Origin of the sequence: Prosthecobacter sp. (assembly GCF_046154365.1) — a bacterium.
Classification (GTDB): Bacteria; Verrucomicrobiota; Verrucomicrobiia; order Verrucomicrobiales; family Verrucomicrobiaceae; genus Prosthecobacter.
Map to the genome: position 1 here is coordinate 1 of NZ_JBJXFV010000114.1, position 56859 is coordinate 56859.

A 56859-nucleotide genomic window follows, 5' to 3' on the forward strand; every position below is an offset into this window, starting at 1 on the left:
TGATGCTGGCCATGCTGTTTCAACTGCGTGAGCGCATGATGCATGCCCAAGAGTATCCGCTCTTGAGTGCGGCGGATGTCGTCGAGCTGCTGCGTCACTATTTGCCGTCAGCGGTGGCCACACGCGAGGATGTCATCGAGCAACTCCAACACCGTCATCGAAAGCGAAGAAAATCCATCGACTCGGCCTACCGCAAACAAAGACCTCTCGATGACTTTTATGAGTGCCCAGATGAATTACCAAAGTAGAATTAATTGGGCTAGCACGGGTCTGTGGGGGAGCCGCCCGGCAACGGGCGGCTCTACCCGGAAGCCTTGCCGCGAGCGGCCAGCTCCGCGCTCGTGGCCGCACCACTGGGGCCTATATAACGGCAGTTCTGGCTTGGTTGAAGCAGTGGCCAGTTTCAGTTTTTTCCCCACCCAGGCGGCCACCAACGCCATGACCACCGCCGGGCTCACCGGCCCCAACGCCGCTCTGGATGCAACACCGCACCACGACGGGGTGGAGAACCTGCTCAAGTACGCCTTCAACATGAACCTCAGCGGCCCGGACTCCGCCACCATGCCCACAGGCGGTGGCAGCGGTCTTCCCGGTATCACCACGCAGCCCAATGGAGCCAGCAGCGTCTTCCGCTTCGCGTTCGTGTGCCGCATCGGCAGCGGGCTGATCTACACGCCACAGAAGTCGAGCGACCTGACGCTTCTGAACTCCTGGGTGCCACTGGCAGACACACCCAGTGTCATCCCCATCGACGCGACATGGGAACGCGTGATCTATGAGGAGCCCTACAATGCCACGCTGATCCCCCGTTGCTTCGGCCGCGTGGCGGTGAGCCTGCCGTGATCCTAGTCATTGCCGCCCTGAGTCTGAATCCACACGCGGCGGCTTTGACACTCAACGTCCCTCACTTTCGTGGGGGGCGGGATTTCGAGCGACGACTGAAGGTCAGTCGCACCTTTGCCAGAACGTCTTCCGCAGGCACAAAACCTGGGCGTGGTTTCTTCGACCAATCAATGCGCGCGGCGGCGACTTTCGCTTCGGCCTTGGCGCGTGATTTGGCCTGCATGGCTTTCAGTTTCGCCATCACCACTTCACCGGGGATCATCTTGGCTTTGCCGGAGTCGATCTCTTTGATGCGGCGTTTGAGTTCGGCGATTTGCTGCTTGCTCAGTGGCGCTGGCCTGCGCGTTGGCAGGGATTCATCGAGCCGCCAGCCGACTTCAAAGCGCAGACCGTGACTCATGCGGAGGATTTCCTGAAACAGCTTCTCTAGTTCATCCTGCGGCGGGTGATTGAGCATGGAAAGGATGTCGGCGAGGAGTCGTCGCTGCCTGGGTTTGAGTGCCAGGCTGCGCTTGAGCAGTTTGCGGTCAGCGGCACTCAGCTTCGGGTCGGAAATTAGCCCGCGCTTCAATTCATGGGCGATCTCCAGCCGCTCCCGCTCGGAAAGCGAGTTGAGCAGTGGCATCACGGATTGGGCGGCGGGCGACATGCTTTTTTACTAATTGCTCATCAAGCTCTGCGGTGGCCTCTGGATGTATGCGGGGGCTAAACATGGTATTTGGCTCTCAACTCAGCCAGCACTTCAAAAGCATCTCTGCATTGAACCTTACCGGAGGTGATCTCATCCCAGCGGCGGTCCAGCGTGGCCTGCATATCACTCGACAGCGGCTCTTCCGAAGCAGGGGCGCGGTTCAGATGATTCCCAAGCTGTTCATAAAGCTCCTCGCACTCGGCTTCAGAAAGCTGGGCGGCTTGTTGGAAGATGGCGGTGGCAGCGGTGCTCATGGTGAAAGTGTATTCATCGAGTGGATGGACTCAAGGACTGAAAGCCCACTCGGGGGCGTTGAGCATGGCCCAGAGGATGTCTTCCATGCGGGTGCGCCATGGGGCGTCGAGTTGTTCGGTGGGTGGATCACCTTGGCGGGCGGCGGTTTCCTGGGCCATGCGGACGTTGGTGGCTTCGGCGTCGAGGTGGTTGGACCAGCTCACGTACTGCTCACGCGTTCGCGTGGATTTATGATTTATGATTTGTGATTTATGATTTGCCCGAGTTTCGAAGCCCGCAGCGAGATGCTTGGTGTAAAGCTCGCGTTCTTGGGCGGTGGGTTTGCGGGTGAGGAGCTTGAGGAAGAGACGATCAAGGAATTGATCGAGCGTTTGCTCTTTGAGCGCGAGTGCGGTGACGCCGTGATCGTCGCTGAGGCGGGTGAGCCAGACGCCGACGGTGCCGTTGCTGAGGATGGCGGGCTGGAGGACGTTCGGATCGGCGTCGCGTTTGCTGATGGGGTCTTGGCGGCTGCCGCGCCAGCCGAAGGCGCTGAGCACGTCGGTGACGGCTTGGATGCGCGGCAGGGCGAGGCTGGGGCGGTCGCGTTCGTTGCTGGTGCTGGTGAGCATCCAACTGTGGTGTGGTTTGCCCATGTGGATGGCATTTTTGAGGTCGCGCTGGTTGTCGATGTCGAGGCAGACTTCTTCGGTGTGGAAAGGTTTGCCGGTGGCGGCGAAGAGCGAGTCCACAATCTGCTCGGCCTGCAACCGACGTGGTGCTGGCGAGCTAAACAGCGGGCTGGTCTGCTTCAGCGTGTTGTCCGTGGCGCGTTGATAGGCGTGGCTGTTCAAGATAATGCGGGCGAGCTGCTTCACATCATAACCGCCGCGTACGAACTCGCGGCCAAGCCACTGGATGAGTTCAGGATGCGTGGGCTTGCCTTTTTCCCAGTCATCGACGGGCTCGACGATGCCGCGTCCCATGAAGCGTGACCAGATGCGATTGGCGGTGACTTGTGCGAAGCGTTCGTTCTGCGGTGCGGTGATCATCGCGGCGAGCACGTCGCGCGTGTCCTTCGCGTCTTCGGCCAGTTTCGCGGCGTTCTCGTCGCAGAACTCGGCGAAGGGCCACTTCGGCTGCACTTTCGTGCCGGGGATGAGCGTGACCTGGATGAGCGGCTTGCGGCCACCGGCGTGGATTTTGTCCATCGGCACGCTGCTGGTCTTCGGCACGGCGATTTCCTTCGTGCCGAGCATGGCGGCGAGTTCGAAGAGGTCTTGTTGCAACGATTTGCCGGTGGGTGAATCGTGACAGCGTGCGCACTTCATTTCCACGCCGAGGAAAGCGGTGCTGACGATGGTGCCCTTGGCTGCCATCGGCACATCGTTTTGTGAAGCGACCCCGAAACCAGCGGGACCGCCGAGGCGCTCACTGCCGCGCATGCGCAGGAGTTCGGTGACGAAGAAATCCATCGGCTTGTTGTCCTGCAGCGACTCGTAGAGCCACCAGCGGAAGGGGCCGGTGTTGTTGAGCGTGGGGTTGAGGATGTTTGGATTTTCCGCGAGCACGTCCTGCCAGTAACCCATCCAGTTGTCCGCCCAGCGGGGGTCGCGGAGAAGGCGATCAATCAGCTTGGTGCGGGCTGAAGTGCTCAGTGCGGAGTGCTCAGTGCTCAGTTTTGCAGTGTCAGCACTGAGCACTGAGGACTGAGCACTTTTTGCCGCATCGGCCTGGAACTCGCGAATTTCCTCCAACGATGGCGGCACACCGATGGTGTCGAGATAGATACGGCGCAGGAAGGTGAGGTCGTCGGTCAAAGGAGTGAGCGTGAGGTGATCGGCGCGGATGTCGGGCCAGTGCGCGCCTTCTTTGATCCAGGTGGTGAGCAGCGCGACTTCATCTTTGGTCAAAGGCTTGCCTTTCGGCGGCATGATCTCGTCTTCGCCGTCGGAAGTGATGCGGGCGATGATGGCGCTGTGATCTGGCTTGCCGGGAGTGATTGCGGCACCATCAGATTTGCCGCCTTTGATCGCATCGGCGAGCGAATCGAGGTGCAGGCCGCCTTTGGCCTTGGTGCCGCGATGGCATTCGGTGCATTTGGCTTCGAGGATGGGCTGGATGTCTTTGAAGTAGTCGATGCTGCGTTTGTGCGCGTCCTGCGCCTTCACGCGGTCGATCCTTGCGGCGATGAAGTGGTCGATCTCGTTGCTGGCAGGGAATCCTGGGACCAGTTCAGGCACCTTCACGGTTTCGACCTGCTTCAGCCAAGTCTGCGCGGCATCGCGACGCGTGGCCCAATAGGTGGCCGATTTGCCGCGCAGCTCGGCACGTTTCTTCGCATTCATCGCATCATAGTATGCGCTGCGTTCTTTCTCATAAGCGGCCCAGTCGGCGTCGTTGTAGGCCACGTCGCGTTTGGCGGGAGTGACGAGCTGCCATGATTCGCTGCCTTGTGGCGACCAAGCGACGACGGTTTCGCCGAGTTCAGGACGGCGGATGCTTTTGCCGGTGTAACTGCCGACCAAAGTCTCCAGCACGATGAACTGCGGCTTGCCGGTGCCCTCAAACTCGCACCAGGCCTCGCGATTGCCCGGCGGGACGAAGCGGAAGTCGGGGCCGAGGTCGAGGTAGCCTTGTTGATCGGCGACGAGGTGGTGGCCGTCCGAATCATTCGGCGGGAAGGGCGTGGTGAGCACTGTTTTGTTGTCGATGTAAAGATTCGTAGCACCACGGGCACGCAGCAGTAGCCGGTGTTTGCCTTTCGGGAAGGTCACGCTCGCTGCGGCACGCAAAAGGAAGGGCACATGACGATCTCCGCGCACGCCGGTCTCGACATACTTCTGCGGCACGTCGAGGAAGCCGAACACGTCCTCGGTGTAGGTCTCGGCGACTTTCGGCGGCTCGCTGGGCCACGCATTCGCGTCGGGCATGCCTTCTTCCGCGAGTTGCACGAGCACCCGCCCGGCAGGCACGTCCTGCTTCGCAATCGGCGGCGGTGGCGGCACGAAGCGATAGCGTGATTTGAGCGCATCGACATCCACCGGGCCGCGATAGATCGCGACATCATCAAGCCAGCCGTTCAGCGAGTGCGAGGAGGCCAAAGTGGATCCGCTGCCGAGCATGAGCGCGTCGCCATCGGTGACTGGTGCACGATCTGTCTCGCCACCCATGTCCCACACGCCGTCAGTTTCGCGGCCGTCGATGTAGCCCTTGATGCTCTTGAGTTTCCCGAAGGTGTAGGTCACGGCGATGTGATGCCAGCCAGCGGTCGGCAGCATGTCCTTCGACCACCAGCGATGCCAGTCGCCTTTCTTGCCGGGAATGTCGGCGCTGTGAAACAGGAAGCCGATCTGCGCGCCGCCCTTCACGTCTTTGAGGCGCAGGGCGTAGTTTTGATTCTCCTGGCCGAACTCCTTGGTGCCGAGACGGCCTTTGCCGAGGATGTAAGGCGTGCCGCTGAGGTTGGCTGTTTTGACCCAGGCTTCGAGCGTGATCGTCTCATTGAGGCCGAAACGCAGATTCTCGCGGTCTTTGACTTCAAGGGCGGACTTCTTGCCATCGCCGGTGAAGATCATTGCCTTGTTGTCCTTCGCGAAGCCCGGATAGGTCGGCGCACGCGGTCCGGCTTCCTTTGCATCATCAAAGCGCCACTGCATGACCGGCTCGGACTTGGTCTTGTCGGCAACGTCATTGCCGCCCGAGTCGTTTTGGGCGAAGGCAGCAGAGGTGAAAGAGAGGAGGAATGGAACGAATAACAGGCGCGTCATGCTCCATTAACGGCGCTTTGCGCCGTCTTTCAGCAGCCGACGCACCCCACTTTCGTGAGGTCAGGCCATGAAACCGAGCGGGGGTGAGGCGCTGCCGGGGGAGTAAAAGTTGCCAATGTTTGGCAGGATCACCGGCAGGTCGGAGGGAGAAACGCCGAGCCAGAGGGCGAGTTCGGCGAAGAACTGATCGCAGCTCGTGGTGGGAATGAGGCGGCCGCTGCCGGTGTCCAGCGGGTTGGCCTCGGGTCCGCTCTGCGGATTCAGCGCGAGGCTGGGATACTGGCCGTAGATTTTTCGGCCGAGCACGCTGCCACCCACCACGAGCTGGTTCCCGCCCCAGGCATGGTCGCTGCCCTGGCCGTTGCTGGTGAGTGTGCGACCGAAATCGGACGCGGTGAAGAGCGTGACGTTGTCCTGCATACCCATGGCGACGAGCTGGTTGTAAAACGCGCCGATGGCGGCGCTGACCTGCGGCAGCATCGAGTTCTGGTAACCGAGGACGCCGCTGTGATGGTCCCAGCCGCCCCAGTTGATGAAAAACGTCTGCCGCTTGGCTCCGAGCGCTGCATGTGCATGGCCATGCACGGCTTTGGCGATCATTTGAAGGCGCGAGCCGACGTAGGTGGACGGGAAGGTGATGTTTCCGGGCAATGCGGCCGACGTGGCGGTGGTGAAGGCATCGTAGGCGTCCAGCGCGGCCTTCTTCCGCGAGTTGAAGGTCTGCATGAGCACGTTTGAGTATTGCTGCGCGAGCTGGCTGTCCACGCCCTGGCTCAGCGCCTGATTGACCGCGTCATTCTGCTGCCAGTCGAATCTGTAATTCTGCAGGGCGACCGCGCCGCTGGTGGTGATGGCATATTCGGCCACGTCGTTGCCAGTTTGCCAGAGGTTGCTGCCATCGAGCGAGATGTTCATGGGCACCTTCTGGTTGTTGTTCAGGCTTTGCAGGATGTCCGCGACACGTCCTGCCCAGCCGATGCCGCTGCGCTGGTGTGGCAGGCTGGTCTGCCACTGCTCGATCTGGTCGGAATGGGAGTACAGGCCCAGCGGCAGTAGCTTTGCCAGCGTGCTCACCTGTGTGCGGTTCTGCACAGGTTCGATGAGCGTGCCGACGTTGGCGATGAAGGCGGCGTTTTCCGCCTCGAACAAGCCGGCCACCTCGGGCATCCCGGAATGCACGGCAAAGTCGGGCAGGCCGGTGGGATGGATGTCGATCAGCGATGCGGGAGCGAGCGCTAGGTTCGAGCGAGTGGCCTGATACTGCGCGTAGGCCGCAGCCTCGCGCGGCACGAGCATGTTGTAGCTGTCATTGCCGCCGGAGAGGAAGATGCAGACGAGCGCACGATACTCGCCGTTGGCGGGTGCGGTGACGGCGGAGACTTTCTCGGCCACGGTGAGGTTCAGCAGCGTGTTCAGCACCGGAATGGAGCTGACGGCAGCGCAACTGGCCTGGCCGAGGAACTGGCGGCGGTTGGAGGAAAAGGAAGTGAACATAAAGTGGCTGGCTGGAATTGCTGTTTGCGGAAAAGGGGCGCGTCATGCTAGGCTGCGGCCATGGACTCGGTTGTTCGTGAAGAAATCACTCCTTACCAGGTCAGCCCACGCGGGCTGCCGGAGGAGGCTGGCGTGGAGGCAGCCATCCACGCCATGCAATGCATGGACTGGGAGACGTATGAGAGGGTGATGGACGAAAGACTGCAACGCTCGGTGCATGCTTGTGCCAGCGGCGAAAGCGGCATTCCACTCGATGTGGCGATGCAGAGACTGAGGCAGCAGGCTGCCGGGCGACGTGAAGCGCGGGCCGAATGAGCCACGGGTTGGAAGTTTCGCCGGAGGCGCTGGAGTCCATGGACGACCAGATGCGCTGGTATGAAACGAATGTCCGGCCTGGAGGCGATGAACTGGCCGAGCTTTGGCGGGCCAGGCTTCATGAATCGCTCGAAACGCTGTCCCGGCATCCTGAATGGCATGGTCTGGCCGCTGAGAGCGGCAAGTGGCATCCTGAAATCGTTTTGCGCCGCATGCTGTTCCGTCCGTGGAAGTCGGGGAAGGGCTGGCGTGTGCTGTTTTGGATCGACGAAGCCGCTGGGCGCGTGGTGGTGCTCGAAGTCCGGCACGAAAGCCGTCCACCGTTGGCTGAGGAGGTGTCATAACGGGGGACATGGCAGTGTTCAGCGCAGCACATTGAACTCGGCGGAGGTGACGATGAGGCTGATGAGCAGTCGCAGCCGCTCGCGGTGCCACCGCCAACTGGTGTTCGGCGGCTTCACGCGGTCGATGGACTCGCGGATGGTCTGAAACAGGCGTGGCGACATGGTGCCGCCCATCAGGCTCAGGTCGAGCCGGCGGATGAGCGCGTCGCTGTCCAGCAGGTTGGCTGCGCTTGGCGTGTCTTCGTTGATGTTTGCGGCAGGGACGATCCTGCCGAGATCGGGGTCGAGATTCAGGCGCACGACATAGGCGGCGGTGCCATTGCCCCAGCGGTGCAGGCCGTTGTTGCCGATGGTGTTGTAGAAGTAGTTCGCGCCGGTGATGGCGGAACTGGCGTTGAGAATCTGGAACTCGGGCGCGACGAGGCCCATCTGCGTGACGGGGCCGGGCGGGCTGTGGCCGGGAAGGAAGAAGTTGAACACGCTGGGCGAGTTCTGCGGGTCTTGCTGGTGATCGAGGCTGAACTGGTCGAGCGGGTAGTGGCCGGAGGTGGAGGCGGCGTTGTAGGCACGCGCGAGATTGACGACACGGAGGAACGGCTCGCGCAGTTTGCCAAACGTTGGCGAGTCCATCATCACCGGATCACGCGCCTCGGGGTCCATGAGGATGGCTTTGATGAAGGCCTTCATGTCGCCACGAACACCGCTGCCGTTGTCGTTAAACTTGGCGGTCACGCGACCGATGTAAGCGTGGCTGGGATTTGAGGTGACGAAGCGCTGAATGAGCAGCCTGCCGATGAAGGGGCCGACGTTGGGATGATTGAAGAGATTGGTCACTGCCGCATTGATGTCCGCTGTGCCAGCGCCGCCTTCGTTTCCAGGCGTCGGGCTGGAGGCGGGGATGAAATAGCCGCCGAGCAGAGTCTTCGCCTCGCAGTCGTGGTAGGCGTCCCAGACTTTCATCGGCTGGAGGCGGTCGCCGTTGAGCAGGTTGTTCGAATTGAAGTTGGGGCTGTCGCCCCAGGTCAGGCCGGTGAAGACGCGGGCGAGTTCGGTGATGTCGGTGTTGGAATACGTCGGGATGAACTGTCCGGCATACGGGTGCGGTGGCCGGTAGGTTTTGCGTGTGCCATCGGTGTTCAGCTCCCACAGGCCGATGGTGAAGAGTTGCATGATCTCGCGGGCGAAGTTTTCGTCCGGGTGGAGGTTGAGCGCCGGATTGGCCTTTTGGTTGCCGAGATGGCTGAGGTAAACGCCCATCACCGGGTGCATCGCCACCTTCTTGAGGATGTCGAGGTAGTTGCCGAAGGCGTGCTGCTCGAAGATGTCGTAGTAGTTCGCCATGCCGCGCTGATCGACCGCCAGCGTTTCGGGTCGGTCGGAGGTGACGAGGATCTCGCTCAGGGCGAAGGCCACGCGCTGGCGCAGCGGATCGGGAAGCTGCTCGGCGGTGTCATCCGGGCGCAGCTTCGGCGATCCCATCGCGCGCCGCCACCAGGAGTGCTGCTTGTAGTTGCCGTAGAGCTGCATCGCATTGGCATATTGCACCGCCCAGTCCGTGTAAGGCTGGATGTAGCCGATGGGACGCGTGAACTGATCGTTGATCCACGCCTCCAGGCCCATGTTCATGACTTCCTCCACATTCTCAGGGGTGTGGTCCGCATCTGCTTCGCTGTCCTGGTCCGGCCCAAAGGCCGCCTGGATGAGAAAACGCGCGGCTTCCTTGGCCGAAGGCAACGGCGAGGCATCACCCAAGGTCGCCGTGGCGCTGGTGCTGCTGCCGAGCGAGTAACCAGCGCCCGTGGTGACAGTAACGGTGATGTCTTCCATCCCTTCCACATTCGCGTCATTGATCGGAGCCAGCTCCACCCACGTTTCGCGTGCACCGAGGGGGAGATAGACCTGCGCTCCGCTGTTGCTGGTGGTGTAGTCGTTGTCACGCGTGGCGCTGCCGGTGAAGGTCACGTTGATCCACAGCGGTTTCAGGCCGCCACTGCGGCGGATGGCGATGGCGCCCTTGTCCGGCCAGTCCTCGCGCATGTCCGCATCGATCAAGCCCACGGTGATCGTGCTATTGGCATTGAGCGTGTATTGCACCCGCGTCAGGTCGTCGGTGTCATGGCGGTCGCTGTGAGTGAGGAGGGGATTGAAGCCGAGGGCCAGCTCCTCCCAGTCGGAAAGCGTGTCGAGGTCGCTGTTGGCGTCTGCCACCGCGAGTTTGAAGAACCAGCGGCCCTGGCCGTTGGTGGCGAGTGGTTCGAGCATCGGGGCGCCATCCCCCGTCACCGTGCCGAGCAGGGTGAAATTGGCCGGATTCAGATCAGGACTGCCGTGGATGCCGTAACGCTTGCCCGCCTGGCTGGGCCATCGCATCTGGACCTCCCCCGGCGCACCGGGAATGATCTCGGTCTTCGGAAATGAGAGCGCGTCGAGCGGGTTTGTGCCCGCGATGCTTTCGAGCGTGTTCGAAAAGCCGTCGCGATCCGTGTCTTCGAGCGCGGGCAGGTTCAACGCACCATATTGGATCTCCCAAATGTCGCTTTGCTGGTTGGTGTTCGTGTCCAAGGCCCGTGCCGTGATGGCGGCGCAGGCGAGCATGAAGACGAGGCGCGGTTTCGCGGTCATGCGCCGATTATGCTGAAAGAGTGCCGCGTTGTCAGCCTGGAATCTGGGTCTGGCTCACACTTTCACCAAACCCCGCCGAATCGCCTCCGCCGTGGCTTGAGCGCGGTCGTTGACTTTGAGCTTCATCAAAATGCGGCTGACATGCTGCTTCACGGTGTCCTCACCGATGCCGAGCGTGGCGGCGATTCCTTTGTTGGCGTTGCCTCGGGTGACGAGGGTGAGGATTTCGCGCTCGCGGGGCGTGATTTCGGGTTCGGCGAGGCGGTCTTTGAGGCGCTGGGCGATGTCGGTGGGCAAACTGCGTTCACCTTTCGCGACGGTGCGGATGGCAGCGAGGAGATCGTCGCGGGAGGAGGATTTCTGGAGATAGCCGAGTGCTCCGGCCTTCAATGCTGCCTGGATTTCATCGTCGCGGGCGAAGGTGGAGAAAATGAGCACGCGGGCGGCAGGATGCTCGCGAAGCAGCGCGGCGGTGGCGTCGATGCCGCTGAGGCCGGGCAGTTGGATGTCCATGAGCACGACATCGGGCTTCGTTTGAGCAAAGAGCCTCGAAGCGTCCTCGCCCCGATCCGCCTCACCGACGATTTTGAGGTCGTCCTCAAGCTCCAGCGAGGCCACGAGGCCGCTGCGGACGACAAAGTGATCGTCGATGAGGAGAAGAGAGATCATAAGGGAATGACGAGTTCAGAATCAATGCCGTTAAGTGAGGAGGTGTTTGCCACAGATTCAGGGAAGCCACAGATTTTTGACTCAACAACTCAATCTGCGGTTTTCCTGAATCTGCGGCAGAATTCTCATCCGAAGCAAAGTCATTGGGCTTGGGGCTTCTTTCGTCATTTGGGGGGTGGCAACGAGACATGCTTCGCCGTTTTCTTTCCTTCGGCATAGGTGATGCATTGCTCCATCACGGTTTTGATTCCCCACAGATTCAGGGAGGCCAGCAGATTTCTGTTTTGGAGCCAATCTGTGGGCCTCCCCGAATCTGCGGGAGCCAAGTTCTGAGTTCACCAACGTGATGACGCGAGGCATCGCATCCAAACGCCCGCAGCCTCGACGACCCGCCGCACCCAAGGCTTGACCTCGCGCGGCTTTATCGCTTCCATTGAAGCCTGGATTCCGGGGCCTTTGCGTCGGTGAACTCCTGTTCTATCTACCAAATTCAATACCGTTCTCCAAAATATGTCTGCGATCCTAAGAGCATCTGGAGAAAGATTCGACGTTAACTCCTTCACGCGAGGTTCGTCTCTAACGATCGACGAATTGTATCAAGTGGGCGATCCAGCGCGGCCGACAGTCGATCCGGAGGGGCGGAAGTTGAAGAGATCTGGCTTTAGCATTGTCGTCAGTGAAGCCGAATTCGATGACTACAGGCTTCAACTCAAAGAGGCTTTTCTATTTATGAGTCAGAATGCGGATGAGTTGAAGCGATTGGCTCAGTTTCCTGGAGTGCAGTCTCTTTGCATCGACTTTGGAGCCAACATTTATCCACCTGGGTGGTGTAGCTTTCGTTTTCCGCATCAGTTGTTGAGCATCGCGGGACAACTCGGGGTTGATCTCGAGTTGTCTGTTTATCCGACGGAGCCAGAAGATGATTCCGTCGCAGATGAAGCAATGGATGAGCTAGATGCTGCCTATGAGGAATTCGTCGCCCAACAAGCAAAAGCTGAAGAACAAGCCGACTCCGAGCAATCCGCTACCCGCCACGAATTGAAGCCGAAGGACGGCGATAGACCTAAACCAGAAGCGGAGGTGCGCTCCCTGTAGCGGGTGCCATGCCGCATCGTTCGTCATTCGGAAATTCGGATTTCGTCATTTCCCCAGCGGCAGCGTGACCCACACCGTCGTCCCCTTTCCCATCTCGCTGTCCCATTTCACCTCCGCGCCGACTTTCCGCGCTCGTTCGCGGATGCCGATGCAGCCGAAGTGGCCGGGTTGGCCGTGGGTTTGGGCGGTGGGATCGAAGCCTTGGCCGTCATCGGTGATGCGGAGGGTGAGGAGATGGGGAGACTGGGAGATGGGGAGACTGGGAGAAGAGGAGACGGGGAGACGGGGAGACTCGGAGAGGTGGAGCTGGATTTGGGTGGGGTGGGCGTGTTTGAGGGCGTTGGTGATGGCTTCCTGGGCGATCATGCGGAGGTGATGCGTGACGGGCGGCGGGATGGTGGGGATGGGACTCAGATCGAGGGTGATGGCGATGCCTTCGGGGGCGCGGGTGGCGAGCAGTTGCAAGGCCTCGGGCAGGGTGGTGGCGTGCGCGGTGTCGTCGCGGAGGTCAGAGACGAGGTTGCGGGCTTCGCTCTGGATGCGGGAGACGAGGCTGCGGCTGGTTTCGAGAAGGGTGCGGGCTTTTTCCTCCAGGGGACGCGTGGTGGCGGCATCGAGCCGGAGGGAGAGGCCGGTGAGCTCCTGCTCCAAGGTGTCGTGGAATTCGCGGGCGATGCGCTGTCGCTCGTCGAGCGCAGCCTGGTGGGTGATTTTGCTCTCCAAACGGGTGATCTGTCGGCGCTGGAGGGTGAGCAAAATGAGGGTGAGCAGCACGAGCCCGCCGAGCAGGGCGATGGCGATGACGAGTCGGCGGGCATTCCAAAAGGGCGCGGTGCTGAGCACCTGCACGTCATCGAGCGAGCGGAGGAGGAGCGAGGCGCGGTCGGGCTCGGAGCGGAAGCCTTTGTCGGTGGTGGCGGACTCGACGAGGCAGATGCCGGTGAGCTGGCAGGCGGAGCCGAGCTCGAGCCGGGGCGCGGTTTTTTCCAAGAGGAAGGCGCGGATGGAGGTGCCGCCGGAGGTGAGGCGCAGCTCGTAGCCGTCGGGCGTGCGGAAGAAGTCATTCAACACGGCGGGCGTGGTGAGTTGGACGAGATCGGCATCGTGCGAGCCGTTTTGAAACTCACGCAAGGTGACGCGGGCGGCAGTGGGGGGCTCGGCGGCCTGGCGGCTGAGCACCTGCGCATCGGCGAGCGAGGCGCTGAAGCCGGCCATGACGGGAAAGCCGGTGATTTCGGCGAGATCGCCCGCGAGGAGGGATGGCGTGGTGGAGAGATGGACGGCGATGGCCGGGGAGAGCGGGGCCTTCGGCGACGCGTCCTCTTTGACCTCACGCGGCGGCGGTGGCGGGGTGACATCGCGCAGGAAGACGCGGCCATCCTCAAACGCGGCCAAAACGGTGCCGCGAATGCGGGCGCGGTGATGCGGCTCGTCCGCCGCGCCAAAGCGCAGCAGCGAGGCGACGGAGATGACGGGCAGTGACTCGGGCACGGCGGCGCTTTGCGTGAGGGCGACATCGCTCCACTCGGTGACGCGCAAATACGGAAAAACGAGCTGGCGGCGGTCATTGATGCCCCCGGCGGCTAGGGCGGTGATGCGCAGGCGTGCGTCGATGAGATCGGGGGCGGATTCAGGTGGCGCATCGACCCGCACCTCGATGACGCGACTGCCCATCGCGAGGCGCAGGAGGGAGCGATTTTCGTCCAGCGGCGTCAACGTGCGGCCGAGCCCCTCGACGAGCACTCTTTGATAATGAAAGCGCCCCGTGGCGAGGTCGTCGTAGATCGACGAAACCGCCGCCGGGGGCGATTCGTGGCTCAAAACGGTGATTTCGGTCACTTCGACGCCCGGAAGGTAAAGTCCGGCCATGGTGACGCCTTTCACCTGCACGCGATCCCCGACGCGGAGATCGTTGCGGGCCGGTTTGAAGTGCAAATGCGTGCCCGCAGTGCCGTCCTGCACGAAAGCGGTGCCACCGCTTTCGACGAAGCCGATGGTGGCAGTGAGATCGACGGGGAGTTTCTCCAAACTGCGCTCGTAGGGCAGCGTGCGGATGTCGATGGCGCGAGTGAGCTGCGGATGAGCCGCGCTTTGCATAAGCAGCGCGACGCAGGAGGCATGGAGGAACCATTTCATGCCGATGATTCAATCATCAGTGACTGGGCCGCCGCGCTGGAGCTTTCGCACGAGGTCTTTCACTTCGTGGGCCTGGCGCATGTCCTTGAACTGCACTTCGATGCCGGCGTTGGCGGCGGTGGAGAAGTCGATGGTGCCTAGGCCGAGCAGTCCTTTGAGACCGGACTCGTACACGTCGATGCTGCGGATGTCGCAGATGCGCGCTTCTTTGGAGCTGCGACCGATGATGCCCCAGATCAGCTCCACGCGTTCGCGAGTGATGATGTAATCGTGCGAGTAGCGTGAGATGCCGATGGCGATGAACGTGGAGGAGGCGCAGAGCAGGGCGATGACGGCGTATTCCAGTTGTATGACGAACAGCAGGCCACCGGCGATGATGAGCAGGATGCAGAGGAACAAGGCCTTCGTATAACCGAGCCACGATGGATGTGCGTGATGCAGGATGACTTCGCCGCTCGGGGTGTAATCATTGTCGTCTTCTTCCGCGTCTTCCTCTTCCACTTCCTCGATGATTTCTTCTTCCTCGTAGCCATCGGCATCAGGGCTGATCTCGCGATACGCGGGGCGGTCAAGGCGCGGCTGGCTGGGGCGGCGCATGCCGCTGACGAGTTCGCCCACGGTGTGGGTGAGGCCGGTGTCTTCATCGATGCACATCTCGCCACGGGCCAGGGAGCCGCGGGCCACAAGCGTGTACAGATCCTCCTTGGTCAGCGGATCGCTGAAGGCTGGATGCTGCTGGAGTGTGTAGCGGGCGGACATGGTGAGGGCCAGTTCGCGGCCAGAGAAGCACAGGCTGGCTGCCTGTGTCACGTCCAATCACTCTGCATCGGGCGCGGGCGGGAGCAAATCTTCGCGTTTCATTAAATCGGCGACCTTGAGCAGCAGCAGCTCGCCTTTGGGCGTGCGGACGATTTCGCCGAGGTAAGGCGTGAGGCGGTCCGTCTCGGCGACGGCGGAGTGAACCATGCTGGCGAGGATGCGCTGGTCGTGGCGATTGGGTGGAAAGACATTGCTGATGCGAAACATCACCTGGCCGCTGTCCCATTCGAGCTCGAAGTTGCCGAGGTTCAGCTCCTTGTTCGAGCGCATGATGAGTTCGCTCACGGCAAGGCGATGCGTGGCGGGAACTTGCAGTGAGGAAAGCGCCACGACGCTGGCGATGTGGGTTTCGCCGAAAACCTGCATATGCAGCGGGATTTTCGTGTGATGCGCCTCGAAGTCGGACTCGATCACCTCTTGGGCGGCGACTTCGCGGTAGTGCCAGCCCATTTCCTTGAAGGTGCTGAGGGCGACGGCGTAAAGGGCGGACATCAGAGAATTTGAAATTTGAGATCTCAGATTTAAAATCTGAGTGGTCGGGGCGGCCAGATTCGAACTGACGACTTCTTGCTCCCAAAGCAAGCGCTCTACCAGGCTGAGCTACGCCCCGATTGTGATTCCCGCGTTCCCATGAGGAGCGAGGGGCGGCGATAGTCGTCGCGAATCGCCGGGGCGCAAGGGGAAAGCTCGATAGATTCGTGAGGCGTGGACGGTGGCAACGGGCATGGAAGAACTGGGAATGGAGGAATGATGGAATGGACAATGGGAAGAGCGGTCTGTGGCGGATCGTTTTCCGGGCCATTTCACCTTTTTCAGTTCCGCCATTCTCAGTTCCTCCCTTTTGAATCCGCGTTCAGCGTCACGGTGGGGCTAAAGGGGCCGACGTGTTCGCGTTCCCACCATTCGCCGGTGATTTTCTGCACTTCGGGCTTGGTGAAGTGGTAGCGGTAGAGCCGGGCGCGGATGTGGGTGATTTTTTCGACCGGGAAGGGCGGTGGTTCGAGGAGATCCCAAACCGGCTGCTTGTGCTGGAGCAGGGCGGTGAGGAATTGGCCGAACCAGTGCATCGGGGAGCCAAGATTGGCATCGCGCTGCGGATCATAGCCGGGGTAGAGCGCGGCGAACCACATCTGCCAGTCGAGGCGCGGCTGATGTGGGGCGATGAAACGCGGCGCGGTTTTGGGATCGCCGGGTTTGTATTTGAAATCGAGCGGCAGGAACAGGCCGCCATCGTCGCTGACCTCGATGAGGACTTCGGGGCGCTCCTCGGTCATGTCTTGAAACAGGCCGTAGGCGTTGAAGGACCGCGTGCGGGCGATGGGCGCATCAAGCTTGGCGTGCAGGCTGTCGGAGAACTTGGGCTGGTAGTTCCGAATGCGTCCCGCAAGGAAGGAGTCGGCCGCGAGGAGGGTGATGAAGACGACAGGCAGCACCACCGCGAGCGCAGGCCATTGTGTCCAGCTTCGAAAAGACGGACGTGGTGTTTCGGCGTCGATGCGCAGCCAGCGGCGGACGAATTTGGGCCACCAGCGGTCATCCAGCAGCGTGAGGGCGAGCGCGGCAGTGAGGAGGGTGAAGAAATTGTAGTTCCCGGTGGCGGAGATCATCGCCATGAGGCCGAGGAAGCCGAGCGCGGCGAACAAACGGCCCCAGCGGCCGAAGAAAATGGCGAAGGGCAGCCCGAGTTCGATGCCATACATGATCCAACAGCTCGCGATGTGGAACCAGCGCGGTGCATTGTGTGCGAACCACGACAGGCCGTTCGGTAGCGGCTGCGTTTCGTAGTGGTAGAGCAGCGCGGTCATGTTTTCCCATGGCAGATCGCCGCCGCCGATCTTCACGTAGCCGGAGAGAAACATCAGACGGAAGATAAGCCAGTGCAGGAGGAAGATGGAACCGCGCGGCGGCTCGGTGAGACCGCGCCACGACCACAACCGCCACGGCGCGACGAACAGCGCGAGAAAACCGGCCTCCAGCAGCAGCGCATCCCATTGATAGCCCATGAAAATGTCGCCGGTGGTGGCGAAGGAGAGATAGCCGATCCACAGCAGGGCCAGCAGCGGCCCCTGTGCCACACCGGCGATCACCAGCACGGAGAGGATGCCGCACGCGATCAGGCAGCCATGCGCGAAGGCATCGCTGTAATGCCAGTGGAAGATGCTCGGAAATTGCCACAGCAGCGTCTGGTGCTCGCGCTCCTCGAACGCATGGACGTTTTCGAGCAGGTTCTTCACGGGCAGGATGCCGTTTTCGCCGACGAGACCGTCATACTGCAGGCCCCAGGAGACGAAGGCGATGAGATAGATCGCCGCCAGCAGCCGTGGGAACAGCCAGCGGACGACGGTGTAGCGTCCGCGATGAGTTTCGAGCCAGGAGAAGGGATTCAAGGCATTTGCAGCCTACACGAGACATTGTTTCGGTGCATCACCTCTCTGCCACGCCGCCGGTGATCTCCTTGGCATTCGTGCGCAGGATTTCGAGACCGTTGAGAATCGGTTCCACACCGGGGTTCGCGGGGATCAACTCCACGACGAGATTCGCCGTCGCGGGAATGTTCGTGAACTCTTCGACGCTGGCTCCCTTGCGTGTGGCGGGGTCAAAAGACTTCAGCACCACCTTGTCGCCGAGTTTCACGTCGAAGACGCGCTTGCCGGGCTTGTCGCCTTCCATCGCAGCGAACATCAATTTCACCGTGTATGTCGCAGGAGGCTGGCCTTTCGCCAAAACGGGAATGTCGAGCCTCGTGAGGCCACAAAGGCCACTTGTGAAGATCCAGGGTGTGTCGTGGCCTTTCACGACATGGCTGTCTTCGTTGAAGCTGTAAGCACCGCCGCCTTTGGCATACTGCGGTTTGAAATCGAGCGGCAGGTCGATGCCGGCACGCGAACTCGGGCGCGGATAGCCAAGCCAGAGTTTGCCATGCGCATCGCGGCGGTCGCCAGGAGCGCCGAGATTGAGCGCCATGTGCTGCACGGGCAGGGAAGCGCCGTCCGCGCTGTAAACGCCCCAGTTCATGCGGTCTTCACGCGGTTCGAACACGACGGTGCTGGCGATGGAGAAGAGACACACGCAGCCCGCACTGGCTTCGGGGATCATGACAAGGCCGTTCGCAGGGATGGTGTTGATCCAGCAGCCGAGACGATGACCGGCGAAGTGCTCCGTGCCGCTGTCGCTGTCGCGATCATAGAACGCGGTGAACTTGGAACGGAAGAACATCATGTTCGGTGTCGCCGAAATCGCGCCGCAGTGATGACCAGGGCGTGCGAACATCCACGCGGACTCCTCGCCGGTGATGGGGTGCTTGCGGGTCTTCTGTGCGCCGGTGTAGAGGTCGTAGCTCCACGGTTCGGCGATGATTTCGTTGTCGATCACAACGGGGCGATGACGGTAATTGGCGTCCTTGGCCCACAGCTTGTCGCCCTTGTTCGCGTCGAGCACCACGAGACGACGGCGTTTGAACTCACCGCTCAAAAACTGCTCCCAGTAGTGCCCGTTGGCGTTCGCGCCGCCGAGCACTAGGTGCCCGTTGTGATACATCAGCGTCAATGCCCCGCCGCCGATGCCGATGTCGCTGCAATCGGTGACATCGACCGGCTTGGCCCACTGCTGCTGGCCTGTAACGGCATCCAGCGCCACCGCCATGCGCAGGTCGTTGTTCTTCACACGATCCTCGGCCAGTTCGCGCTCTTTGCCGGTGAGTTTGGCGAGATCGGTCTTGTCCTGCGCCAGCATGAGGGCGCGTTGCTCAGGCGTGAGCGAAGCGTCGATGAAAAATAGCCGACCATCGCCGATGGCGATGCTGACGTGTGAGATGTGCTTTCCCGCATGGGTCCATTTCAACGCGCCGGTCTTCACATCAAAGGCAAAGATCTTGTCCGTCGAAATCGAGCCGCTTTTGCCACGGCGGGCGACTTCGGCGGCCTTTTCGACGCGTTCGGTTTCCGTACCGTAAAGCAACCCGTCTTGGTAGGCGATGTAGCCCCATTGCAGATCCTTCTTCGTGCCAGCGCCTGGAATCGTGAGGATGCGCACGACTTTGCCGGTGGCGGCGTCGAACTGGATGCAGTCCTCCTCCATCAGCATGAACAGGTAATCATCGCTCGCGGCCATGTTGCCCGGCTCGCGGGCGTTATACACGCCGATGCGCATCGCGCCGGGGTTCTTCGTTTCCCAGAGGAACTGACCGTTGTAAGCATCGTAGGCCAGCACGCTGTCCTCGCCCTGCACAAAGAGGCGTCCATTCGTCGAAAGCGGCCCCACGGCTCCATCGTGACGATTCACCACCTGGCCCGGACCGGGATCGCCATACCACAACACGCTGAGTCCGCCTTTGATGCGCCGGTCGTCGGTGCTCGATGTGTTTGCCGCATTGCCATACTGATGAGACCACGAACTAGCACCGGGCAAGGCGGCACGCGTGAGGATGCTCCAACCATCTGCATTTGTGAGCTTTGCTTTTTCTTCGACGAGTTTTGTTTCAGCGAGCCATGCGTCGGTCTTCGGCGTCGTCTTGAAACAGAATTTGCCGCCAATCGGCTTCAAATGCCGCGCCACACCCGCTGGCACGCCCACAGGCTCGGCGCTGTCGCTCACGATCAAATTGGCGCAGTAGCTCGAATACGGCATCACCGCGAGATCGAGGTGATCCACCGTGATGCGCGGGCCATAAAGGCCCGTCGCGAGCAGTTCCCGACGCGCCGCAGCCACCTTCTTCTCATCCGCATCCACGCCGAAGATGATCAACTCGCTGCGCTTGGCGAGTTCGTAGGCCAACTGGCCTTTGTCGTTGCCGAGCACGATGCAGAAGCCCTTCGTGACACCGGTTTGCTTTAAGATGGCTTCAGCAGCTTTGGCATGCGCGGCGTCTGACGGAAAATCATTGGCTTTCTTGACCGCGATCGACTCCACAGCCTTCTCGCCGAAGACATAAACACGTCCTGTCGTCGTGCTGACGACGAGATGGCCGTCAGAAACGGCCAGACCACGAGCTTCGCCATCCACGGCGGCTTTCCAGGCTGGTTTGCCCGTTTCAGCATCGATGGCGATCACCTCGCCCTTGCCGCCTGCTATCAACGTTTTGCCCGCGACGATCAGCGCGGACTCATGCGGAGATTCGAGTGTCCATTTCACACCCACATCGGCGGCAGTCGCCAGATCGGCCTTGTGCTTCGCGCTCTCGTCCTGCTTCGCTTTGTAGGCGATCCGCAGCGGCTCGTATTTGGCTGCGACGGCGGCCAGTTCGGCCTGCGCCTTCGCAAAGGCGGCTGGATCGTCTTTGACTTTGCGTGCGGCGGCTTCGGCGGCTTGAAATTTCTTCGCTTCGGCGAGCGCCGGATGCTTCTTCAAGTCAGCGCTGATTTTCGCGATGGCCATTTCATGCGCATGGCGGATGCGCGTGCCTTCGGCGTGCTTGATGCGGTCGATAGCGATGATTTTCGTGCCGTTCGCCATGTAGCCCATGTCACCCGCCAGCGTCATCTGCGTGCCGGCGAACCAGCCGAAGCCGGATTTCTGCTTCTCCTGATCGAGCGCGAGGATGTGATGCTCGCCCACGGCGTAGATTTGATCGTCCGCGAGGAATGCCTGCGAGCCACCGATCTGCCCGCCCGCGTCGCCACGCCAGCCCGGCTCCGGTTTTGATAGGAACTCACCCGTTTTGCGATCAAACGAGGCTGCGAGCGAACGACCTGACGGCACGAACAAAACGTCCTTCGTCGCGAGAATGTAGCCCTGCGGCGAGAGGTCATTGCGACCCGCGTCCTTCTCACTGATCGCATCGTTTTTCCAAATGACCTTCCCTGTGGCCGCCCCGACGGCGTAGATGAAGACTTTCTCATGTGGAAACACGCCCGCGCCGAAATACGCGATGCCATCCTCGACCAGCAAGCCCGTGCGCACCGGCCAGCGTGAGATCATGCGGCCTCGCGCGAGGATGCGCTCATCATGCGGCCCTGCGCGCAGTTTCCACACGAGTTTGCCCGTCTTGGCATCAAGGCAGTAAGCGTAGCCATCATCGGAGCCGACATAGACCTTGCCATTGGCGATAGTCGGAGCCAAACGCACCGGCGCATTCGTGAAGAACGACCATTTGTCCATCCCGGTGGCCAGATCACGGCAGATCACACGCCCATCGACCGAGGAACCGAAAAACACTTTCCCACCGCTGATGGCGACATGGAACACGTCATCAAAGCGCACGCGGTTGAACAACTCATGCCCTTCGATCATGCGCCCGTCCTCACCCGCCCAGGCCATCTTCGGTGCGGTCGGTGATTCAAGCGTCCACGCCGGTTGCAAAGGCAGTTTGAGTTCCTCCTTCGTGGCACCGACGCGTGATGCATCGTGCAGGTAGGTGGGCCAGTCGGCACGAGCGGTGGCAAAGGCGAGAAGGAATAGGAGCGGGCGCATGGTTGAACTAAAACGCAGGCCTGATGGCGAATTCTTCGTGGGAACGACGTAGTGTGCCGGACTCATGCCGCATCGCCTCATCGCTTTTTTCATTCTCACCGCTACATCCGCGTTTGCGTGCTCGGTGCCGGTGTTTCGCTATGCGTTGGAGCATTGGGCGGCGGATCCGTATCGGGTGACGGTGCCGCATGGCACAAAGCTGGACGGCAACTTCAAAGTGACGACCGCAGACGTGCCGAAAATCGAGCTGCGGCAGCCGCTGATGATGCGTAACGACGAGGTGATTTGGTCGGCGGACTTCAATGAGGCGAATGTGAAGGCGTTGCTCGATTCCCCCGCACGTCAGCAGATTGCGGAACGGCTGGGGGCAGGGGAGAGCGCTGTTTGGGTGCTGTTGGAAAGCGGGGCTGCCGCCAAGGACGCTGCCGCTGCCAAATTTCTCGATGAACGACTCGAATATCTCGCGGGCGTGATGGAACTGCCAAAGCTCGACCAGCAGGATGTCAAAAATGGTCTGGTTTCTGTCCCCGGTGACGGCTTGCGGCTGGAGTTTTCAACGCTGCGGTTGAAACGTGATGATGCGGCGGAAAGCGCCTTCATCGCGATGCTGCTGGCGAGTGAGCCAGACTTGCGTGGATTGAACGAGCCTATTGCGTTCCCGATTTTCGGCCAGGGCAGGGTGCTTTATGCGCTCGTGGGCAAAGGCATTCGCGTGGAGACAGTGGACCGTGCAGCGCAGTTCCTCATCGGTTCATGCTCGTGTCAGGTGAAGGAGCAGAATCCAGGGGTGGATCTCGTGATGGCGGTGGATTGGAAGAAGATGGTCAAGGATCAGGCGATGCCGGGCCAGCAACTGCCGGAACTCACTCAGATCGCCGATCTGCTGCCGCAGACGGTGAAGATCGAAGGTAAGGGTGAATCCAAGCCGGTTGATGCCCCTGCATGGCTCGATTGGCGCATCGGCCTGGGGCTGATCGTGCTGCTCGCTGCGATCAGGATGCTGATGAAGCGTTGAGATCGAGGCCCATCTTTTTGAGTTCCCATTCTTGAGCGGGCCAGGCAATGGCGGCGGGTTCACCGACGGGCTTTTCGGCGGTGAAGATGCCGACGGAGATCTGGCGAATGCGGCGGTGCGTGGCGTGTTTGTCCACCAGCGGCATGCCCTGCGGTTTGGGTGAGGGATGCTGTGCGTCTTGCTCCTCCTGCTGCCATTGCGTTGCGAGCTGATGCAGTGCCACGATGCGGTACCAGTGCCAAGGCTGCTCGCAGCGGATGTTTTCGCGGCACCAGGTCCAGTTGGCGAAGCGTTCCAGATCGGCGGGACGAATGAGGAAGCAGCGCACGCATTTGCGGCGCACGACCTGGCGGTCTTCGCAGGTCATGGCGAACAGCCAGGTCTCGCGTGGGAAGGGCGTGGTGGCGAGATGACCGGCGATGTGATTGAAGGCGTCGTTGAGCACTTCAAAGCCAAGCAGGCCTTCGGTGCGTAGCACGGGATTGCGCAGCGTGGTGTAGTCGGCCATCTCGCGCACGATTTTGCGCGCGGCGGGGTTGTCGTAGAGATCGTTCACCGTGGTGGACGAGGTCAGATTGCGAAACAGCAGCACGAAATCGCCTGTGCCCGGCACTGGCGAGAGAAAGTGCGCTTGAAACAGCACATCATCCGAGTCGCCACGACGCAGACGGTCGAGCGCCTTCAAGTGGCGGCGGAATAGCAAAAACCAGCTTGCGCCGAAACCGAGCAGGAAGCCGATGAACTTACCGGTGATCTCCGGCAGCACGCGCTGCCATTCCATGGTGCGGAACCAGTCCGCCACCATCTGCGCGTTCAAACTGCTGACCCATTGAATGAATTGATCGTAGAGACTCATGGACGGTGGAGGGATCGAAGACGGCGGAGGCTAGAGGTAAAAAGTGGGAGCGCAAGGCGTGAGTCGCGTGAGAAAATCAGGTGCATGCTGAAGGTCAGGAAATCGAAATTACCGCAGGCAAAAGCTTGGACGCAGCGATGGACGCCGCTATCCTGCTGCCTCATGAATAACACGACTTTGTTTTTGGTGCTGGCGCTGGCAGTGCCGTTAACCAGTTCTAGCTTGGCTGAGGCAAAAGCGCTGACTGCCAAAGAGGCGAGGGCATTATTTGATAAGGCGGATCGCACTTTGAACGAAGTTTGGACCGCTGCGAAGAGGGCGCTGCCAGAGTCCGAGTTCAACTCGCTCAAGGAATCACAGCGTGCTTGGGTGGAGCACCGCGATTACCTCGCGCGTTCACCGCAGTTTACCGGTGCAGATTTTCATGGCGAACTGCCGCTGGATTCCCCTGAGTACCTCACCACTGCGGCTGGTCTTGCCGAGGAGCGCACCACCTGGCTCAAAGGACTCATGAGCGAAGCAACAGATGAAACGCTCACTGGCCTGTGGAGTGACAGCTACGGTGGCGGCATCGAGATCGTCGAAAGCGGGGGACACCTGCACTTCGTGATGACGTGTGTGCGCGGTCGCACCTCACATCTCGGTGGGCTGGCTGGCAGCGCCGTTTGGAATCAAACCATCGGTTGGTTCAGTGACAAAGGCCGGGAGAGCGGCAATACCGCAGAGGCCAACGTCAGCTTTATCCTGCGCGGTCGGCAACTCGAAGTCGTCGGTGCCAACACGGGCGCGTATCACGGTGCGCGTGCTTCGTTTGATGGCAGCTATGTCAAAGTGCAGCCGCTGAATGCCAAGGCGCAGGCCAAGGTGGTGAAGGCTGCCAAATCGGGCGAAGTGCCGGAAGAATGATCTTAATCCACGATTCACCATGCACGCTGCCGGCCCCAAAAATCCACTCCACGGCATCACGCTGGAGAAAATGGTCACTCAACTCGTCGAGCATTACGGCTGGGAGATGCTCGGGCGCATGATTCCGATCAACTGCTTCAACTGGCAGCCGAGCATCAAATCCAGCCTCGTCTTCCTGCGCCGCACGCCATGGGCGCGTGACAAGGTGGAGGCTTTGTATCTGGATTCCTTGCCGGACATGCAGCCGAAAGCGGAGGGCGAAGGGCCGCAGGCATGAGCTTGTAGCTCGGTATTCGCTTCGCGGCTACGCAGCCGATACCGAGACGGCACCGTCGCGGAATCGGAATTCCGCGCTACATCCGGCGATCCGCCACGAAGATCGTGTGTGAGCGGCGTTTCGCCTGTGCATAAGCTTTAGCCGCCACGGTTTCGACCTTGAAGCCTGCTTTGCCGAGACGCTTGGCAAATGCATGGTCGGTGCTGGCCGACCAGAAGGTCACGCGTCCGCCGGGCTTGAGTGCGCGCGTGATCGCATCAAAGCCCTGGGCTTGATACAGTCGCGCATTGCCATCCTGCACCATCGCGATGGGGCCGTTGTCCACATCGAGCAGGATCGCATCGTAATGTGCCGCTGGGGCACGCGAGATGACTTGAAACACATCCTCCACGAAGACCTCGACACGTGAATCTGCCAGCAGCAGGCCGTTCACGGTGCTTAGAAATTCGCGATTCCACGTTACCACTTCCGGCAGCAGCTCCGCCACCTGCACAATTGCATCCGTGCTGACGAGTTCGAGCACACGGCGCAGTGTGAAGCCAAATCCCAGGCCGCCGATGAGCACGCGTGCGGCGCTTTTGTCCTGCAACCGCTCACACGCTAGTTGTGCCAGAATTTTCTCCGACTCCGACGCATTCGTTCCCATCAGCGGCTGCCGGTTCACGCGCAGGTAGAAGTGCGTGTCATGCGCATGCAGCGTGAGTTCGGCACCGTCGGGCGTTTGTGCCTGAGCGAGCTGGAGGAAGGGTTTCATGGAAAGGTCGGCACAGGAGCGTGCCACAGCGGCTCTACAAGATGGAATGCGGTGATTCACCACTCCACGGTTGCAGCCACCGCCGGTCTCGCTGAGATAGCGACAGCATGTTTTCCAACCGCAAGACTTTCTTCTTCCTCGGCACCTACGCGTGGCTGGGTGTTGCTGGTCTCTGGGCGCAGACACCGGTTCCTGCTCCGGTCGCTGCCGCCGAGGCCAGACCTGATCTGCCGACGTTGCAGGCGGCGGCGCGTGCAGCGGAGGCGAAGATGCCAGCGCCGGAGCTGAAGCCGCAGAGCTACTTCGATCTGGCACCGGCACAGCGTGACCGCTGGCAGAAATTTCTGCCACAGCTGCTGCTCAAGCTCACCCGCCGTGAGCGTGTGCAAATCGTGGTGCTAGGCGATGCGATGCTCGATGGCGTGAAGGCGCAGGACGGGGCCGATCCACTGCTCACGAGCTTTGTGGGCGTGTTTGCAAAGGCGTTGGCAAATCAGTTCTATTACACCGGCGGGGTGCGCGTGGTGCGGCCCGGTTCGAAGCTGCGCAGCAAGGAGAACATGGTGATGGGCCCGGAGATTTTGATCCAGCCGGTGCGCACCACCAGCATCGTCTCAGCGGCCTCGGCGCTGGCGACGGCCGGATTCCAAGGCCGGCCAGATGTGGTGCTGGTGGCGCACGGTCTCGAGGACGGCGTGGCCGGAACCTCGACGGCGGACGTTGCCTCTGCACTGCGCAGCATTTTGGACACGGCACGGACGCACAAGCTCGAAGTCATCGTGGCAGGGCCGATCCCGCAGGCGGCGGACCCCGAGGAGACGAGTCTGGCGCTCACGCGTGGGGCGAGCAGTGTGATGCGTGAGTTTTGCGCGACGGAGAAAATCCTGTTCTCGGACCTCGGCGATTTTTCGCGGCTGGTCACTCCGCTGCCGGGAACGAACGAGGCGCATCTACTGTTTCCAGCGCTGATGCAGCAGTATCAAAGTCGGCTGAACAACGCTCCGGACGGCATGGTGGCAACGCCGACGCCGGACACGCATATGGCGATGGGGCGCATCCTGTTTGAAGATGTGATGAGCGGTTCGCCTGCGGTCGCCTGGAGCCTCAGCGAGGCGAGTGCCACGCTGGAAGGACAGGGGAAGCTCAAGTTCGAATTTCAGATCGCCAACACGTCGCGTGAGTTGTTGCACCTGACGGTGCTACCGCTGGTGCCGCGTGGTTTGAAGCTCAAGGACACGAATCCCGAACTCACGCTCGCGGCTGGAGCGAAGCAGGCCATGAAGGTGAGCTACACCATCACGAACACGCTCCAACTCCCGTTTAACGATGGTAAAATGAGCCTGCCGGTGCTGGTGATTGCCGGCAAGGAGTCGCGCATTCAGGATCTCGTCGTGCCGCTGCGTCCGTTCAGCGTCGCCTGGAATGCGCGGACGGCCTTTAATCAAGAGTCGGAGTTTTCGCCTGAACTCGAAATCGAAAACAGCATGGGCGCGAGTCTCTCGGCCGCCTGGGAATCGAACTGGGCTGGCAAAAAGCAGGAGGGCAAGGTCGCGCTGGATGCGAATGGCTCCGAGTCGCTCAAACTCGCGCTGGCGCTGCCTGCGGATGAAAAGTCGCCATTTCGTCAGCGCCTGCCGCTGAACTTTGCCGTGGAGGCCAATGGGGCGCGGCAGATTTTCGACCGCTACGTCGAGATCACGCGCAACTTCGGTCTCAAAGAAACCGTGCCATTGAGCGCGAGCGATGGTCAGGCCAGTGCGGTCACGCTACGGGCGGATGCGGACGGCATGAAGTTGTTTTTGACGCTGGAACTGACGGGGGTCGATCTCGTCGATGATGCGGCTGGCAAGGCGTTCACCTGCCTGCTGAATCTCGATGCCCGCAGCTACGGCCAGCGTTTGACCCCTGGGGCGACGGCAGCACTGCGCATCAGCGGCAAGGCGGGCGATGGTGCTGCGGAGATTGCGCCGATTGAGCCATGGGCCTTTGGCAGCGGCTATGCGGCGGAGTTTGACGTGAAGGAAATTCAGGCGGTGCTCAGCAGCACCGCCAGCGGTGGCCGCAGGCTGACGATCACACTGCCGAAGAGCTACCTTTACCGCCACGAATGGGCGCTGGAGAATGGCAACAGCCAGCTCGGCATCAACGTGCGCCTTGCCGGCGGCGGCCGTGAGTATTTTCTCACCCGCAGCACCCGCCAGAGCGACGATGCGGAGAGTCTGAGCGTATTGGAACTGACCGAAAAACCCACACGACGCTGGACCGTGCGCGTGGAGTAAAGAAAACCGACATGGCTGAAGAACGAGCGAGCAAAAAACTGTGGGACCGCGCGGCGTGGAAAGACGCGGGCTTTTTCCTGACCTACCTGCGTCCGCACTACAACGTGTTCATCCCCGCGCTCATCGCGCTGGCGATCACGGGTGGGATGACGATCATTTTCATCAAGGAACTGGCCGCGCTGGCCGGGAAAGGCATCGGTGGGGCCAGTGGACCTCAGTGGATGGCGGAGCTGAACCATGCGGTATGGTTTCTCGTCGCCATCGTGGGGACGCAGGCATTCATCGCGTTCTGGCGCATCCTGCTGTTTGCCAAAGCCTCCGAACGCGCGCTCGCCGCGCTGCGGCTCGACACCTTTAGCCGCATCATCCGCCTGCCGATGGCGACATTGAATCAACGCCGTGTCGGCGAACTGGCCTCGCGCCTGGCCAACGATGTCGAAGCGATGCGCGAGACGCTGGTGGTGACGATTCCGATGCTGATCCGGCATACGGTGATGCTGTCGCTCTGCCTCGTGCTCATTTTGCAGATGTCGGTGAAGCTGTCGCTGTTCATGATCGGCACGATTCCGGTGGTGATCGTGATGATCGCCATCTTTGGCACGCGCATTCGCAAACTGACCAGGAAGGCGCAGGACAATCTCGCGGCCTCGCAGGTCGTGGTGGATGAGAGCCTGCAAAGCATCGTGAGCGTGAAGGCTTTCCGCAACGAGGCCCATGAAATGGCCCGCTATGACAAGAACCTCAGCGAATACCTGCGCACGGTGCTCCGCGCGGCGATTCCGCGCGCGTCCTTCATCGCATTCATCATTTTCGCCTTCAGTGTGGCGCTAATCTTGGTCACTTGGTATGCGATGCGCATGCTGAACGACGGCGGTATCGGCAAAGAGGAGCTGACGCAGTTTGCAGGCCTCAGCGGCATGATCGCAGCTTCATTCATGCAATTTCCAGAGCTGATCACTCAGCTTCAGCGCTCGCTCGGAGCCACGGAACGCGTGCGTGAGATTCTGCGCGATGACACGGAACCGGATGACAGCGTCGTAGCGCCGAAAGTGCGCTTCCAGGGCGAAATCGAGATGCGCGACGTCAGTTTCGTCTATCCCACGCGTCCCGAGGCCGTGGTGCTGCGTGATTTCAATTTGAGCGCCAAAGCAGGACAGCGCATTGCGCTCGTCGGGCCGAGCGGTTCGGGTAAATCGACCAGCGTGTCGCTGCTGTTCCGCTTTTATGAGCCGACGACCGGTGAAATCCTCATCGACGGCAAACCGATCCGCGAGATGTCGCTGACTACGCTGCGCCGCAATCTCGCGCTGGTGCCACAGGAAGTGCTCTTGTTTGGCGGCAGCATCAAAGAAAACATCGCCTACGGCAAACCGGAAACGACCGAGGAGGAAATCATCAGCGCTGCGAAGAAGGCGAACGCGCATGAGTTCATCGTCGGACTCACGGAAGGTTATCAAACGCTCGTCGGTGATCGCGGCACACAGCTCTCCGGTGGTCAGCGTCAGCGCATCGCCATCGCACGCGCCATTCTCGCTGATCCAGCGATTTTGATCCTCGATGAAGCCACCAGCAGCCTCGACGCCGAAAGCGAACGCCTCGTGCAGGACGCGCTCGACAAGCTGATGGAAAATCGCACCAGCATCATCATCGCTCACCGTTTGAGCACCGTGCGCCGCTGTGATCAGATCCTCGCCATGTCCGGCGGTGCGATCATTGAACGCGGCACGCACGATGAACTCATGGCGAAGCCCGGCGGGCTGTATGGGTCACTGGCGAAACTGCAGTTGGAGTAGCTAACTCCTGAAGACCATCGCCGGTTCCAGTTTGCTCACGCGCCAGATGCCCATGAGCGCTGCCAGCGAGCAGATGCCCAGCACGACGCCCAGCACGGCATACGGCACAAACTCCGGCATATAAAACGGCGGCTGCTCATTCTTCAGGGCTCCAAAAGCAAAGCCCGCCGTGCCCAGCAGACCGATGCCATAGCCGACGAGGCCCACGGTGAACGCCTGTGTGATCAGCATCGCGCAGAGCATGCCGGTCGAGGCTCCCATGGCTTTCAGCGCGCCGAGGTGTCGCATGTTCTCCAGTACAAACGAGTAAAAGGTCTGGCAGCTCACCGCCATGCCGACCAGCAGGCCGATGATGACCGTGGTGCCAAAGGAAATCGGGATGCCGGTGTTTTTTACATACCACCACACCGTGGAGACATTGAAATTGTTGCTCGTCTTGCCGTTCATGTGATCAAGAAACGCCTCCGGTCCCGCCTCGCGATTCACAAACGCCTTCAGGCCCGTCTCCCGCTGAATATCCAGCACCGCCTGATCCAGGCTCACGCCTTCGCGTGGCGCACAGATCACCGCCTGCAGCATCTTGCGCGTGCTTGGCACGTATTGCAGCGCCCGTTCATACGTTGTCCAAACATAGGGGCCGCCGGTGAACGAGTTTTTTGCATCCGCGATGCCGACGACTCGTGCTTCCTGATCGTTGATCTCAAACACATCCCCCACCTTCACCTTTTGACCGCGCTTCAGCGCCAGCCGCTGCACGCCCAGATCGTCGATGATCACGGAATGCGGCAGACGCAGCTTCATCAGATCGCCCTCCAGCATCTTGGCTGGTGCGCCGGCCAGGGTGTTGGAATCAATGCCGATGAGCTGGATGACCTTGAAGTTCCCGTTCTCCAACCGCACGCGCTGAATGCCCGAGTAGATCGGCGCGGCCCACGCCACGCTGCTCACGCTGCGCACGCGTGCCACATCCGTGTCCAGCAGCGGATTCGTCTCATTCACCTGCTCCACCTTCTCTTCGACGACCCAGATGGGCGCAGGAACATTGCTCAAGGTCGATTTCGTCCAGCTCATCAGCCCACAAAACACCGCCGTCTGCTGCGCCATCAAAAACGTTGCCACGGTGAGTCCCGCGACGAGCATCAAGTACTTCGCCGTGTCACCAAACAGCATTTTGAGGGCGAGGCGGAGCATGGGACGGAACGGCTATGACCTGCCGCCGAACAAGCCGCCGAGGCCGCCGCTCACCACGCTGATGAGCACGCCTTGAATCTGGCTGCCGCTCGGGTTGTTGTCCTCGATCTGGCCTTTGGGCGTGAGCTTGTCGATGATCTGCGGCAGGAACTGCGAGAGCAGCGGCAGCACGGTTTCCACTTTCATGCCCACCTTGCCGGCGAGCTGCTGGATCGTGTCTGCACCGACGGCGTTTTGCATCTGGTCGGCTGTGATGGATTGATTCTTTTCCGTGCTGACCCAGGACGAGAATGCATCTCCCAGTCCGGCTTTTTGGAACTGGCCCATCAGGCCATTGAGGCCGCCGGCCTCATTGAGCAGGCCGGAGAGCATGGCGGCGGGGTCTTGCTTGGCGGAGCCGCCGAGCATGCTGCCCAGCGCGTTTTTGGCGAGTGAATCGAGGAGTCCCATAGGTGCGCGGAGTGTGGGGGAGGGGATTTCAAAGTCAAGATGGCTTCGCCGTCAAAGGTCAAGGAGTCGTCAAGGCATGGTCAAGGTGGTCAAGCGTTGAGCTACGGATGATCTCGAAGCTTGACCATTTTGACGATGCTTGACGGGCGCAGCGCCGCCACCTTGACCCGCGAAGCCTTGACCACGCATTTCCACCCGCTACTCTCCCGACCCCCAAACCCATATTTCACCAACACCATGAGCCAAACCCACGAATTCCAGGCCGAAGTCAAACAAGTCCTCGATATCGTCATCCACAGCCTCTACACCGATCGCGAGATCTTCATCCGCGAACTCGTCTCCAACGCCGCTGACGCGATGGAAAAAATGCGCCTCACCCAGCTCACGGAAAACGATGTCTTCGATGCCTCCGCCGCGCTCGAAGTCAGCATCACCACCGATGAAGCCGCGCGCACGCTCACCATCGCCGATCACGGCATCGGCATGACACGCGCTGAGCTCGTCGAAAATCTCGGCACCATCGCGCACTCTGGCTCGAAGGCCTTTGCGGCGGCTTTGAAGAACGCAGGCAAGCAAAATGATGCGCAGATGATCGGCCAGTTCGGCGTCGGCTTTTACTCCGCCTTCATGGTGGCGGACAAAGTGGAGGTCCACACTCACTCCTGGCACAATGACGGCGAGCATCTCGTCTGGACCAGCGACGGTGCCAGCAGCTACACGATTGATGAAGCGCCGGATCAGGCACGCGGCTGCAAAATCGTGCTGCATCTCAAGGAAGACGCTGCCGACTTCGCCAAGAAGCATCGCGTGAAGCAGATCCTGGAGAAATACTCCAACTTCGTCAGCTTCCCCGTCATGCTCGATGGCGAGCGTGTGAACACCGTGGAGGCCCTCTGGCTCAAGTCGAAAGACGGCATCACCGACGAGCAGTACACCGAGTTCTACCGCTTCGCTGCGCACGCCTTTGATGACCCGAGCTATCGCCTGCATTTCCAGGCCGAGTCGCCCATCGCCATCAACGCGCTGCTTTTCACGCCCACGCAGAACATGGAAGCCTACGGCATGGGCCAGATGGAGCCGAACGTTGGCCTCTATTGCAAAAAGGTGCTCATCGACCCGAAACCGCGCAAGCTGTTGCCGGAATGGATGCGCTTCGTCCGTGGTGTCATCGACAGCGAAGACCTGCCGCTGAACATCTCGCGCGAGTCCATGCAAGACAGTGCGCTCGTGCGCAAGCTCGGCGATGTCGTCGCCAAGCGTCTCCTCAAGCACCTCGACAAAGAAGCCGTCGAAGATCCGAAGAAGTACCATGAGTTCTACACCAGCTTCAGCCGCTTCTTCAAAGAAGGCATCGCCACCGATCATACGAACCGTGACGCCATCGCCAAGCTGCTGCGCTTTGAATCCAGCATGACCGAAGCGGGTGAGGCCATCAGCCTCGCCGATTATGTGAAGCGCATGAAGGAAGGCCAGACTTCCATCTATTACCAGGTCGCCACCTCGCGCAGCAGCATCGAAACCGGCCCTTACGTCGCCGCCTTCAAGGAAAAGGGCTTGGAGGTGCTCTACATGTTCGAGCACATCGACGAATACGTGATCTCCAGCCTCAGCAAGTTCGACGACAAAGATCTCAAGTCCGTCAACGCCCCCGACATCGACCTCGGTGATGCCACCGGCGACGGTGAAAGCCTCCCCGAAGCTGAAGCGACCACCTTGTGCGACTGGATCAAAGAGCGCCTCGCCTCCCAGGTCGAAACCGTCCGCACCGGCAAGCGCCTCGTTGGCAGTCCAGCCCTCGTTTTAACTCCTGAAGGCGAAATGAACCCGCAGATGCGCCAGATGATGAAAGCCCTCGGCAAAGACGGCGACATGCCCGGCTCCAAGGTCATCTTCGAGATCAATCCGCGGCATCAGCTCGTCCGCAGCCTTGCCAAACTGCACAAGACCGATGCTGAAACCGCCGGCCTCATCACCGAGCAGATTTTAGACAACGCGCTGCTCTCCGCCGGACTCTTGGATGAGCCGCAACGCATCATTGAACGCACGCAAAAGCTCATGGAAAAACTGGCGGCGGCATGAGCGCATAAAATGCGATGCGCTGTTTGACAAACAGTCTCGCTGGTCTAGTCTCGTGGCCCGCTGTCCCCAAGACAGCGGATTGGCCCAGGCCAAACGCACCCGTAGCTCAACGGATTAGAGCATCTGACTACGGATCAGAAGGTTAGAGGTTCGAATCCTCTCGGGTGCGCCACTCTTCATTGAAGAGTTCGGCATCAAGCAGGTTGGAGGTGATGACTCAGCCAGATAGGGGGAACTGGGAGGAGCCGGGCTGCTTCGCCACGCGATACTCGAAGGTGGCTCTGGCTTTCTGCGCGCCAGCGTGTTCTTCGCGCGATGATCACGCTGCCTGATAGCTGTGGATGGCGCTGTGGCGGCCGAACAATCGGCGAAGTTTCTTCAAACCCAGTTCCAAGCGCGTTTTCACGGTGCCTAGTGGGATGTGAATGGCCTGCGCGACCTCGCGCTGGCTCATGCCCTGCAGAAAGGCCAGGGCGATGACGCGCTGCTGCGGCTCTGGCAGCAGCTTCAAATGGGTACTGAGGACGTTGCCCCAATCCGTCTGCTCGCAATCGGCGGTGGCATGCTGAGAGGTGGGCAGGGCCTTGGTGGCGTCCTCATAGCGGGTGCAGGCTCTGCCATACGCCTGCGAGCGGCGGATGTAATCAATGGCACGGCGGCGGGCGAGTGTGAGCAGCCAGGCCAGCGGCGCGCCCTTGGCCGCTGAATAGTGTGACGCACGCCGCCACAACTCCAGGAGGCACTCCTGCACGACATCCTGGGCGGAAACGTCGTCATTGATGATGCGCCTAGCGGTGCCTTTGAGCAGGGCTTGGTAACGGTGGAACAGGGTTGCCAGCGCGGTGTTGTCACCTGCTTGGATGGCGGCCATGAGAACGTCATCCGAGGGCAGCGCTGGCTCCCCGTGGGCAAGTTCATGATGCAGGGACGAGGTATTGGCGGTGAAGGAGGTTTTCATACCCAGCGATGTTAAGAACCGGCGGATGGCTTTGCCACGGGGTATAACCCTACCACGCCATCGGGTGGTCCATGCTAGCCGACGGGGCCTCTGCTGGACCGTGCTCAGGTTTTCCGTGAATCAGACTTGTGGGCTGGCCGGAGGCTGGTGATACTCAGGGCATGAGCCGGAATTTTGTTCTGCTGTGGGTACTGTCGTTGCTGTCGTCATCCGTGCTGCGTGCGGAGCCGCCGCCGCTGCCGAAGGCGGTGACGAGTTTTGGTGCGGCGGTGTGTGCGGGGGCCGTCTATGTCTATGGCGGGCATACGGGGAAGGCGCATGAGTATTCGACGGCGACGGTGAGCGGGGCGTTGTGGCGCTTGTCACTGACGAAGCAGGACGCCTGGGAGGTGCTACCGGGCGATGTGCCGGTGCAGAGTCCGGGGATCGTGGCGTGGCAGGACAAGCTCATTCTGGTGGGCGGGATGCAGCCGCAGAATGCGCCGGGGGCGGAGCAGAAGCTGATGTCGCTGGATCATGCGGCGCTGTTTGATCCGGCGACGAAGTCCTGGACGAAGCTGCCGCCGCTGCCGGAGCCGCGGTCGAGCCATGCGCTGGCGGTGATCGGTGATCAGCTCTATGCGGTGGGCGGCTGGCCGCTGAAGGTGGGCGCACCGAAGGAAGAACCGCAGCCGGATGCGCCGAAGACGAAAAAGTGGCATGACACGATGGTGGTGCTGGATTTGACCAAGCCGGAGAGCGGTTGGAAGACGCTGCCGCAGCCGTGGACGCGGCGCGCGCTGGCGGCGGTGGTGTTCGGCGGAAAGCTTTGGTGCATCGGCGGGATGACGGAAGACAACGAGCTGTCGTCCGAGGTGGACATCTATGATCCAGCGACGCAGCAGTGGCGCAGCGCACCGCCGGTGGGCGAGACGGAACGGGCGAAGGCGTTTGGCTGCGCGGCCTGTGTGGAGGGCGGCAGCCTGTATGTGAGCCCCGAAGGCGGGAAGGTGTATCGCATCGGCGCGGACGCGAAGGCGTGGAGCGAGCGCGGGAAGCTGGCGCAGTCGCGCTACTTTCATCAACTCATCGTGCTGGATGACACGCACCTGATGGCGCTCGGCGGCACGAGCGGTGGCAAGCCGATGGATGATGTGGAGATCGTGAACATTGAACGCTGAACGGTGAACATTGAACATTGAACTTTGAACTTTGAACATTGAAACCACGCCGCGCATGAAGCACACGCTGCCCGCCTTGATCTTGATGGCGCTGATGAGTGGTCAGGCTGTGGCTGAAGATTGGCCGCAATTTCACGGGCCCTCGCGTAACAACACGACGACGGAAACCGGTTGGCGCAAAGACTGGCCGACGGCGGGACCACTCGTGGCATGGCGGGCGCAGGTGGGCGCGGGCATGGCGTCGTTCGCGGTGGTGGACGAGCGTGTCTTCACGGCGGGTAATGATGGCGAGAATCAGGACACAATCTGGTGCTTCGATTTGGCGACGGGGAAGGTGCTGTGGCGGCATGATTATCCGTGCAAGAGTGCGGCGCATGTGATGACCATCGTGCCGGGCGGACCGAGCGCGACGCCTTGCGTCGGTGAGGGGCGCGTCTTCACCGTGAGCCGCGAGGGCGATGTGTTTTGCCTGGAAGCAACGACGGGGAAGGTGGTGTGGCATAAGAGCCTGCTGAAGGATTTCCACGGCAAGCGGCCAGTCTATGGTTACGCGGGCAGTCCGCTGCTGTGGCAGGGGAAGCTGTTTCTCGATGTCGGTGGCGAGGAGGGATCAACGGTGTGTCTCAACGCGGCCAATGGCGAGACATTGTGGGCGAAGGGCACTGGTGAAGCGGGCTACGCGACGCCGGTGATGGCGATTTTCGGCGGACAAGCGCGACTCATAATGTTCAAGGGCCGGGAACTCGCCGTGCTCAATCCGCAGGATGGAAAAGTGATCGCCAGCTACGCGACGACCACGAACGACTTCTGCAACTGCGCTACACCGGCCATCGGTGCCGATGGCACGATCTTCATCTCCCACACCGGCAACGACGGCTCCAACGGGCTGCGGTTTGACGGCACGTCACTCACCGCCGCATGGAACGTGCGCGATCTCGGCCTGCTGTACAACTCCGGTGTGCCGTGGGGCAAGAACGCACTGATGATCTTCAACGATTCGAAGCGCGGTGTGAATGATCTGCGCTGCCTCGATCTCACGACGGGCAAGGCGTTGTGGGAATCGGCTGAAGTGAACAAAGGCACGGCGATCTTCAGCGATGGGCATCTGATCGTGCTGAGCGCCGCTGGCGAACTACAGCTCTGCCAGCCCTCCGACAGCGGCATCCAGGTGCTGGTGCGTGCGCCGGTGCTCGAAGGCAAGTGCTGGGTGCTGCCCGTGCTGTCACGACATCACCTGCTGTGCCGCAGCAATGCGGGTGAGGTGGTGTGTCTGAAACTGGGCAAGCTTTGAGGCTTGGGACTGGATGACGAATGAGGATGGAGAAGCCGCTGCGGCGCAGGCTTTACGTTTTCAGGAACTCCGTTACACTCCGCCGCATGAACACCCTCGAAACAGATGTCGAGATCGGCGCGGATGGCAGCGTGAAGCTGCTCGGCCCGCTGCCTGCATGGCTCAAGCCGGGCCGGGCGCATGTGCTGCTGACGGTGGCGGGCATCAGCGAAGCTGGGCACAAACCGAAGCGCCAGATTCCCCGCGCCACACCCGAGATGATCGCGAAGCGTGCAGCGGCTTTTGCAGAACTGCGCCAGCTCAACCCGTTCCGCGACATCACCGACCCGGTGGCCTGGCAGCGGGAAATACGGGAAGATGTGGTGCTGCCAGGAAGGGAGTAAGTCATGCTGCTGGACTCAAATGTCATCATTGGTGCAGCCAAACCTGGTGGTGAGCATCTCTCGGCCTATTTGAATCACCCTGATGCCAGCGTGAGCATCATCAGCCGCATTGAGTCGCTCGGTTTTCACCGGCTGACGACTGCGGAGGAAACTCAGATCGCCGATTCTCTCAAACTACTGCCGGAATTGCCGCTGGATGACGAGATCGCCCTGCGTGCCATCGGCTTGCGTCAGCAGAAGAACATGAAACTCGGTGATGCCATCATCGGAGCCACCGCGCAGGAATACGGCGTGCCGCTGGTGACGCGGAACGTGGACGACTTCAAACACATCCCCGGCCTCCAGATCATCAACCCGTTGCCACCGCCACCTGATGATGAATCTGGGGGCTGATCGCAGGATTGCGTTGCAACGGCGTTGTTTGAAACTCGCCCCATTCAATCGTCCTCGGCCCACTCCTCCATCAGGCGCGCCAGTTTGCGCTTCATGCCGACTTTGGCGACGGCGTTGAGGCGGTCGATGAAGAGGATGCCGTTGAGGTGGTCGATCTCGTGCTGGAAGGCACGGGCGAGCAGGCCGTCGGTTTCGACGGTGACGGTTTTGCCGTCGAGATCCATGTAGGTGACCTTGATCTCGTAGGCGCGGCGGATGTCGCCGCGCAGTCGTGGGAAACTGAGGCAGCCCTCCTCACCGATCTCCTTGGCGCTGCCGAGTTCGAGCTTGGGATTGATGAGGATGACGGGCATGTGCTGCGGCATCGCCACCTTTTGGCCGTCGATCTTCATATAACTGATGCTCTCGGGATTGTGCGCGAGATCAATGACCGCGAGCTGCACATCCACCCCGACCTGCGGTGCGGCGAGGCCGATGCCGTTGGCAGCGTGCATCGTTTCGAGCATGTCGGCGGCCAGGGTGCGGAGTTCGGGCGTGATGGTGGTCACGTCGCGGCACTTGGCGCGGAGCACGGGGTCGGGGTAGCGGACGATGTTGCGGATCATGCGGGGTCTTTATCACCAGCTTTCCGCGGGCTCAAGTGCAGGTGTGATTTGTCCTTGCCAATCCGGAGGCGACTCCCTAGCCTCGCATCACTTATGACCGACACCGCCGCCCAATCGTCCATCAAGATCAAGCTGTTCCTCATGATGATCCTCGAGATCGCCATCTGGGGGGCCTGGCAGATCAAAATCTTCTCCTACATGGGCATGCTGGGTTTCAGCGCCGGGCAGCAGGGCCTGGTGGGCAGCGTGTTTGGCATCGCGTCGCTGGTGGGCATCTTTTTCAGCAACCAGTTCGCGGACCGCAACTTCTCTGCCGAGCGTTTCCTGGCCTTCAGCCATTTGGTCGGCGGCCTGGCGCTGATCGGCACGGCGTTCAGCCATGAACTGGTGCCGCACTTCGGTGCGGTGCAGCAGGCGCTCGTCTCTGCTGGCATGGGCGGGATGTTCACCCCGGAATTCACGCCGTTCTTCATCTGCTTCCTGCTTTACGGACTGCTGTATGTGCCGACGATCTCGGTGACGAACTCCTTGGCCTTCGCAAATCTCAAAGATCCGGCGAAGGATTTCGGCTTCGTGCGCATGGGCGGCACCATCGGCTGGATCATCGTGAGCTGGCCGTTCATCTTCCTCCTCAGCGAAAAAGCCGGTGCGGCGGAGACAAAGTGGGTCTTTATCGTGGCTGGCATCATCTCCTTTGTGCTGGCCGTCTTCAGCCTGACACTGCCGCACACGCCACCGCGCAAGGATGTCGAAGGCATGGACAAAGTAGCGTGGTTGAAGGCGCTCAAACTGCTCGGCACGCCGTTCGTGCTGGTGCTGTTCATCGTCACCTTCATCGACTCGACGATTCACAACGGCTACTTCGTGGTGATCGACGGCTTCCTGCAAAAGGTCGGCATCTCGGCAAACATGAGCATGGTCGTCAGCAGCATCGGCCAGGTGGCGGAGATCGTGACGATGCTCATTCTCGGGACCGTGTTGAAGAAGCTCGGCTGGAAGACCACATTGATCATTGGCATCTTCGGTCATGCCGCACGCTTTGGAGTCTTCGCCTTCTTCGGCACGCCGGACAACGCTTGGCTCATTATCGCTATCCAGGTGCTGCACGGCATCTGTTACGCGTTCTATTTTGTGACCGTGTACATCTTTGTGGACGCCGTTTTCCCCAAGGACATCCGCTCCAGCGCGCAAGGGCTGTTCAACCTGCTTATCCTCGGCGTCGGCATGGTCGTCGCCAGCCAGGTGTTTCCGCGGCTCGCGGCGCATTACACCGTGAACGGACTGGTGGACTACAAGCAGCTTTTCCTTGTGCCATCTGGCCTCGCGTTGCTCGGTATCGTGCTGCTGGCGTTGTTCTTCCGTCCGCCGACGCATGGGCCGGAAGGTGAAGTGAAACATTGATCGCCATGCTGAACGCCATGAAAACCTTTCTGCTCCTCCTGCTGTCCATCGCGTCACTTCATGCGGCTGACAAGAAGCCGAAAGCCATGCGTGCAAAGGGCGATACGATCTTGCTGGACGACTTCAAGTCCGACAAGCTCGATGAGAAGTGGGTCCATCCCAAAGGCGAAGCGGCGGCGAAGTTTACGATTACCGACGGTGTGCTCGAACTGGACCAGCACGCCGCCAAGGGGGCGGTGATCTGGCGCAACTTCGACACGCCGGTGCAGGATGCGTCGATCCAACTGCTGGTGCGGCCCTGGGCCTGCAACTGGATCGCCTTCGGCTTCTACGGCTCCGGCGAACGGGCCGTTGCAGAGCGGAAGCTCAACATCGCGGTGACCAAGAATGGTGCCGTGTCGGTGCGTGACGTGGAAAAACAGGACTCGCTCAAAGCGGTGAACACCAAGAGCGCCCCGGACGAGTGGCAGCGCATCCTGTTTGAGTCGAGGGGCGACAAGATTACCGTCTCCGTCAACGATCGCGAGGTGTTGGAATACAAAACCGAGCTGACGAAGGGTGAAAAAGCCGGCATCCTGCTCAATCTTTACGGCGGCAAGGGCAGCGTGGATGAAATCGAGGTCAAGGTGATCAAATGACGCAGCCAGAACGGCGAATGACGAATGTCCGGGGCCTGGAGCTTTCGTCATTTGGACTTCGACATTCATTCGTCATTCGCTAATTCGTCATTCGACATTGCCACCGCCATGAACCCACCCGGACTCGACCATCTGCTCACCTGCCTGCGTTTTCCCTCCGTCTCCACCGATTCCCTGCGCCGCGATGACACGCGTGCCTGCGCCGAATGGCTGCTGGCAAAGGTGCGTGAGATGGGTTTGACCGGCGCTCTGCATGAAACGCCCGGTCATCCGGTGCTGCTGGCGAAAAATAAGCACATCGCCGGTCGTCGCACGGTGCTGCTGTATGCGCATTACGATGTGCAGCCGGCGGAGCCGCTGGGAGAGTGGAAATCGCCCGCGTTCGAGCCGACGATCCGCGATGGCCGCATCTATTGCCGTGGTGCGACGGACAACAAAGGCCAGCTCATGGCACACCTGCAAGGTTTGGCCGAAACATTGGCACAGCATGCCGATCTGCCGGTGAATCTGACGCTGTTGTTTGAAGGCGAGGAAGAGATCGGCAGCCCCAACTTGAAACCGTTCCTCGAACAGCATCGCGATGAGCTGAAGTGCGATGTGGTGGCGATTTCGGACACTGGAATGGTCGCGCCGGGTGTCGGCACGTTCACCTATGGCCTGCGCGGCATCGCGTGCATGGAAGCCAGGGTGCATGGCCCGGCGATTGACCTGCATAGCGGCATTTTCGGCGGGGCCATCGCGAATCCGGTCACTGCTGTGGCACGCCTCACTGCGACGCTGCATGATGCCGAAGGCCGTGTGAAGATTGAGGGCTTCTACGATGGAGTGAAGCCCATCGCGGATTGGGAGCGCAAGGCTTGGGCTGAGTTGGGCGATGGCGATGCAGAGATGCTGGAACTCACTGGATCGCCCGCGCTCTTTGGCGAACCGGGCTACACCGAGCGCGAACGCCGTTGGGCGCGTCCTACCGCCGAAGTGAATGGCATCGGCGGCGGCTATCAGGGTGAAGGTTCGAAGACGGTGATCGCCCGCGAAGCCTTTGTGAAGCTGTCTTTCCGCCTCGTGCCGGATCAAAACCCGGATGTCGTGTTGAAGCGTGCCGAGGCGCATCTCCGCAAACATTTGCCGACTGGCGTGCGTCTTGAAATCATTCCCGGCCACACTGGCATGCCGTATCTAATGGACCCGCATTCTACGCTCGGCACTGCGGCCCAGCGGGCGCTGAAAAAGGTGTTCGGCGACAAAATTGCGCTCATTCGCGAAGGTGGCAGCATCCCCATCGTGCAGGCCTTCAAAGACGTGCTGAAGGCCGACACGCTGCTGCTCGGACTCGCGCTGCCAGACTGCCAGGCGCATGCGCCGAACGAGAACTTTCCCATCGCGAACTTTGAGGCCGGCGTGCGCTTGAATCAGGCGCTGCTGGCCGAACTGGCGTGATTTTTTTGCACCCTGCTCGCAACCAAGCCGTGGGGCGCTGGTTTGAGCCGTCGTGCTTCCACCAACCAAACGCACTCACGACATGAAACTCAAAAAAACATTCATCTACGGCCTCGGAATCCTGTGCCTGACCTGCTTTGCCAGTGCTCAGGAAGGCGAACGCAAAGCTCCCGCCCCTGACGGCGAGCGCAAAGGGCCGCCGCCTGAAGCCGGGCAGCCTGGCCGGCCTCCTGGCGGTCCTCAAGGCGGTGGAGATCCTGCCGCACGTCTCGCGGAATTCATCAAACGCGCCGACACGGATGCGGATGGCAAGATCAGCAAGGACGAGTTTGCCAACATGGGTAAGAAGGAGAGCGAGGACCGCTTTGGCAAGATGGACGCCAACAGCGATGGCTTCGTGGATAAAGACGAGATCGGCAGCATGGCCCAGCGCATGCAGCAAGGTGGACAGGGCATGCGCCGTCCCGAAGGCGGCTCTCCTGGTGGTTCCCCAGGTGGTGAAGGCGGCTTCCGTCGTCCCCCAGGCAGTGAAGGCGAGCGGCCGAAAGGCGCACCGGAAGGAGATCGTCCAAAAGGATCTCCTGAAGGCATGCGCCCTGGCGGCGAAGGCGGCCAGCGCGGCGGCGGCATGTTTGGTGATCCCAAGGAAATGTTCAAGCGCATGGATGCCGATGCCAACGGCAGCGTCTCCGAAGACGAATACATCAAGGCCACCGAGAAGATGCGTGAGATGATGCGCAGTCGTGGCGGTCAACCCGGCCAGCCTGGGCAGCCTGGGCAGCCCGGCATGCGTCGTCCCGAAGGCGGTGCTCCTGGGGGTGCTCCCGGCGCACCTGGTGGTGAAGGTGGCTTCCGCCGACCACCGACGGAAGGCGATGCGCCGAAGGCTCCTGATGCTCCTGCTCCAGACAAGCCCAAGGACGCCGCTTAATCGCAACGTTTGATTCAATCACAATGCGGGATGGTCGAAAGGCCATCCCGCTTTTGTTTGTAGGCGGCGGGGCTTGAGATGCGTCGAGAGAGGCTTATGAATGAGGCATGGTCGCAGTCGCTGACTCCAGCCGCAAAAACAAAATCCTCCACCCCTGGCAATCGTTCCGCCTGCTGCCACTCGCGCTGGTTGCTGTTTGCACGAGCGAGATGTCATTCTCACGCGGGCAGGAGGTGCCAGTCGCGGGGTTTGTGCCAGGCACCGGCACGCGTGCGGATGTGAAGCCCTTTTATTTTGCCGTGCCGGCTCCGCGTGGGCAGATCTTGGACCGCAAAGGCCGCCCGCTGGCGCAAAACACTACGGTGCGTCGCCTGCAACTCACGGTGCCTGCCGCGCAGCGGAGCACACTTGAGACGTACACCGCCTGGCTGGAGAAGACCCTCGTCGAACTCACCAAGGATGTGCCCGCAGCGCGCATGCCGGACGCGGCGCAGTTGCAGCGCCATTATGAAGACCGCCGCGAACTGCCCGTGACGGTGAGTGATGTACTGCCCAGTGAGACGGTCCTCGATCCGCAGAAGCACCTGCATAGCAACGTGCGCACGGAGTACGTGAGGCACTATCCGCAGGGAGATATGGCGGCGCATCTCCTGGGCTATGTCTCGTCGGAGGGCGCTCCACCCGCCGGTCCCATCTTGCGGAATGAGCCGCTCTGGCAGCGCACGAGCGGGGCAGCGGGACTTGAGGCAGCCTTTAACAAACAGCTCACCGGCACCGACGGCACGCTGTGCGTCATGATGGCCGATGCGGGCACCGTCGCGTACGAGCAGGTCTTCACCGCACCCGAGGGCGGGCGTGATGTCGTCACCACGCTGAATCTCGACACGCAACGCGCCGCTGAGACTGCGCTCAACCAATCCGGCAAGCGGGGAGCCATCGTCATCATCGACGCGCATACCGGCGACATTCGCGCGATGGCGAGCAATCCACGTTTTGATCCCAACGCCTTTGCGCAGGGCATCTCCAGCAGTGACTTCGCCGCGCTGACGCAGAATATCGACGGCCCGCTCTTTGATCGTGCCGTGCAGGGCAGTTATCCGCCGGGCTCGGTCTTCAAGCCCATCGTGGTGATGGCCGGACTACGCGCTGCCACGGTGGACGCCTTGCGCGTATTCGAGTGCGGTCCCACGCTCATGATTGATGGCCGCGAGTTCGACAACTGGTCCAAGGATGACCACGGCTGGTTCGATGCCCGCGCCGCCATCATTCGCTCCTGCAACACCTATTTCTATCAGTCCGCCATGGTGACGCGGGACATGCCGATTCTCTACATGGCGCATGAGTTCGGCTTCGGTCAGGCACCCGTGCTGCCGCTGAAAGCCTCCGCAGGCTCGCTGCCGAAACGCGCCCCCTCGAATCATGATCTGGCGAATCTGTCCATCGGCCAGGGCGTCACAGAAGCCTCGCCGCTGCAAATGGCGATGGCGATGGCCACCATCGCCAATGGTGCCTGCCGTCCACGCCCGCGACTCGTGATGCAGACGCAATCTCAGTCCGGCCAGGTTGGCGATGTGACCAGTCCTGCGCGTGAAACCCTCATCCCTGTGAGCGATGTGGACCTCGAGACCGTGCGGCATGCGATGTTTGGCGTGGTGAATCATGTGAACGGCACCGGCAAGGCGGCACGCTTGAAAAACGTCCCCGTGTTCGGCAAAACCGGCACCGCCCAGTGGGTTTTGCGTGGGGCGAAGGCCAACGTCGTCTGGTTCGCCGGTTATATGGGCACGACTCCGCCTTTGGCATTCACCGTCACCATTGAGGGGAATGCCGGCCAAAGTGGTCTTTCTGGCGGCGGCACAGCGGCACCGGTCATCGCGAAGGTCTTGCGCGACATCCAGGAACGACCGGCCGTCCATGGCGTGAGTTATGAAAAGGGCAAAGTTACCGAAGAAACGGATCCTCTCACGGCACCTGTGACTCCTGCCTTCATGTACGGTGCACCGCCACCCCAGCCGGTGCGCGAGGGTCTTTTCTCACGCCTCTTTCGCTAGCGAATAGGCACGCCATCGCTGACCACCCATGAAACTCTTTCTTCACAAGCTTCGCGACCGCTGGCGGCGGCTGCCCACCTGGTTGCGCCGCTTGGGCGGCACCTGCGCCATCGTGTTTATCGTTGGTTTGATTGCCTTCGGCATCGTCTGGCAGCACTACGCCAGCCTTGCCGCCACCTATGACATGAAGGCTCTCGCCCGTGGTGAGAATGAGACCCTCATCGTGGATGTCAGGGGCGAACTTATCGGCAGCGCCAGCGACATCGAGCGTGAACCCGTCACCCTCAAGGACGTGCCGCCCCATCTGATCCAAGCCATCATCGCCACGGAAGACGCGCGCTTTTACTCCCACCCCGGCTACGACCTCATCGGGCTGACACGTGCCGCAGTGACGAACTTTACCTCGCGGGGCATCCGGCAGGGGGGCAGTACCATCACCCAGCAGCTCGCGCGCAATGCCTTCGGCCTTCAGGGGCGGAGCTATGAGCGGAAGCTGACGGAAATCTTTCTGGCCATGCGCACCGAGCGCGAGCACACGAAAGATCAAATCCTCACGGACTACCTGAACCGCATCTACCTCGGCCACGGCTGCATCGGCGTGGGGGCCGCCGCGCGCTGCTACTTTGGCAAGGATGTGCGCGACATCACGCTCATCGAGGCCGCCACACTGGCCGGCATCATCAAGGCACCGGTGGCTTTCTCGCCGATCACCCAGCCGAAACTGGCCCGTCAAAAGCGTGACCTCACGCTGAAGCGCATGGTGGAAACCGGCGTCATCACCGCGGCGGAGGCCGCCGCCGCTATCGACCAGCCCATTGTTGTCAGGCATGACAAGACCCGCGTGCGCACCGGCTACATGCTGGCCGCTGCCCGGTCGGAATTCCAGCGCATGGGCCTCAAACCGGGCACGCCGCCCACCATGTCGATGACTCTGCGTCTGGACTGGCAGCAACGCCTCGATGACATGATGCGCCAGCATTTGGACAAACTCGCACCCAAAGACAACAACGGGCTGCAAGGCGCCGTGGTCGTGCTGGACAATCACTCCGGGGCCATCCTCGCCATGCAAGGCGGGCGCGACTTCACCACCAGCCCCTTCAATCGCGCTCTTGAGGGCGTCCGGCCTCCCGGCACCGCCTTTTTGCCGCTCGTCTATGCCACCGCGCTCACCTTGCAGCCGGACGTCACCGATGCCCCCATGATTGACGGCCCCCTCGACAACAAGCAGGCCATGATCGGCGGCCTCGTCGGCACCCTTGGCGAGTGGGGCGCTGATGGCGAGCCAGTCACTTACACCGGCGGCACCATCACGCCCATGCAGGCTCTGCTTGAGAGCCGCACCGCCGCCACCGTCCGCCTTGGTTATCAAGTCGGCCTTGATCCCCTCCGCACCGCCATCACCCGCTGCGGCTTCAGTACACCCCTGCGTACTGAGGCTGCCTTCACCCTTGGCCTGAGCAACGTGCGCCTCATTGAACTGGCCCGTGCCTTCACCGCCATCGCCAATGACGGGCGTCCATGCCCCGCGCCGCATCTCCTCCTGTCATCCTCTTCGGCTCGCAGTGAGGAAGTCTTCACGCCTGCTGCGGCCTCTCATGTACGCAACACCATGATCTCCGGCATGACCCGGCCGGAATACCGCAAGCCTCTCGTCGAGCACAAGCTTGCGCAAAAAAGCATCGCCGGCTTCGGTGGCATCACCTACGACCGCACCGATGCGTGGTTCATCGGCGCTGACCGGGGCCTTACCTGCCTCGTCTGGATCGGGCACGACAAAGACATTCCCATCAGTGCCAAAGCCACCGCCGCCACCGCCGCACTGCCTCTCTGGGCCGCCGTCTTTGAGATGGTCACCGCCGGCCAGCCCAAGGGCTGGGATGTCAAAGGCGGCCTCCCCAAACTCCTGGCCGTCCCCCTTCGTGCTCTGCCCGTGGAAGAGGAAATCCGCGTCCCTGCCATCGCGCCCGCCGCCCCGGTCGTGCTCGGTCACGACCCGTATCAAACGCAGACCGCCGCCCCTAGCGCTGCCCCGCCATCCGTGGCTCGATAGGCTGCCTCGTTGGCCGGATGTTTGGCCGGAACAGCTCCGGCATCACCCATGGCTCCATCGCCAAACTATCCGGCGGCTTTGGAGAGATCGTGGTCCGCGGAGTTATCGCCACCTCCCAATCCGCCGCTGTCCATGTAGAGTTCGCCCCAGTTACGGTGATCTACTGTCAAACCATCCTCCGCAGCAGTACGACGAAAGCCAGCAGCCACAGAACCTTGATCAGTGGCGATCAAACTGCTTTTGGCAGCCAGCGAACCGTTGTTAGCAGCGATAAAACGAATCTTAGCAGCGATAAAACTGCCAGCAGAGAGCATCTCACTGCTGCCAGCAGGTGGAAAACTGAAGACAGAAACAATAAAACGGGTGTTTGCAACGATGGCACGGCTCTCCGCAGCCACATCACCCTGTCGAGCAGCAAAAAAACGTCCGGCAAACGGCCTCCGGCCCCCAGTCGCACCCCAGCGACCGCTGCCGGGCCACGCTGCCGACCACCTCTCCAAGACTCCGTGCCTGCATCCCTGCCCTGCTCCACAGGAAACAGGTTCCCCCTATGAGGGCGCTTAGAAGATGGGGTGAAGAGCACCCATTGCCTCCTTCCTCGCCATTACCAACGCACCATCATATAACGATGCGTTAATGTATATTTTGCCTAATTTGATCCATTGACGACCCTCCTCAAGTCTGTTTTTATCCGCACCGCGATGAGGACGATTCGTTTCGGTGATGGCACACGTTTTGGGGATGTTAATGCCCGTTGGAGCACCCCAAGCCATGTGCTTCAACCGGGTGATTTGTCTTTCACCGCGCCCGACCTAAGCCCCTACCAAACCATGAGTGACAAACGCAAGTTCTCCTTCCCGCTGTCCACGCTCCTCCATGCTGCTGACAGCCTCAATGACGCCCTCGGTGACCTCGAATACGCTTCCGCCATGGCTGCGCGGCTTGATGACACCTCCCAGACCCCGCCCGTCATCTTTCGCACCCTGTTGGAGACCGCCCTCGCCGCCGTGCGCACGCAGGTCGAGAAGCAAGGCGGCAAAACCGGCGACGCCGGCAGCCTCACCACCGGGCAGGCGGCCGCCTTTGCCGAGGTCGAGCGCCTCACCTCTGCCGCACGCCGCTCCGCACGCCAGGCCTTCCCCGGTGACGATGTGATCTTGCGCAGCGAGTTCCAGGTCGGCGTCAACGAGCCGCAGGACCAGGCCTCCGTCATCAGCCGCGCGGAAAAAACCCACACTGCCGCCGTCAAATACGCCGCCGACTTGAAAAAACAAGGCTGGCTGCCCGCCGACGCCACCGCGCTCCAGACCGCCCTCGCCACACTCAGCGGCGTCGTGCTCGATCAGGACGAGGCCCTGGCCGACCGCGTGCAGTTCACCGCAGAACTCACCCGCGCCGCCAACACCCTCTACAAGCTCTGCCAGGCCTGCCAAAACGCCGCCCGCCTGCAATACCCGGAGACCCAGCCCGGCACCGAAGCCGCCCGCGCCCGCTTCCTCCTCGACACCTTCCCCCCACGCGACCGCAGCCCCTCCGAGCCAACTCCACCCCCGCCACCCGCACCGGGCTCGTAAGTCTGCTTCGTCCTCGTCCTCCTACTCGTCCTCGATCACGCCACTACCAGCAACATTTTCGCTTCGATCGGCTCATTCATTCAAAATCTTTTCTTTCAGTGGACGGCCCCCAATCACCTGACCTCAACCCGGTTAATCCACAGACAACGGAGGACAAACAACGTTGGGCAAATGAAGCGCCCGACCCAATCGCCGCACAAACATCTGCCGAGCCACAATAGAACCCTAACCGAAGATACATATGCCAGAGTTTGAACTCGATCAGGAATCAATATCACGCGCCGAGAAGATCTCCTCTCAACTAGCGCACGAATTGCGAATGGTATCGGAAGCAGGTCCGCCATCCGACATGCGGCCAGAGCTCTTCGACGTGCGGCGAGAGTTCTTTTCTGAACAGCGGTATGCAGACCAAGCCGAGGGAGTCCCCATCAACGACGTTGTGACCAACGTCCGCCAGATGGCAGAGGAGTTTGCTATGGCGCGACGCTGGGACAGTGTGATTCCATGTTTGAAACTTCACGATGGAGACTTGGCTCCGATTTCGATGACTGATTTTATCGGCGGTTCACAGTGGTCAGGCTACGCTTCAGCGGAGTGGATTAAGTTCTTGGAGAGGTATGGTCCTTTTCCTCCTGATCGCTTCTGGCATGAGTTTCTTCGCCGCTCTCAGCAAGGTGAGGAGGGAGTTGTGGTGGCCGACTTCCGCGAAGTCGCAGGCAGTGTTGAGCGCAACCTGACTAGCTTTCTTTCTTATCGTTTCGCTGGAATGAAAAGTTGGCGGGAGTGGATTCAGGGGATTGGCGGCCAACTCTTCCGAGGCTCAAAGGGACCACCCAGCAGCACAGGTCCAGGTGGCAGCAGTCCGCCGCCGCCAGCAGTAGGCCCAGGCGGTGGTCTTCAAGTGCAAGTGTCCTGCCTCACACCAGGTTTGCGGATTCATGTCTCGCCCGCGTATTTCATCACATGGGTCGTCTTTGGCAGCCCGACTACACCCGTGACCAGCTATGTTCTTCCCGGACGCTATGTTTTCTCTGGCGACGGTCCGATGCTGCCTAAACGGACTCAAGATCACGGGGTCTTCAGCATCCCCCCAACATACTACCCTGCTCTCACGAGATTCTAATATGTTAGCAGCTATCTCAGAATATGGTCCTTTTGCTCCGTTGGTTGGATACGCTGGAGCTATCATGGCAACGATGGCGGCACTGTTCCTCATGTGGGGGGGGCAAGATGGAGAAATGGCGGCCACCTGATGAGGATTTACCGGGCACTGCTCAATCGCTCGTCCTGCTCTTGTGTGGCGTTGGCATGGTGTTGCAGTGGTATCTTGCAGTTCCCGCAACGATCTCTTGGTTCCTGGGTGCCGTCGCCATCCTTGCCGTCGGGTGTGTCGTCTGCTTCCTGAAATACTCTGGGCTGCTTGGGACTTACGTCTTCACCAAGAAGGAAGCCACTAGCCCAAGCTCCACGCGTGATGTGCGTATCCTTGGAGGGCGCAACCTGCTTCCTGAGGCCGACAAAAAACGAAAGAAGCTTGGAGTTGACGTACAGTCATTGTTCGAGGGCACAGCCTACAAGCCTGACCTTGTGTGGAGTCGCGAGGCACGTCAGTGGGTAAAGCAGAGAGTATTGATTTCTTTTATGCTCACGCTGGTGCTTGGCACGTCAGCACTGACGGGAGCCAGCTTTGCCACGCAAGTGCTGCTCACCAAGAAGCCCGCAGCGAGTGTCATCCGGGCGACAGATGCGCCTGCATTGAAATAGTCAAGATGCGCAACCTCAAACAACCGCCCAGCAATGACTCTGCTGGACAACCGGAGGGGCGCTTGTTGGCGTATCAAAGTCCATTGCAATTTGATCATCACCCACTTCGATCAAGCTCTGAGCCGCCCCTCCCGTACCAAAGCTTGTTTGTTCGCCTAACCACAAAACCTTGCAAGACAATGAGCCTTGAACCATCACCAAACTGCACCCATCAAGACGGAGACATTCTCTTCCAAGACTTGGAGTGCGTTTCAGCTTGTCTCGCCATTGAGACCGTGAAGTTTGGCTTCCGAGGAGCTATTCCATCCAATTGTTCAAACTTATGAGTGTTCAAACAATCCGCGAGACGCTTTGTGGCGATATCCAGACCGCTGCTTTCAACCTCGTCTATGATAAAGTGTTGGGTGATTTGCTGGCAGTGGTTCAGACGCCACCAGAATCAGTGGATGCAAAACTCGACACACTAATTAAAAAACATTACAAGACCGCTGAAAACTTTCTGAAATTGTCCAAGGGCGCATCAGCGGTGCGGGACCAAACCGAATACCTAATGAAAGCCCGTGATGAGTTTATAGTAGCGAGTGGTGTTGAACCCCCAGATACACGACCATTTGCCATCTTCTATTCCGCTGTTTGCCTTGACATGCTAGGCGACGCAAGCAATGCATTGGATAAGTATCTTGAAACGATAGAAGCCGGACGAGCTTTTTTGAACGAGGCTTCCGCCAAAAACGAGAAAATAGCAAAGATCGCCGAGAGCACCGGCAAAGAAATAGCAAGTGTCGTGGCGCAGGTTGGCGTCTATGGGGGATTTCTCCTCTCGCTCCCGGCCGCCTTTCTGTCGGCTTTCTCGGTGGGAACCGCAGCAGTTAGCGCGGTAGGCGTAGCAGCGGGAGTGGCCACCGGAGCGGTTGTTTTTTTGCGGTGGGAGCAGCGGTTGCAGCAGGAGTTGGTTGGCTTGGCCTCCTAGGAGCAGAATATGCAAGCAAGGGATCGGAGGCTGGAACTAAAGCCGCGTTGCTCAAGGCAAAGGAACTTATGAATAGCAGAGCGGAGGCGGCAGCTGTGGACATAAGCAAATTGTTGCCTGGTGTCGCACGAATTTTCGAGAAGCGAGGTTCGGACGCCCAGAAGCGGCGCCTGATAGAGGGTGCGGGAGGTCAGATAAAAAAGATGCCCCTTGGCAAGACTGTCTAGCTAGAATGCGGCGCATCCTCGCCATCAGCGACACCACGTCACCATCCGCTACAAGGGGAATGACGCCAGTGTGCAACAAATGGACAAGCGACAGGTAATCTCCTCTCCGGCCTAGTCCCAATGTTCCGCCTTTCCCCCACGCGATCGAACGACAGCTCCCTCCGCAGACTTTTTCACCTCAGACTAACACATCCCCTAACACCCCATTCGCAACATGAGCCTCGACACCACCATCCGAAATGTTCAATCCGCCCTGGGCACCACCGTGGACGGCAACCCCGGCCCCGCGACATGGGCCGCGATCCACACCAAAATCCTTGGGAAGAAGCCCGCCAGCAGCGCGGGGCTCGATGCCATCATCCGTGCTGTGCAAAAGAAGCTCGGTGTCTTCGTGGATGGCAGTCCCGGTCCCGCAACATGGGCCGCGATCCATCTCGCCGTCACCGCCAAGAAGGCCCCCGACGTTCCGAAGCCATCTGATCAAAGTGCGGGCATCGGAAGCGGCAAAACGGCGGATTCGCGCAGCGAGGGCAACATCGTGACCCTGCATCCGCGTGTGCAACCGTTTGCCCGTGCCCTCATCGAAAGAGCCGCAGGCCAGGGCATCATCATCAAAGCAACCAGCGGCACACGCAGCTTTGCCGAACAGGACAAACTCTATGCGAAGGGGCGGACGATTCCACCCATTGGCGCAAAACACACCGTCACTGGCGCAAAGGGTGGTTTCTCCAATCACAATTTCGGCATCGCCTTCGACATCACGATTTTCACCGGCAGTTCGGACCCCGAAAAGGCCAAGACCCCTGTCTATGAATCGCCCCTGTACAAAGTCATCGGCTCGATAGGCACCGGCCTCGGGCTCGATTGGGGTGGCAATTGGAAGTCGCGCGTGGACGAGCCGCATTTTCAACTCCGCCCAGCTTGGGCAGCCGACATGGAGGAACCGGCCATGCTGACCGAACTTCGTAAACGCAAGGACATCGGCAAGGATCCTTTCGCTTAAGCCGCCTTCAGTTCAATCAAGCTCACCACCATCCCAACCATCCAAAAACTCCCGACCATGGCCGCATCCACCGTTCAAAAAATCCAAACCACCCTCAGCGTCAAAGCCGACGGCATCTGGGGCCCCAAATCCCAGGGCGCGCTCAATGCCCAGATCGGAAAGACCGGCACCAGCAACCCAACGCTCGCCGAAATCCAGCAGTTGATCGGCTTCGATGCCGACGGCATCTGGGGGGTGAACTCACAGAAGGCCCTCAACGCCGTGCTCAATGGCACCAGCCCCACGGCCACGGGCAACGGCGGCAACGGTCCCTTCAAGATGAAGGCATCCAGTTTTGCCGATCCTAAGGACGTGGAAGACTTCAAAAAATGCAAGCTCCAGGGTAAGACCGACAAGCAGTGCTTCGCGGTGGGCGACAACGGCATCGGTGCCTGGGGGGCTAACACGGCGCAAACCACCAAGCCCATGGTGGCGGTGCATAAAATCGACGCAGTCGCGCGCTGGGGCAGCTTTGACGGAGCGGCGCACCGCCGCGTGCGTGTCACCGTCGGCGGCGTCAGCGTGGAGGCCACGGTGGAAGACAAGCTCGGCACCCCTGATCGGATCGACCTCAACCCCGCTGCCGCCAAGAAGCTCGGCCTCAATCCACCCTTCCTCAAAGCGTGCGAATGGGAATGGGTGGTGTGAAGTCGCAGCATCACGCCGAATCAGTTCCACCTAGCGCCACAAAACATAAGCATTCAGCCCAAACTCAATCCGACCATGCCAACCAAGCCCAAACTCAAACCCTCCTCCGGTAAATTCCCCACCGCTCCCGCAGAAATCGCCCTCGCCTATGCTGAATGGGAGAAACGGGGCAAGCCTTGCACATGGATTTTCGAGGTGGACTACTCCATCAACTCCAAGAAACCGCGCTTCTTCGTCTTCAATACCAAGACGCGCGATCTCTACAAATACAAGACCGCCCACGGCAGCGGCGGCAAAAACGGCGATCCGCACGATGGCGTGTGCCGCCAAGTCTCGAACGTTAGCGAGTCTGGCTGTAGCTCGGTCGGCATTATCGTCACTGCGGAACTCTACAACTCCGGCAAGGTGGGGCGGGCGCTCCGGCTCGATGGCGTTTCCACCACCAATGACAAAATCCGCGCCCGAGGGGTCGTGCTGCACGGCGGCCAATATGTTTTCGACAATGACGCTAGCACCGATAAGTCTCTCTCCGGTCGCTCCCTTGGTTGCATCGTGACCGACGAACGCTACATCCACCCCACTGACGGTGGCGAGCTCCTCGACATCCTCGCCAACGGCTCCATCGGCGTGACGCACTTTGGCGGAAAGTTCAAGATCTGACCCTTTATTCTGGCGACGCACCCCGACGAACTTCCAATCACACCCCCATCACCTGCTTCAGATACGCAATGCTCTGCCGCGCGATGGTCGGCGCGTCCGGTGTGTAGTCGAACACCTCCACAGAAAGGTAGCCGTCATAGTTCGTCTCACGCAGTGCGGCGATGATCGGCTCATACTTCACCTCGCCCTGGCCGGGACCACGCAGATTGGGATCGTTGGTATGGAAATGCACGGTCCACTCCTTGCTGTCGCGGATGATGTCCGGGATCGGCTTCGCTTCATCGCTCATCGCCTTCACATCAAGGTGCAACTTGCAGGAGGGGTGATCCACCAGCTTGCACAGGCGGATTGTTTCTTCGGCCGTGTTCAAAAAGTTCGTTTCCTTGCGTCCCAGCGGCTCCATGGCGATCACCACGCCGTATTTGCCGCATTCCTCCGCCACCTCGCGCACGCAATCGGCCGCGCGTTTGAAGGCATCATCGTAATTCCACTCCGGCAACAAGTTGCGTGCCTTCGGACTGCCCCAGACCATGATCCGGCCGCCGGTGGCACCGCAAAACCGCGCCAGTTGCCGCCCGAACTTCACCGTCTCCCGGCGTTGCAGCGCATCCGGCGTTGTGATGTGAAACCACGTCGGCTTCGTCAGCAGCCAGTGCAGCCCGAGGATTTCCAGCCCGAACGACTTCGCCTTTGCACACAGCGTCAGCGCCTCCTCGTCCGTCAGCTCACGCGGATCATCCTTGAGCGTGAAAGGCGCCAGTTCGATCGCGTGGTAGCCAGCGGCGGCGGCATCCTCGCACATTTTTTCAAAGTTCCAGTTCTGGTAGGTTTCGTTGCAGATCGCGAATCGCATAGGTGCGCAGATTGGGCGTTCAAGGCCGGGGCGTCAACTTGGGAGGTGTTCCTGCCGGGTGCTGGCTCTTCTTCTTTGGCGATCATGAGGAGATCCAGAAACTCATCCGCTCCATGCGGTAGCATTGTCAGCATCTTGTGTTAGTTTTTTACCATGTCAGCCACTCACCTCATCCTCCTTGTGCTCGCCAGCAGTGTCATTGCCCACGCCGAACTCACGCTCGATGTGAGGACCATTGAGCTGAAAGCTCGGCCCGAAGACGAGGAAGTGGAGACCACGTTCAAGTTCCGCAACAAGGGTGATAAGACGGTGAGAATTCTCGGCCTCGAAAGCGCCTGCTCCTGCCTCAGTGCCGCACTCGACAAGTCGGTTTACAAGCCGGGTGAAGTCGGTACGGGCCATGCCTCCTTCAAGGTTTCCACTTTCGTCGGTAGGCACGAAAAGTATGTCACCGTCAGCACCAACGATCCCCAGCAGCCCGAGTGGCAGGTGAACTTCATCCTCGACGTTCCTGCGGTCGTGGACATCCAGCCCAAGCAGCTCCAGTGGTTCATCGGCGATGAACTCAAGCCGAAATCCTGCCTCGTGAAGTTCACTGGTGATGAGCCGATGAAAATTTTGAAGCTCACCCCCACGCGCAAGAATATCGAGTTCGGCATGAAGGAGATCAAGGAAGGTCGCGAGTATCTCATCACCATGAAACCCACCTCCACGCAGGACGTTACCTTGGGGGCGCTCAAAATCGAAACGACCAGCAGAATTGCCAAGTACCGCAATCAGTTGGCCTTCTTTTCTATCACCAAGAGGCCGGAGCCGCAGCCCACAGCAGCCGGGGCCAAAAAATAAACTGGCTGCTTTATGCTTCCCGCAATTCGACAGGCCACGTTCCTTGTGTTGCTCGCCACCACCGCCACCTGGGCCACTTATGTCTGGCATCCGCGTGCGCCAGCGCTGTATCTGGCTCAAGAACCGCTGCGCGATGACGAGGTCTCGATGCAGGTCATTCAAGAACGCTGGCAGGGCGATGTCCTATGGATCGACGCCCGCATTCAGGAACAGTTCGACGCCGCACACATCCCCGGCGCTCTCCTGCTCAATGAGCAGGGTTTCGACCAGCAGCTCTTCAATTACCTCGACACGCTGCAAGCCAACACCAAGCCCATCATCGTGTATTGCAGCGCCGCCAAATGTGATGCCAGCCGCCACGTCCTTGAACGCCTCAAGCAGACACTGCCCATTGAGAACGCCTTTGTGCTCAAAGGCGGGTGGCAGGCGTGGCAGCAGGCCGCCAAGAAATGAGATTGACGACACACCGCATTTTTCCGTAGCATGCGGCTCTTATGTCACTCCAAGCTATTCTCATTTGGTCCGCCCTCGGTTTTGTCGCCGGCATCATTGCCAAGCTCATCATGCCCGGTAGGCAGGGTATCAATCCCATCACCACGGTGCTTCTGGGCATCATCGGCAGCGTCATTGGCGGCAAGCTCGGCAGTCTCATCGGCTGGGGTGTGGCTGGCGAGTTCAGCATCAAAGGCATCGCCACCGCTGTGGGTGGGGCGCTGCTGCTGATGTTTGTCTGGGGGCTGATCTTCAAAAAGAAAGCGTGAACTGCGGCGGTTGCGGGGCGGCGATCACGCACGTAATCTCAGGCATGCAATTGCTTCGCCACCTCCTGTTGATCACCCTGACCTTGTTTTCCGTAAACGCGGCCGAACCTGCGCTGACGGGCAAACTGGCACGTGTGGGCATCACCGATTCAGACATTGAGGACATGCGCCGCTGGCGCGAGTTGCGGCTGTGGATTGACGAAGCCATCAAGCAGGGCGCTTCGGGCCTGATTCTCGACATTCACGTCACGCAAAGCCATGCGCAGCTCGCGCTGCCACTGGCGGAGGAAATGGCCCGGCTCAAAGTCAAAACACGGGCGTTCGTGAACACGTCGGCCATCGGTGGCGGCGCGCTTCTCGCGCTGGCATGCGATGAAATTTGGATGGCACCCGGTTCACGCATCGGCGCCGCGCCGCCGAAGGTGCAGGCAGATGAATCGCTCTCGCAAAAAGCGCAGGACACGCTGCTGGCAGAATCACTCGCGGTGCTGAAGGCCGGAGCACGCAGCCTGTGCAAGCTGAAGGGGCATCGCCCGGAGATTGCGGATGCATTCGTTGATCGTGAGAAGGGTTTGTCACTGGGCGCGACCGCACTGGCAGAAAAAGGCGAGCTGCTGCTGCTGGATGCCGATGCCGCCGTGCAGTCGGTCGATGGCAAGCCGTTGCTGGCCCGCGCGATCATCGCCGATGTCGAGGCGCTGGCGAAGTCCGCCACACCGGCTGGCACACTCGTTAATTTGAATGCGGCCTGGCTTGAGAAGCTCAACGAAACAGTGGTCGAAGCAAAGCCAGCGACCAAAACGGCGGCCAAACCCGAGGTCAAAACACCCGTGATCGCTCGTGATCAAAGCTACAAGGACAAGGTGATCGTCATCCCCGTCGGCGAGGATGACTTGATCATTCCCGCACGCTTTGAATTCATGAAGCGCACACTGAATCTCTGCAACGATCAAGGTGCGGAAGCGGTGATCTTTGAACTCGACACGCCCGGTGGTCTGGCATGGGACACGATCTCCCTGATGATGAAGGATCTACAAAATCTCAAGACCCGTAGCTATGCCTTCGTCAACACCCGGGCCATTTCCGCCGGTGCCATGATCGCGATGGCGACGGATACGATCTACATGGCTCCCGCCAGCGCCATCGGTGCCTCCACCCCGGTTTCAGGCGATGGCA

50 protein-coding genes, 2 tRNA genes and 1 pseudogene (1 of these 53 only partly in view) are annotated in these 56859 nt (G+C 60.5%); 33 read left to right on the forward strand and 20 right to left on the reverse strand.

From position 1 onward, the window contains the following. Positions 1-248 (forward strand): annotated as a pseudogene (locus tag ACKVY0_RS14835) (hypothetical protein); the annotation flags it as partial. A gap of 190 nt (positions 249-438) precedes the next feature. Further along, positions 439-843, forward strand: a complete 405-nt coding sequence (locus ACKVY0_RS14840; protein ID WP_409215601.1) for a hypothetical protein — start codon at positions 439-441, stop codon at positions 841-843. 61 nt (positions 844-904) lie between these two features. Here the strand turns inward: ACKVY0_RS14840 and ACKVY0_RS14845 are convergent, their stop codons facing one another. The 4 genes from ACKVY0_RS14845 to ACKVY0_RS14860 are packed head-to-tail and all read right to left on the reverse strand — an operon-like array spanning position 905 to position 7032. Continuing rightward, complete coding sequence (locus tag ACKVY0_RS14845) at positions 905-1492, reverse strand: addiction module protein (RefSeq protein WP_409215602.1); 588 nt, start codon at positions 1490-1492, stop codon at positions 905-907. Between the two features lie 56 nt (positions 1493-1548). Further along, positions 1549-1788: an addiction module protein gene (locus tag ACKVY0_RS14850; protein ID WP_409215603.1), complete on the reverse strand. Its 240-nt coding sequence runs from the start codon at positions 1786-1788 to the stop codon at positions 1549-1551. 30 nt (positions 1789-1818) lie between these two features. Continuing rightward, positions 1819-5538 (reverse strand): DUF1553 domain-containing protein, encoded by a 3720-nt coding sequence (locus tag ACKVY0_RS14855; protein WP_409215604.1) that lies wholly within the window; start codon positions 5536-5538, stop codon positions 1819-1821. A gap of 60 nt (positions 5539-5598) precedes the next feature. Continuing rightward, positions 5599-7032, reverse strand: a complete 1434-nt coding sequence (locus ACKVY0_RS14860) for a DUF1501 domain-containing protein (protein ID WP_409215605.1) — start codon at positions 7030-7032, stop codon at positions 5599-5601. Between the two features lie 60 nt (positions 7033-7092). On the opposite strand from ACKVY0_RS14860, the gene ACKVY0_RS14865 reads away from it, so the two are divergent. Together ACKVY0_RS14865 and ACKVY0_RS14870 are read left to right on the forward strand one after the other, a co-directional pair. Then, positions 7093-7347, forward strand: coding sequence for a hypothetical protein (locus ACKVY0_RS14865; RefSeq protein WP_409215606.1), 255 nt, complete (start codon positions 7093-7095; stop codon positions 7345-7347). Beyond that, positions 7344-7691 carry a type II toxin-antitoxin system RelE/ParE family toxin gene (locus ACKVY0_RS14870; protein ID WP_409215607.1) on the forward strand — a complete coding sequence of 116 codons (348 nt, stop codon included), beginning with the start codon at positions 7344-7346 and terminating at the stop codon, positions 7689-7691. Before ACKVY0_RS14865 ends, ACKVY0_RS14870 begins: the two co-directional genes overlap by 4 nt. Before the next feature lie 18 nt (positions 7692-7709). On the opposite strand, the gene ACKVY0_RS14875 is transcribed toward ACKVY0_RS14870, so the two are convergent. Further along, positions 7710-10313, reverse strand: coding sequence for a DUF1800 family protein (locus ACKVY0_RS14875; protein ID WP_409215608.1), 2604 nt, complete (start codon positions 10311-10313; stop codon positions 7710-7712). A 54-nt stretch (positions 10314-10367) separates the two neighbouring features. After that, a complete protein-coding gene (locus ACKVY0_RS14880; protein ID WP_409215609.1) occupies positions 10368-10982 on the reverse strand; it encodes a response regulator in 615 nt (204 codons plus the stop codon). 510 nt (positions 10983-11492) lie between these two features. Here ACKVY0_RS14880 and ACKVY0_RS14885 point away from each other — a divergent pair. Beyond that, the gene (locus ACKVY0_RS14885; protein WP_409215610.1) at positions 11493-12077 is read left to right on the forward strand and encodes a hypothetical protein; all 585 of its coding nucleotides are present in this window, start codon (positions 11493-11495) and stop codon (positions 12075-12077) included. Between the two features lie 45 nt (positions 12078-12122). Here ACKVY0_RS14885 and ACKVY0_RS14890 read toward each other — a convergent pair whose 3' ends face one another. From ACKVY0_RS14890 to ACKVY0_RS14915, 6 genes are all read right to left on the reverse strand, one after another. Then, positions 12123-14213, reverse strand: coding sequence for a histidine kinase (locus ACKVY0_RS14890; RefSeq protein WP_409215611.1), 2091 nt, complete (start codon positions 14211-14213; stop codon positions 12123-12125). A gap of 9 nt (positions 14214-14222) precedes the next feature. After that, a complete protein-coding gene (locus tag ACKVY0_RS14895) occupies positions 14223-14972 on the reverse strand; it encodes a PH domain-containing protein (RefSeq protein WP_409215612.1) in 750 nt (249 codons plus the stop codon). A gap of 57 nt (positions 14973-15029) precedes the next feature. Next, positions 15030-15524, reverse strand: a complete 495-nt coding sequence (locus ACKVY0_RS14900; RefSeq protein ID WP_409215613.1) for a hypothetical protein — start codon at positions 15522-15524, stop codon at positions 15030-15032. A gap of 41 nt (positions 15525-15565) precedes the next feature. Continuing rightward, positions 15566-15642: transfer RNA gene (locus tag ACKVY0_RS14905), tRNA-Pro, on the reverse strand. Positions 15643-15859: 217 nt separating this feature from the next. Next, a complete protein-coding gene (locus tag ACKVY0_RS14910; protein ID WP_409215614.1) occupies positions 15860-17419 on the reverse strand; it encodes a lipase maturation factor family protein in 1560 nt (519 codons plus the stop codon). Between the two features lie 37 nt (positions 17420-17456). Further along, complete coding sequence (locus tag ACKVY0_RS14915; RefSeq protein ID WP_409215615.1) at positions 17457-21440, reverse strand: PQQ-binding-like beta-propeller repeat protein; 3984 nt, start codon at positions 21438-21440, stop codon at positions 17457-17459. A gap of 64 nt (positions 21441-21504) precedes the next feature. Here ACKVY0_RS14915 and ACKVY0_RS14920 point away from each other — a divergent pair, with 64 nt between their 5' ends. After that, entirely contained in the window at positions 21505-22455 is a 951-nt protein-coding gene (locus ACKVY0_RS14920) for a hypothetical protein (RefSeq protein WP_409215616.1), read from the forward strand. Here the strand turns inward: ACKVY0_RS14920 and ACKVY0_RS14925 are convergent. After that, a complete protein-coding gene (locus tag ACKVY0_RS14925; protein ID WP_409215617.1) occupies positions 22433-23311 on the reverse strand; it encodes a hypothetical protein in 879 nt (292 codons plus the stop codon). The genes ACKVY0_RS14920 and ACKVY0_RS14925 overlap by 23 nt on opposite strands. 162 nt (positions 23312-23473) lie before the next feature. Between ACKVY0_RS14925 and ACKVY0_RS14930 the strand changes: the two genes are divergently transcribed. Together ACKVY0_RS14930 and ACKVY0_RS14935 are read left to right on the forward strand one after the other, a co-directional pair. Next, a complete protein-coding gene (locus ACKVY0_RS14930; protein WP_409215618.1) occupies positions 23474-24217 on the forward strand; it encodes a lysozyme inhibitor LprI family protein in 744 nt (247 codons plus the stop codon). Positions 24218-24236: 19 nt separating this feature from the next. Further along, entirely contained in the window at positions 24237-24494 is a 258-nt protein-coding gene (locus tag ACKVY0_RS14935) for a VF530 family DNA-binding protein (protein WP_409215619.1), read from the forward strand. A 76-nt stretch (positions 24495-24570) separates the two neighbouring features. Here the strand turns inward: ACKVY0_RS14935 and ACKVY0_RS14940 are convergent, their stop codons facing one another. Then, positions 24571-25248 (reverse strand): spermine synthase, encoded by a 678-nt coding sequence (locus tag ACKVY0_RS14940; protein WP_409215620.1) that lies wholly within the window; start codon positions 25246-25248, stop codon positions 24571-24573. 107 nt (positions 25249-25355) lie between these two features. On the opposite strand from ACKVY0_RS14940, the gene ACKVY0_RS14945 reads away from it, so the two are divergent. Beyond that, entirely contained in the window at positions 25356-27527 is a 2172-nt protein-coding gene (locus ACKVY0_RS14945) for a hypothetical protein (RefSeq protein ID WP_409215621.1), read from the forward strand. A gap of 11 nt (positions 27528-27538) precedes the next feature. After that, on the forward strand, positions 27539-29320 hold the full coding sequence (locus tag ACKVY0_RS14950; RefSeq protein WP_409215622.1) for an ABC transporter ATP-binding protein: 1782 nt from the start codon (positions 27539-27541) through the stop codon (positions 29318-29320). On the opposite strand, the gene ACKVY0_RS14955 is transcribed toward ACKVY0_RS14950, so the two are convergent. Both ACKVY0_RS14955 and ACKVY0_RS14960 read right to left on the reverse strand, forming a co-directional pair. Beyond that, positions 29321-30511, reverse strand: a complete 1191-nt coding sequence (locus ACKVY0_RS14955; RefSeq protein WP_409215623.1) for an ABC transporter permease — start codon at positions 30509-30511, stop codon at positions 29321-29323. A 12-nt stretch (positions 30512-30523) separates the two neighbouring features. After that, a complete protein-coding gene (locus ACKVY0_RS14960; protein WP_409215624.1) occupies positions 30524-30961 on the reverse strand; it encodes a YidB family protein in 438 nt (145 codons plus the stop codon). A gap of 237 nt (positions 30962-31198) precedes the next feature. On the opposite strand from ACKVY0_RS14960, the gene htpG reads away from it, so the two are divergent. After that, on the forward strand, positions 31199-33040 hold the full coding sequence (htpG, locus tag ACKVY0_RS14965) for a molecular chaperone HtpG (RefSeq protein WP_409215625.1): 1842 nt from the start codon (positions 31199-31201) through the stop codon (positions 33038-33040). Positions 33041-33135: 95 nt separating this feature from the next. Beyond that, positions 33136-33212 (forward strand) — tRNA-Arg (locus tag ACKVY0_RS14970). A gap of 147 nt (positions 33213-33359) precedes the next feature. Here the strand turns inward: ACKVY0_RS14970 and ACKVY0_RS14975 are convergent. Next, entirely contained in the window at positions 33360-33998 is a 639-nt protein-coding gene (locus ACKVY0_RS14975) for a sigma-70 family RNA polymerase sigma factor (RefSeq protein WP_409215626.1), read from the reverse strand. Positions 33999-34159: 161 nt separating this feature from the next. Between ACKVY0_RS14975 and ACKVY0_RS14980 the strand changes: the two genes are divergently transcribed. The 4 genes from ACKVY0_RS14980 to ACKVY0_RS14995 all read left to right on the forward strand — a co-directional run bounded on the left by ACKVY0_RS14980 (position 34160) and on the right by ACKVY0_RS14995 (position 37225). Further along, the gene (locus ACKVY0_RS14980) at positions 34160-35158 is read left to right on the forward strand and encodes a Kelch repeat-containing protein (RefSeq protein ID WP_409215627.1); all 999 of its coding nucleotides are present in this window, start codon (positions 34160-34162) and stop codon (positions 35156-35158) included. Positions 35159-35189: 31 nt separating this feature from the next. After that, on the forward strand, positions 35190-36449 hold the full coding sequence (locus ACKVY0_RS14985; protein WP_409215628.1) for a PQQ-binding-like beta-propeller repeat protein: 1260 nt from the start codon (positions 35190-35192) through the stop codon (positions 36447-36449). 86 nt (positions 36450-36535) lie between these two features. After that, positions 36536-36832, forward strand: a complete 297-nt coding sequence (locus ACKVY0_RS14990) for a hypothetical protein (protein ID WP_409215629.1) — start codon at positions 36536-36538, stop codon at positions 36830-36832. Between the two features lie 3 nt (positions 36833-36835). Continuing rightward, positions 36836-37225, forward strand: coding sequence for a type II toxin-antitoxin system VapC family toxin (locus ACKVY0_RS14995; protein ID WP_409215630.1), 390 nt, complete (start codon positions 36836-36838; stop codon positions 37223-37225). Positions 37226-37269: 44 nt separating this feature from the next. Here the strand turns inward: ACKVY0_RS14995 and def are convergent, their stop codons facing one another. Next, positions 37270-37830, reverse strand: coding sequence for a peptide deformylase (gene def / locus ACKVY0_RS15000; RefSeq protein WP_409215631.1), 561 nt, complete (start codon positions 37828-37830; stop codon positions 37270-37272). A gap of 93 nt (positions 37831-37923) precedes the next feature. Between def and ACKVY0_RS15005 the strand changes: the two genes are divergently transcribed. From ACKVY0_RS15005 to ACKVY0_RS15030, 6 genes are all read left to right on the forward strand, one after another. Beyond that, positions 37924-39231, forward strand: a complete 1308-nt coding sequence (locus ACKVY0_RS15005; protein WP_409215632.1) for an MFS transporter — start codon at positions 37924-37926, stop codon at positions 39229-39231. Between the two features lie 17 nt (positions 39232-39248). Next, complete coding sequence (locus ACKVY0_RS15010) at positions 39249-39869, forward strand: family 16 glycoside hydrolase (protein WP_409215633.1); 621 nt, start codon at positions 39249-39251, stop codon at positions 39867-39869. A 108-nt stretch (positions 39870-39977) separates the two neighbouring features. Continuing rightward, positions 39978-41306: a dipeptidase gene (locus ACKVY0_RS15015; protein WP_409215634.1), complete on the forward strand. Its 1329-nt coding sequence runs from the start codon at positions 39978-39980 to the stop codon at positions 41304-41306. Between the two features lie 82 nt (positions 41307-41388). Next, on the forward strand, positions 41389-42237 hold the full coding sequence (locus ACKVY0_RS15020; protein ID WP_409215635.1) for a hypothetical protein: 849 nt from the start codon (positions 41389-41391) through the stop codon (positions 42235-42237). Positions 42238-42344: 107 nt separating this feature from the next. Continuing rightward, positions 42345-44288, forward strand: coding sequence for a peptidoglycan D,D-transpeptidase FtsI family protein (locus tag ACKVY0_RS15025; RefSeq protein ID WP_409215636.1), 1944 nt, complete (start codon positions 42345-42347; stop codon positions 44286-44288). A 28-nt stretch (positions 44289-44316) separates the two neighbouring features. After that, positions 44317-46338, forward strand: a complete 2022-nt coding sequence (locus ACKVY0_RS15030; RefSeq protein WP_409215637.1) for a transglycosylase domain-containing protein — start codon at positions 44317-44319, stop codon at positions 46336-46338. Between the two features lie 65 nt (positions 46339-46403). On the opposite strand, the gene ACKVY0_RS15035 is transcribed toward ACKVY0_RS15030, so the two are convergent. Then, positions 46404-46736 (reverse strand): hypothetical protein, encoded by a 333-nt coding sequence (locus ACKVY0_RS15035; protein ID WP_409215638.1) that lies wholly within the window; start codon positions 46734-46736, stop codon positions 46404-46406. Positions 46737-47168: 432 nt separating this feature from the next. On the opposite strand from ACKVY0_RS15035, the gene ACKVY0_RS15040 reads away from it, so the two are divergent. The 7 genes from ACKVY0_RS15040 to ACKVY0_RS15070 all read left to right on the forward strand — a co-directional run bounded on the left by ACKVY0_RS15040 (position 47169) and on the right by ACKVY0_RS15070 (position 53223). Then, positions 47169-47912 (forward strand): hypothetical protein, encoded by a 744-nt coding sequence (locus ACKVY0_RS15040; RefSeq protein WP_409215639.1) that lies wholly within the window; start codon positions 47169-47171, stop codon positions 47910-47912. A gap of 241 nt (positions 47913-48153) precedes the next feature. Continuing rightward, entirely contained in the window at positions 48154-49035 is an 882-nt protein-coding gene (locus ACKVY0_RS15045) for a hypothetical protein (RefSeq protein WP_409215640.1), read from the forward strand. Positions 49036-49058: 23 nt separating this feature from the next. After that, a complete protein-coding gene (locus ACKVY0_RS15050; RefSeq protein ID WP_409215641.1) occupies positions 49059-49676 on the forward strand; it encodes a hypothetical protein in 618 nt (205 codons plus the stop codon). Positions 49677-49998: 322 nt separating this feature from the next. Then, a complete protein-coding gene (locus ACKVY0_RS15055) occupies positions 49999-50646 on the forward strand; it encodes a hypothetical protein (protein WP_409215642.1) in 648 nt (215 codons plus the stop codon). Positions 50647-51087: 441 nt separating this feature from the next. Then, positions 51088-51876, forward strand: a complete 789-nt coding sequence (locus tag ACKVY0_RS15060) for a M15 family metallopeptidase (RefSeq protein ID WP_409215643.1) — start codon at positions 51088-51090, stop codon at positions 51874-51876. A 57-nt stretch (positions 51877-51933) separates the two neighbouring features. Continuing rightward, positions 51934-52563 (forward strand): hypothetical protein, encoded by a 630-nt coding sequence (locus ACKVY0_RS15065; protein ID WP_409215644.1) that lies wholly within the window; start codon positions 51934-51936, stop codon positions 52561-52563. 75 nt (positions 52564-52638) lie between these two features. Beyond that, on the forward strand, positions 52639-53223 hold the full coding sequence (locus ACKVY0_RS15070; protein WP_409215645.1) for a murein L,D-transpeptidase catalytic domain-containing protein: 585 nt from the start codon (positions 52639-52641) through the stop codon (positions 53221-53223). Positions 53224-53260: 37 nt separating this feature from the next. Here the strand turns inward: ACKVY0_RS15070 and ACKVY0_RS15075 are convergent, their stop codons facing one another. Next, entirely contained in the window at positions 53261-54076 is an 816-nt protein-coding gene (locus tag ACKVY0_RS15075) for a sugar phosphate isomerase/epimerase family protein (RefSeq protein WP_409215646.1), read from the reverse strand. A 153-nt stretch (positions 54077-54229) separates the two neighbouring features. Between ACKVY0_RS15075 and ACKVY0_RS15080 the strand changes: the two genes are divergently transcribed. The 4 genes in view from ACKVY0_RS15080 to ACKVY0_RS15095 are tightly spaced (at most 44 nt apart) and all read left to right on the forward strand, a layout consistent with a single transcriptional unit that may run on beyond the window. After that, entirely contained in the window at positions 54230-54922 is a 693-nt protein-coding gene (locus ACKVY0_RS15080) for a DUF1573 domain-containing protein (protein ID WP_409215647.1), read from the forward strand. 12 nt (positions 54923-54934) lie between these two features. Further along, positions 54935-55375 carry a rhodanese-like domain-containing protein gene (locus ACKVY0_RS15085; protein ID WP_409215648.1) on the forward strand — a complete coding sequence of 147 codons (441 nt, stop codon included), beginning with the start codon at positions 54935-54937 and terminating at the stop codon, positions 55373-55375. A 41-nt stretch (positions 55376-55416) separates the two neighbouring features. After that, a complete protein-coding gene (locus ACKVY0_RS15090) occupies positions 55417-55683 on the forward strand; it encodes a GlsB/YeaQ/YmgE family stress response membrane protein (protein WP_409215649.1) in 267 nt (88 codons plus the stop codon). Between the two features lie 44 nt (positions 55684-55727). Beyond that, a protein-coding gene (locus ACKVY0_RS15095; protein ID WP_409215650.1) for an NfeD family protein crosses the window boundary here: on the forward strand, positions 55728-56859 show its 5' portion. Its footprint extends 1028 nt past the window's final position; only the first 1132 of its 2160 coding nucleotides appear in the window; its start codon is at positions 55728-55730; its stop codon lies beyond the right edge, outside the window.

Excerpts from the sequence above, each read along its gene's own strand:
- ACKVY0_RS14840 (WP_409215601.1), top strand. The coding sequence starts at position 439 with ATGACCACCGCCGGGCTCACCGGCCCCAACGCCGCTCTGGATGCAACA.
- ACKVY0_RS14845 (WP_409215602.1), bottom strand. The coding sequence starts at position 1,492 with ATGTCGCCCGCCGCCCAATCCGTGATGCCACTGCTCAACTCGCTTTCC.
- ACKVY0_RS14850 (WP_409215603.1), bottom strand. The coding sequence starts at position 1,788 with ATGAGCACCGCTGCCACCGCCATCTTCCAACAAGCCGCCCAGCTTTCT.
- ACKVY0_RS14855 (WP_409215604.1), bottom strand. The coding sequence starts at position 5,538 with ATGACGCGCCTGTTATTCGTTCCATTCCTCCTCTCTTTCACCTCTGCT.
- ACKVY0_RS14860 (WP_409215605.1), bottom strand. The coding sequence starts at position 7,032 with ATGTTCACTTCCTTTTCCTCCAACCGCCGCCAGTTCCTCGGCCAGGCC.
- ACKVY0_RS14865 (WP_409215606.1), top strand. The coding sequence starts at position 7,093 with ATGGACTCGGTTGTTCGTGAAGAAATCACTCCTTACCAGGTCAGCCCA.
- ACKVY0_RS14870 (WP_409215607.1), top strand. The coding sequence starts at position 7,344 with ATGAGCCACGGGTTGGAAGTTTCGCCGGAGGCGCTGGAGTCCATGGAC.
- ACKVY0_RS14875 (WP_409215608.1), bottom strand. The coding sequence starts at position 10,313 with ATGACCGCGAAACCGCGCCTCGTCTTCATGCTCGCCTGCGCCGCCATC.
- ACKVY0_RS14880 (WP_409215609.1), bottom strand. The coding sequence starts at position 10,982 with ATGATCTCTCTTCTCCTCATCGACGATCACTTTGTCGTCCGCAGCGGC.
- ACKVY0_RS14885 (WP_409215610.1), top strand. The coding sequence starts at position 11,493 with ATGTCTGCGATCCTAAGAGCATCTGGAGAAAGATTCGACGTTAACTCC.
- ACKVY0_RS14890 (WP_409215611.1), bottom strand. The coding sequence starts at position 14,213 with ATGAAATGGTTCCTCCATGCCTCCTGCGTCGCGCTGCTTATGCAAAGC.
- ACKVY0_RS14895 (WP_409215612.1), bottom strand. The coding sequence starts at position 14,972 with ATGTCCGCCCGCTACACACTCCAGCAGCATCCAGCCTTCAGCGATCCG.
- ACKVY0_RS14900 (WP_409215613.1), bottom strand. The coding sequence starts at position 15,524 with ATGTCCGCCCTTTACGCCGTCGCCCTCAGCACCTTCAAGGAAATGGGC.
- ACKVY0_RS14915 (WP_409215615.1), bottom strand. The coding sequence starts at position 21,440 with ATGCGCCCGCTCCTATTCCTTCTCGCCTTTGCCACCGCTCGTGCCGAC.
- ACKVY0_RS14920 (WP_409215616.1), top strand. The coding sequence starts at position 21,505 with ATGCCGCATCGCCTCATCGCTTTTTTCATTCTCACCGCTACATCCGCG.
- ACKVY0_RS14925 (WP_409215617.1), bottom strand. The coding sequence starts at position 23,311 with ATGAGTCTCTACGATCAATTCATTCAATGGGTCAGCAGTTTGAACGCG.
- ACKVY0_RS14930 (WP_409215618.1), top strand. The coding sequence starts at position 23,474 with ATGAATAACACGACTTTGTTTTTGGTGCTGGCGCTGGCAGTGCCGTTA.
- ACKVY0_RS14935 (WP_409215619.1), top strand. The coding sequence starts at position 24,237 with ATGCACGCTGCCGGCCCCAAAAATCCACTCCACGGCATCACGCTGGAG.
- ACKVY0_RS14940 (WP_409215620.1), bottom strand. The coding sequence starts at position 25,248 with ATGAAACCCTTCCTCCAGCTCGCTCAGGCACAAACGCCCGACGGTGCC.
- ACKVY0_RS14945 (WP_409215621.1), top strand. The coding sequence starts at position 25,356 with ATGTTTTCCAACCGCAAGACTTTCTTCTTCCTCGGCACCTACGCGTGG.
- ACKVY0_RS14950 (WP_409215622.1), top strand. The coding sequence starts at position 27,539 with ATGGCTGAAGAACGAGCGAGCAAAAAACTGTGGGACCGCGCGGCGTGG.
- ACKVY0_RS14955 (WP_409215623.1), bottom strand. The coding sequence starts at position 30,511 with ATGCTCCGCCTCGCCCTCAAAATGCTGTTTGGTGACACGGCGAAGTAC.
- ACKVY0_RS14960 (WP_409215624.1), bottom strand. The coding sequence starts at position 30,961 with ATGGGACTCCTCGATTCACTCGCCAAAAACGCGCTGGGCAGCATGCTC.
- htpG (WP_409215625.1), top strand. The coding sequence starts at position 31,199 with ATGAGCCAAACCCACGAATTCCAGGCCGAAGTCAAACAAGTCCTCGAT.
- ACKVY0_RS14975 (WP_409215626.1), bottom strand. The coding sequence starts at position 33,998 with ATGAAAACCTCCTTCACCGCCAATACCTCGTCCCTGCATCATGAACTT.
- ACKVY0_RS14980 (WP_409215627.1), top strand. The coding sequence starts at position 34,160 with ATGAGCCGGAATTTTGTTCTGCTGTGGGTACTGTCGTTGCTGTCGTCA.
- ACKVY0_RS14990 (WP_409215629.1), top strand. The coding sequence starts at position 36,536 with ATGAACACCCTCGAAACAGATGTCGAGATCGGCGCGGATGGCAGCGTG.
- ACKVY0_RS14995 (WP_409215630.1), top strand. The coding sequence starts at position 36,836 with ATGCTGCTGGACTCAAATGTCATCATTGGTGCAGCCAAACCTGGTGGT.
- def (WP_409215631.1), bottom strand. The coding sequence starts at position 37,830 with ATGATCCGCAACATCGTCCGCTACCCCGACCCCGTGCTCCGCGCCAAG.
- ACKVY0_RS15005 (WP_409215632.1), top strand. The coding sequence starts at position 37,924 with ATGACCGACACCGCCGCCCAATCGTCCATCAAGATCAAGCTGTTCCTC.
- ACKVY0_RS15010 (WP_409215633.1), top strand. The coding sequence starts at position 39,249 with ATGAAAACCTTTCTGCTCCTCCTGCTGTCCATCGCGTCACTTCATGCG.
- ACKVY0_RS15015 (WP_409215634.1), top strand. The coding sequence starts at position 39,978 with ATGAACCCACCCGGACTCGACCATCTGCTCACCTGCCTGCGTTTTCCC.
- ACKVY0_RS15020 (WP_409215635.1), top strand. The coding sequence starts at position 41,389 with ATGAAACTCAAAAAAACATTCATCTACGGCCTCGGAATCCTGTGCCTG.
- ACKVY0_RS15025 (WP_409215636.1), top strand. The coding sequence starts at position 42,345 with ATGGTCGCAGTCGCTGACTCCAGCCGCAAAAACAAAATCCTCCACCCC.
- ACKVY0_RS15030 (WP_409215637.1), top strand. The coding sequence starts at position 44,317 with ATGAAACTCTTTCTTCACAAGCTTCGCGACCGCTGGCGGCGGCTGCCC.
- ACKVY0_RS15040 (WP_409215639.1), top strand. The coding sequence starts at position 47,169 with ATGAGTGACAAACGCAAGTTCTCCTTCCCGCTGTCCACGCTCCTCCAT.
- ACKVY0_RS15045 (WP_409215640.1), top strand. The coding sequence starts at position 48,154 with ATGCCAGAGTTTGAACTCGATCAGGAATCAATATCACGCGCCGAGAAG.
- ACKVY0_RS15050 (WP_409215641.1), top strand. The coding sequence starts at position 49,059 with ATGGTCCTTTTGCTCCGTTGGTTGGATACGCTGGAGCTATCATGGCAA.
- ACKVY0_RS15055 (WP_409215642.1), top strand. The coding sequence starts at position 49,999 with ATGAGTGTTCAAACAATCCGCGAGACGCTTTGTGGCGATATCCAGACC.
- ACKVY0_RS15060 (WP_409215643.1), top strand. The coding sequence starts at position 51,088 with ATGAGCCTCGACACCACCATCCGAAATGTTCAATCCGCCCTGGGCACC.
- ACKVY0_RS15065 (WP_409215644.1), top strand. The coding sequence starts at position 51,934 with ATGGCCGCATCCACCGTTCAAAAAATCCAAACCACCCTCAGCGTCAAA.
- ACKVY0_RS15070 (WP_409215645.1), top strand. The coding sequence starts at position 52,639 with ATGCCAACCAAGCCCAAACTCAAACCCTCCTCCGGTAAATTCCCCACC.
- ACKVY0_RS15075 (WP_409215646.1), bottom strand. The coding sequence starts at position 54,076 with ATGCGATTCGCGATCTGCAACGAAACCTACCAGAACTGGAACTTTGAA.
- ACKVY0_RS15080 (WP_409215647.1), top strand. The coding sequence starts at position 54,230 with ATGTCAGCCACTCACCTCATCCTCCTTGTGCTCGCCAGCAGTGTCATT.
- ACKVY0_RS15085 (WP_409215648.1), top strand. The coding sequence starts at position 54,935 with ATGCTTCCCGCAATTCGACAGGCCACGTTCCTTGTGTTGCTCGCCACC.
- ACKVY0_RS15090 (WP_409215649.1), top strand. The coding sequence starts at position 55,417 with ATGTCACTCCAAGCTATTCTCATTTGGTCCGCCCTCGGTTTTGTCGCC.